The organism is Nitrospira sp. CMX1, assembly GCF_054902215.1.
Genome location: NZ_JBUBKD010000045.1, coordinates 172106 through 229776 on the forward strand (window position 1 = coordinate 172106; position 57671 = coordinate 229776).

A 57671-nucleotide genomic window follows, 5' to 3' on the forward strand; every position below is an offset into this window, starting at 1 on the left:
TTTTCTTCTCGGCGCTGTGCTTGTTCCCCATTCAGGTGCATGAAACGCTTAACCGTAGCCGTGCCGCCGTCAATGGGCTGACGAGTGGTATTACTGATGACTTGCTGGCAGGCTTCCGATTCGTGTTCGTTGAACAAAAGACGGTCTTGATGCTGATGTTGACGGCGACGTTGTACAGCGTCGGGATCAGTGCCTTCATTTTTCTGCTGCCGGTGTTCGCGAAGGAGGTCTTGGGTGTGGGGCCGGTCCAACTTGGTTGGTTGTGGTCGGCTCTCGGCGTGGGAATGTTGCTGGCGTCTCTCAGTTTGACGTCGGTAACGCAGGGAGATGTCTCGTGGCGTCTGCGGTTTATGTCTGGTGCGTTAGCGATCGGTGGGCTTGCTGTTGCGGCGCTCGGGTTCCTCGATGCTCCGGTCGCAGCAGGGGCGCTGATCGCTGTGATCGGAGGTAGCACGGCCATGTTTACCCCGCTGGTGTGGACCATGCTCCAAGAGTTGACGCCGACGCACCTCCTCGGGCGAGTCTTTACGAGCTTCGCCACGGGAGGTATGGCCGCATCGATGGCCGGGATGGCGGGTTTTGGATGGGCAGCTGATGCGATCGGCCCAACGACGTGTCTTGGAGGTATTAGCCTTATTTTGCTCATGACTGCTGCGAGCGCATGGTTGTTCAGCTTCTACAAGTCGCACGCACAGACGACTCTGGTCGTTCCCTCACGCGGCCCTTTAGCTGCGTAGCAGACTGCCGCACCATCGTCACACCGTTGCGAATACTCGCCAAGCTCAAGGTCTGATATTCCGGAAGCCCCCCTGATACTCAGGGGGGCTCTGAGCTCCGTGCAGATGACAGAAGACGGAGGGCGGGTTACAATGCCTCGCGATACTCCACAGATACACTCACGGGAATGAGCCCATGAGGAGGGCTTGCATTATGGCCATGAGATTTCAAGGGTTGATTGTGCTCGGTGTATTCTTGATCTGGCCGATCGGGGCAGGTTTGCAAGCATCCGACGGACATGACAAGGAGGGGCAGTCGGACAAACCGACCTCCGGCTCGTCGCAACCACCGGTTGTTCCTGCGGCGAAGGGTGAGGCGGCAACCGAGCACAAAGAGGTTGTGCCGGAAAAACCGGCAGTACGACCGCAGTCGTCACCGGCTTCTCCCGACGCCCAGCCCACGCCGCACAAGCCCCCAGCGGAGTCCAAGCCGACCTCTCTGCCTACCACGCCGACCAAAGCTGAATCATCGACGGATCGTAAAGAAGGGACGCTGGAAAAGATTCCGGCTCGACCCTCTTCTTCCTCGGCCGTGACAGATGGTCATGGCACGGCTCCCAAGCCGTCAGGAGAAACCAAATCGCAGGGACAACCTGCCCCGGCACTCAAGGCCGACCTTCCACCTCCTCCGGATACCGATCCCAAAGAAAAGGAGCCGGCTGCGAAAAAGCCGGTGGGGTCACTGATCCTCTGCGTGAAGCTTGCGCTGATGGGAGATTTACGGCTGTTCCGGTACGAGATCGAGGTTGAGGAGGACAAACAGGTGGTGACATTGACCGGTCGAGTCTCGAATGACGAAGATAAGGCTGCTGCAACGGACATTGCGCAGGCAGTCAGTGGGGTAAAAACGGTTACCAACAAGCTCATCGTGGAAAAAGACCTGGCAAAAACTTTGCTGAAGAAGCAGGATGAAATCCTCACACTTCTTATCAAGGAACGCTTCGCAAAAAGTGCGACCTTGAAAGCGGCAAACTTCGATGTGAAGACGGAGGAAGGTATCGTTCAGCTTAATGGAACGGTTCGTTTTCAGGTCATCGCCCTCGAAGCTGCTGAAGCCGCTCGGCAGGTGCCGGGTGTTCGGGCCGTCAATACGGAAAAAATTCGCCTAGAGGGTGAAAGCTGATGCAGGGTTCCTCCGGCCCCGTGGCTGATGCTTCCTCTGTCATGGCGCATGCACGTCGCAGCTCGGCCGACAATCGTCCCCTCCTTCTGACTTGGGACTTCGGGCTGGTGTGGTGGGGCCAACTCATTTCACAGGTCGGTGACGGAGTCTGCCGACTGGCGCTCTTGTGGTTTGTCTACGCCGTCACGGGATCACCGCTCAAGACTTCCATCATTGGACTGTTGCAAACGATTCCCCCGATCATCCTCGGGCCGATCATCGGGGTGTACGTCGACCGACTCCCGAAGAAAGTCTTGCTGATCACAAGCGATATTCTCCGTGCGCTGCTGATCGGGTTGATCCCCTGCCTCATCCCCGTGGAATCCTTTACGGTATCGGTGTTGTATGTGCTGGTGTTTCTCCATGCCGTTTCCACGGCGGTCTTCGGGCCGGCCCTGACGGCTGCAGTACCGGCATTCGTTCCCAAGACGCAGTTCACCGCTGCCAATGCGCTTCTGCAGGGGACCACGAGCCTGGGGATTATCTTTGGTCCCGCGATCAGCGGCCTCGGTATCGCTGCGTATGGATCACAAGAGGTGCTCTGCATCAACGCTGCAACCTACTTGATTTCGGCTGCATGTCTCGCACTGGTCCGCTTCCGAAATGCGGCGCCGACCAGTATTTCGCCGGGGGCACGATCGACTCTGATGCAAGATCTGATCGAAGGGTTTCGCTATGGCGTGGTCACCAAACCGGCATTGTTACTTTTGACCGGTACCGCCGCCCTCTATACGTTCGGCACCAGCGCGCTGACCGCGCTCTTTCCGGTCTTTGCCAGAAAGCTGCTTGGGCTGGGGCCGGTCGAGGTTGGATATTTATGGTCCGCACTGGGCATGGGGTTACTTATGACGTCGATCGCGCTCTTGTGGGTGACCGATTGGATGGTCAAGGATCGTATGCGACTCATTATGGCTGCGAGCGTGTTGAGCGGTCTCGCTCTGAGTGGATTAGCCTGGACGCTTGATCCGTATGTCGCCGGCGTTCTTATGGGGCTGATCGGGTGTGGGATGGGGGTATTTACTCCGATCGCGTGGGGGATCATTCAGGAGCTGGCGCCGAGTCACATGATCGGGCGGGTCCTGGGACTCTACGGGACGGGGGCCATGACCGCCGCCATCGGAGGAATCTCCGCGTTTGGGTGGATCACCGAACAGCAGGGTCCCGAAACCGGAGTCCTCGGGATCGGGCTTGTCCTGATGGTCACGGCGTTGGTTGCCACGAGGATGAGCCGAGCCAGTGCCGAGTATGAAGGGAACCGTTCATGAACGATATCATCCGATGGAACGAACAATACTACATCCTTGCATCATCGTCGCTGGCGGAGGGCCGAACCGAAGTCCTGAAACATGGAGAGACCTTCGCCGTGTTCGATCGATATGGAGATATGCACCAGGTGCTTCCTGGCCCGCAAGGTCTCTATCATGAAGGGACCCGCTTCCTCTCGCAATCTGAACTGTTGCTGCAAGGTCAGCGTCCGATGCTCCTCAGCGCCACCGTGAAAGAAGACAATGCACTCTTCACGGTGGATCTCACGAATCCGGATCTGATGCACGATGGCAAAAAAGTCGTCTCACGTGGCACCGTCCATCTGTGCCGCACGCGGTTTCTCTGGCAAGGGACGTGGTACGAACGTTTCCGTGTTCGGAATTATGGGAATAAGGGCATTTCTCTTGCGATTACGATCGCGCTGGATGCGGACTTCGCCGATCTCTTCGAAGCGAGAGGTCGAAAACGGGAGCGGCGTGGGGCACGGCTCAAGACGGTTCGCTCAAAAAACGGACTCGTGTTCGGGTATAAGGGACTTGATGAGATCGTCCGTCGAACCTCCATTCAGTGCACTCCCACACCGAAACGAGTGACATCGAACGGCTTCATCATCGAATCATCCCTCCGTCCACATGCAGATCTGACCTGGGAGATCGCCATTTCCTGTGAAATCGGGAGCCCACAGAAGCGAAAAGGGCTCACCTACGAACGTGCCTACCATCACGCCAATCGTGCTCTCAAGGATGCCACATCTTACAATGCCCATGTGTATACCGCGAATGAACAGTTCAATCACTGGTTGAATCGGTCGCTCGCTGACCTCCATATGTTGATCTCGGAGACTTCGCAAGGGCTCTATCCCTATGCGGGAGTTCCCTGGTTCAGTGTCCCATTCGGGAGGGACGGGATCATTACGGCGCTTCAGATGCTGTGGATGAATCCATTACTGGCTCGTGGCGTGCTGGGGTTTCTGGCTTCCACCCAGGCAACGGAGGTTTGGCCGGAACGGGATGCGGAGGTCGGAAAGATCTTGCATGAGACTCGCCAAGGTGAGATGGCAGCACTGGGCGAGATCCCATTTGGAAAATACTATGGGAGCGTGGATGCGACGCCGTTGTTCGTCGTCCTGGCTGGTGCTTACTATGGACGCACCGGAGATCGTGAGTTTTTGGCCAAACTCTGGCCGCATATTCAACTCGCGCTTCAGTGGATTGATCGCGATGGTGATCCCAGCGGCATGGGATTCATCACCTACTCAAGGCAGTCGTCGAATGGCCTTGTGCATCAAGGCTGGAAGGACTCCCACGACGCGGTCTTCCACGCCGATGGCACGGCTGCAGAGGGCCCGATCGCGCTGTGCGAGGTCCAAGCCTACGTGTATCAAGCCAAACAAGCGGCGGCAGGCCTGGCTCGGGTCTTAGGGAAACTTGATCAGGCAGAACGTTTACTGAAGGAAGCCGCCTCACTGCAAGAGCGATTCGAGAGGGCATTCTGGTCCGAGAAACTCGGTTCCTATGCCCTGGCCTTGGATGGACGAGGGCGGCCGTGTCTTGTGTTGTCTTCCAATGCCGGCCATTGTTTGTATGGTGGGATTGCCGGGAGAAAACATGGGTTGCGCACGGCACATACGCTTCTGACGGATGAGATGTACAGCGGGTGGGGGATCCGAACACTGGCGACATCAGAAACACGGTATAATCCGATGTCCTATCATAACGGGTCGGTGTGGCCGCATGATAACGCGCTGATTGCCGCAGGGATGGCGGCCTACGGATACAAAGAAGGGGCGATGAAGATCCTCACCGGACTCTTCGACGCCAGTCTCTTTCTTGATCTCCATCGCATGCCGGAACTCTTTTGTGGCTTCCCTCGTCGCCCGGGTGAAAGTCCCACGCGCTATCCGGTGGCCTGCGCTCCGCAAGCTTGGGCGGCCGGCGCGGGGTTTCAAGCCTTGCAGGCTTGCCTTGGGCTGCAGATCGACGGGACTCGACGTCTGGTGCAGTTTGTACGTCCGACGCTGCCGCCGTTTCTCGAGCGAGTCGAACTGCGGAACCTCTCCATCGGTACCGCCCGTCTTGATCTCGTGCTCGACCGTCATCAGAACGAGGTCGCGCTGACGGTTGCCCGCCGAATCGGTCAGGTAGAAGTCATATTGACCGTATAGGCAGAGGTCTTCTTGTCCAGGTCTGCTCTGGACGTGCCGTCATGTGTGCCACAACAGCAGGTGCCGGCCGCCATGTCCGGCAGAAAAATGGATTGCCCTCTATTCATCACCTCAACGTTCCCCGTGGGGTCGATTCGGTGGCAGGAATGAAGATGTGGGCAGAAGCCAGGACATGAAGGGTCACGAAAGGCCGCTTGTCCAACCGATCATCGAACCCTTTCAGTCGTTCATTCGAACTGAGGCAGCCGGAGGCATCTTGCTCTTGGTCGCGACGTGCATCGCGATGGTCTGGGCAAATTCTTTCTGGGACAAATCCTATCAGGTATTTTGGTCCACTCCTATCGGCGTAACGATCGCAACCTACACGCTGACGGAAACGTTGCTCGACTGGATTAACGATGGCCTCATGGCCATGTTTTTCTTCGTCATCGGACTGGAAATTAAGCGTGAGATCATGGTCGGAGAGTTGGCTTCCTGGAAGCAGGCGGCGTTGCCGCTGGCTGCGGCTTTGGGTGGGTCGATCCTCCCGGCAGTACTCTATGCCTCATTCAACGCAGGAACCGCGACAGCGAAGGGCTGGGGAATCCCGATGGCCACGGATATCGCGTTCTCTCTGGGGATCCTCTCGTTGCTCGGCTTGCGTGTTCCGCTGGCACTGAAGATCTTCTTGACCGCCTTGGCCATTGCCGACGATCTAGTCGCCGTGCTGGTCATCGCCCTCTTTTATACCTCGACCATCTCGTGGACGAGCGTGGGTATGGCCGCCCTGTTTCTCGTTCTGATGATCACGGCAAACGTGATTGGGGTGCGCAGTCTGCTCGTCTATTCGATTCTTGGAATCGGAGGCTTATGGGTGGCATTTCTTTTCTCCGGCATTCATGCCACGATTGCCGGCGTGATTGCAGCGATGACGATTCCCGCCAGGACACGACTCACCGGCCGAGAGTTTCTGGAGAAGGGCACTACGCTTCTTCGTCAATTTGAGCAAGCCATGGTTCCGGATGAACCGGAATTGGCAAACCGGGAGCGTCAACACATTGCGAACCGAATGAAGACGGTTGTGACGTACGTCGAAACCCCTCTGCAACAACTCGAACACATCCTTCATCCGTGGGTCACGGTTGTCATTATGCCGTTATTCGCTCTCGCCAATGCCGGAGTCCCGTTTCACACTGACCTTGCAGCGATATTGCTCGATCCTCTCACACTCGGTGTGACGATCGGTCTGATCGTAGGGAAGCCAGTCGGCATCCTGCTCTCATCCTGGTTTGCAACCGTGTGTGGTCTGACCGCCCTTCCGGATGGTGTCTCATGGCATCAGATGTGGGGGATCGGTGTGCTTGCGGGAATTGGATTCACAATGTCGCTCTTCATCGCCGGATTGGCCTTTTCTCCAGGTCCGTCGCTGATGGCGGCGAAAGAAGCTATCTTGCTTGCTTCGACGATCGCGGGACTAACTGGGTGGCTGTTGCTGCGGTATGCTTCAGAAACGCAGAAGGGGTGAGGAATGCCCTGGATGGTCGAACGGAGGACTGTGAACCGATTCCTAGGTCACGGGGTTCAATATGACGAGGAGATCTCCCTGCCGCAGTTGAGCTCCCTCCTGAATCTCGGTCAGGGAAATACTGGTGCCTCCCCGATAGATCCTCAGCACGACCGAGGGTCTGAGATCCACCGATGTCTTTCCGATTTCTTCCTCTCGAACCCGACGTTCAATGAGATTGACCTGCCCCCCGGCGGTGAGTAAATCTTCGAGATACTGCACCATATGGGATTGCTCCACGGCGGCAGCGAGTGCATAGCCGCCAAACGTGGAGGGTGCCACGATGCTGTTCGCACCTCCCTGACGGAACAATTTGACGTTTTCTTCTTCTTTCGCGCTGACGATGACTCGAAGCGCAGGATTAAGGTGTCGTGCCGTCAGAAGAATCAAGGCGTTCGTGTCGTCCCGTCCGGCTGCAATGATGAGGGCTTTTGCCTTTACCACCATCGCGTCTCGCAACGTGGCTTCCTGTGAGCCGTTTCCCTGAATCGCCACGACTCCGCAATCAGTCGCGACACGTGCTCGTGTCTCGTCGGATTCGATCACAACGATGTTGTCCGGGGAAATGCCTTTGGCCTGCAACTCTTTGACCGCGGCTGCTCCGGTATTGCCGTAACCGCAGACGAGAATGTGGCCCTCGAGTGAAGCCTTCAAAGCAGCCATACGATAGTCCTCCATATAGCGTCGAAGAATGAGTTGGTAGGCGGTTCCCAAAAACACGAGCCAGACCACGATACGTACAGGAGTCACGACGAGTGCATCGATAAGTCTGGTTCGAGGTGTGACAGGGGTGATGTCGCCGTATCCGACCGTCGTAACCGTAATCATCGTGAAATACACTACGTCGACGAAAGAAACTTCACCGTCGTGGTGGTCAACTAATCCGTCACGATCGAGCCAAAGGAGGACGACGATTCCACAGATGAGCACCAGGACGATGCCAAGTTGTGCGAGTAATCGTTGGACAGGCAACAGATCAGATGGTGTGTGAAGAATGCGTGTTCTGTTTGATGACGCAAAAGAGGGTTGCATACGCCTGGTACAGTAGCAATCCATAGAATGAGAGTCAAAGTCGAAGCATTCGGACGTTGCACCAATCGGTGCCCATGCGCGTAACAACATGGAGGTCCGTGACAAGATAGATATCCCAGTGATGCCGACGAAAGTTTTAGGAATAGTCATTGTCGAGAGGCGAAGGCTGATAAGAGGCAACAGTCATTACCTTGCGACACGGCCGAGCGGAGGGCCGAGAGCTTTGCTGATAGTCAGCAAGATGAAGTTGGATTCTGCCAAACACGCAAGCGATATCTACCAGCGGAGCATCTCTGAGCGGAGAACGTAGGCTATTTTGACTTGGTTGACGGCGCTGGCGAGGCAACCGGCAAGGCACCATCTTTGATGTGAATATCACGTTGGGGATATGGAATCTCGATTCCGTGTTCGCGAAACTTCCGGCTGATGGCGTAGTTCAGCTCGCTTCGAAGCACACCCGGTCGGTCCGTGTACTCTCTCGTCCACACCCGGAGGAGAAAGTGCAAGGCGCTTTCTCCGAACTCCTGAAGCAGGACATCAGGTTTCCGCTCTGTAAGCACCCCAGGGTGCTTACTGGCGATTTCCAACAACAGCGTTCGTACGACCTCCGGATCTTCGCGATAGGAGACGGCGACGGGAAAATTGAACCGAACGTCTCGTGTCGTATAGCTCCAATTCGTGACTTTCGACGTGATGAACTCAGAATTTGGAATGATGATGGCGATGTTGTCGTTGGTGACCACCGTTGTGGCACGGGCTGAAATATCCACAACGTTTCCCGTGACTCGCCCGATCTCAATGCGATCTCCGATTTTGACAGGACGCTCGAAGAGCAGAATAAGGCCGCTGACGAGGTTGTTCGTGATCGTTTGCAGGCCGAAGCCGACCCCGATTCCCAGCGCACCGGCCAGCACGGTTACGGTGCTGAGATCGATTCCCATCGTCTGCAAGATGACGATGAATCCAATCGCGATGACGCCGATACGAACGATGGCGCCTACGGCCTGTCGAACACCGATGTCGATCCGACTGTTCGCAAGCAGTGTCAGGATAACCCAGTTTTTGAGTATCCGCGTGAGCCACAAGAGCAAGACGAAAAGAACGACCAGGGAAACAATCGTCCAAAGTGTTATCGGCGTGGTGCCGATCTCAAACAGTGGAATATTCAGCCAGTGTGTGAGTGTTTCTGATATCTCCGGCAGGTGGTCCATGCATCCCCCTTGTCGTTCATTCGGTCTAAAGACCAGCTCCTACTGATCATGTCCATGATCGTGTCCAGACATGAATATGATTAGATCATGCGGGCCGGAATGGCCAGAAAACCGGGATCAGGAAAGTTGCGAGCAGCCAGAACAGGATATTCAAGGGCGTGCCCACACGAAGAAAGTCCGCGAACGTGTATTGGCCGGGCCCGTAGATCAGCGTGTTCGTCTGATAACCGACAGGAGTCATGAAGCTCGCGGAAGCTGCGAAAGTGATGGCCATCAGGAAGGGACGAGAGTCGAGACCCAGTGACTGGGCTGTGGTGATCGCAATGGGTGCGAGAAGCGCAGCCGTGGCATTGTTCGACATCGTCTCTGTTAGCAACGAGGTGACAAGGTAAAATGCCGACACGAGTGCCAGAGGACCCCAGATTCCCACGGTTGCAATGAGCCAGTTGGACAGCAATAAGGCCGCGCCGGTTTTCTCCAGAGCGACTCCCAACGTGAGTACGCCCGCCAGCAGGAAAATGATTCGCCATTCAACGGCGCTGTAGGCTTCCTGCATCGTCAGACATCCGGTCAGCACGAGCAGAACACATCCAGTGATCGCGCTGACGACGATGGGAACCAGGTTCAATGCAGCCGACACCACCACGCCGGCGACAATCGCGAGGGCGGTCACTAGCTTGTGGGTTCGAAATGTCGGAAGGCCTGTGTCGGAGATCATCACAAAGGCAGGGCTCTCTTGGAGACGGGCGAGGGAATCCCGTCGTACTTTGAGCAGCAGCACATCGCCTCCGCGCAAGGTTCGTGAGTTCAAGTTATCATGGACAACTGTCCCGTGATGTCGGACGGCCAGAACGGTCGCACCGAAGTTGTCGCGGAATCTGATGCCTTTCAACGATCGTCCATCCAACACGGAATAAGGCGCAACAACGGCTTCCATGAGCTGGGTGTGGACGGACTCCAGGTCTTTATCCCTCACGTGCATCTCTGATTTGAGTGCGATTCCGGCCCGTTCCTGTAATTGCTTGATCTGGGCAATGTTGCATCGAACGAGCAGTACGTCGCCTGCTTGCAGCACGGTAAGGGGGTCCGGGGACAGTAATCGGCCGGCGCCGCGACGGACCTCGAGAATGTCGAGTTCGGTTTCCTGCACCAGCGGGCAGTCGGCAAGGGTGATACCGATGGACTTAGCTTCAGGAAGTAGAACGAGCTCCGTGAGATAGTCATCCATGCCGAAATGCTGTGTCAAATCGCGGGTGGTTCGACGATCGGGTATCAGACGAAGCCCGGCCACGAGCATGTACACCGTGCCTGTGGCAAAAAACACCAGCCCGAGCGGTGTCATTTCGAACATACCAAGGCCGGGCTGTTCGTAGCGTTCGGCGATCGAGCTGACGAGAATATTCGTTGAGGTGCCGATCAGTGTGCACACGCCTCCGAACATCGATGCAAAGGACAGCGGCATCAGCAGTTTTGAGGGACCGATGCGGGTTTCGTTGGCCATACCGATGACAACCGGCATCAGCATGGCTACGGCTGCGGTATTGTTGATAAAAGCGGAGATGGTTCCAACCATCATCATCATTGTCAGCAGCGTGATGGCCGTGCCGCGCCGGCTGAGTGTCTTTAACCCGGTACCCAGAACATTCAGGGCGCCGCTCTTGAAGAGCCCAGCACTCAGCACGAGCATGGCGGCCACCGTCACGGTGGCCGTATTGCTGAATCCGGCCAAACCTTCCTCGGGGGTAATGATCCCGCTGAGGAGCAGGGTGGCAATGATCAACAACCCAACCAGGTCGACCGAAAGACGTTCGGTCACGAAAAATATGACCGACGACAGCACCACAAGAAGTACGATGATCATTTCATGGGGCATAGGAGATTCCTTGAGGCGCTCGGTTATGTATTCTGCCGTTCCGCAGCCATCCTCGATGGTCGGAGACGCGTATTGAGGGTGGAGGTCGTCGGGGAAAACCTATGCCGATGCATTACACAGAAGGGATTCCGTGTGTTGCACCCCAGGCTCCCACGCGGGCCTTTGGCGGGTGGGTATATCAACCGATCGTGAATAGGCGTCATGGGTGACATCTGATCATCCCGACGGTGTTTTGACTCTCTCGACTTATGGATCTTTCGTCAAGGAACATCATACCTGATCGTCACGCTGGTGTGGAGAATCAAGCCTCGATCCGGTACCGATACGCTGAATCCACCAGACGACTTCCGAGCACCATGGCGCATCGCGTTGGGATGGTGATGTCGACGTCCTTGGTGGTGCGCATACACGTGAGCAGCAAAGTCTCCTCCATGACATCGCCAGTAGTATCCGCGAGTTTGCCATGATCTCTGATCACAGACGGCCGCATATACGTCAGCACCACTCCGGCGAGATAAGCAGGCCGAGAACAATGCCGATGCCACGAAATCCCACTCATTGCAAGCTTGGTATACAGGTCGGAATTCTAATGGCGCGGGAGTTCCCAACCTGGGAGGGTGGGGGTGAGAGCCGGGCGCCGTCTGTTGCTTGCCTCAGAACGAATGCTTCGCATAGAAGTGCTGCTTGACCAGCTCAGCCGTTAAGACGTAGCAGACAAGGATCGATGCGAGCAGGAGGAAAAAAGACATCGGCAATGGTGTCAGTCCGAGCGGCTTGGCGATCGGTGTATAGGGGAGGAGCAGCGTCGCACCGGCGACCGCAAGGGTAGCCAGCACGAGATATCGGCCAGGCATGCTGGTAAGTGCCGTTCGTCTTGTGCGGATGACCAGCACGATGGCCGATGCAGAGATGACCGATTCCACGAACCAGCCGGTCCGGAATTGCTCCGGTGAGGCGTGCAGGAGGAACAGCAGCGCGCCGAACGTCAAGTAGTCAAACACTGAACTGACCAAACCGAATGTGAGCATGAACTTTCGAATAAAGGCGATGTCCCAGCGTTTCGGCTGATCGATCAGTTCAGGGTCCACACGGTCGGTCGCGATGGTCATCTCCGGGATGTCGGTCAGCACATTGGTCAGGAGGATCTGCTTTGGAAGGAGAGGCAGAAACGGCAGGAACAGGGAGGCTCCGGCCATGCTGAACATATTGCCGAAATTGGCGCTCGTCGCCATGAATACATATTTAAGGGTGTTGGCGAACGTGGTTCGCCCCTCACGGACACCGTCGACAAGCACGGCAAGGTCTTGTTTCAGTAAGACAATGTCGGCGGCGTCCTTTGCGACATCGACGGCACTGTCAACGGAGATCCCGACATCTGCCGCGTGCAAGGCGGGCGCGTCGTTGATGCCGTCCCCGATATAACCGACTACGTTGCCGGCCCGTTTCAGGGCGCGAATAAGCCGATCTTTTTGATTGGGTTCCACCTCCGCAAAGACATCGATGTCATTGACCAGCTTGACGAGCGCATCATCCGTCATCACCCGCAAGTCCTGTCCGGTGAGCAGTCGCCCATGGTCGATACCGGCCTGGCGCCCGACATGGGCCGCGACCAACCGATGATCTCCTGTGATGATCTTGAGCGTGACGCCCAGTTGCTTTAGAGAGGCGACGGTTTTCGTCATATCGGGTTTGATCGAGTCTGCAAAGATCAACAGGCCGAGCAGGACCATATCTGTTTCATCGGCCTTGTCGATCTGGGTTCTGGTTCCCATATCGCGATAGGCCAATGCGATCGTGCGGAACCCTTCGCTGTTGAAGTCCTGACAGAGCCGTCGAATGGTTTCCTGGTGTGCTGCGAGGGGGGCAGGATTCGAATCCGAGTCCTCGGCACGTGAGCATACGGCGAGTACCTGCTCGACAGCTCCCTTGGTGATCAGTCGATGGGTGGAAGCGGTGGCGACCAGAATGGAGAGACGTTTGCGAATAAAATCATACGGAACTTCGTCGAGTTTTCTATATTCGCAGACATCGGATACGCATTGTTTCCTGATCGCTTCATCCAGCGGGTTGACGAATCCTGTTTCATAGACTGCGTTGAGGTAGGCGTGCAAGCGGACGCGGTCACTCGGAACGCCATGGGGGTCAACGGCGGCATGGAGTCGCATGACGCCCTCCGTCAATGTTCCGGTCTTGTCGGAGCAGAGGACGTTCATGCTGCCGAAATTCTCAATGGATGCCAGCCGTTTGACGATGACCTGCTCACGAGCCATCCGTTTCGCGCCGTGTGAGAGATTCACGCTGATGATGGCCGGTAACAACTGCGGGGTGAGTCCGACGGCAAGCGCCATTGCAAACAGGAACGAATCGAGGACCGGGCGATGCAGAAACACGTTGATCGCAAAAATGACGAACACTAACGTCAAGGTGACTTCCATCAACAGATAGCCGAACCGCTTCATCCCTCGTTCAAATTCGGTCTCCGGTGGTCGACGCGTCAGATGATGGGCCAGCCTGCCGAATTCCGTATCGTGCCCGACGTGTAGAACAACAGCCGTTGCATGCCCGCTGACGACATGGCTCCCCATGAACAAGCTGTTAGTTCTCGACCCCAACGCGGTTGCCGGAGGCACACTGCCGGCATACTTTTCTGTGGGAAAGCTTTCCCCGGTCAACGCGGCTTCATCGACGTAAAGGTCCTTTGCTTCAAGCAGCAGTCCATCTCCTGGAATGCTCGAACCGGCCGAGAGGTCGACGACATCTCCAGGGACGATGTCGTCAAGTGGTATGTCAACCCTTTGCCCGTCTCGCCACACCGCTGATGTGACATGGACCAGGGCAAACAATTCCGATACAGCCTGTTCCGCGCCGTGCTCTTGCCAAAACCCAAGCAGGGCACTCATGGCGATAATCGCGCAGATGATGGCGGCGTCCGTGGGGTCAGACAAGAAGAATGAAACCAGGGCCGCGCCGATCAAAATCAGGATGATGGGGTTACGAAACTGTGCCGCCAGGATGGTCAGAGGATGGGTTTTGTGGCGAGCCTTGAGCCGGCAGGATGCAAATTGGGTTCGTCTCTCTGCAGCTTCAGGTGAAGTCAGACCTTGCCGTGTGGTGTCGAGATGACGGAGCACGTCCTCGATCGGCAGCCCCCAGAATGCGGGAATCTGTTGTTTCAGAGCCATCAGTCCATGCTATTCGTAGCGTAATGCTTCAATCGGGTTCAACTTGGACGCCTTATTCGCCGGATACAGGCCGAAGAACAGTCCGACGACGAGTGAGAACAAAAACGCCGCGACCACGGCTTGGGTGCTGATGATGGTCGGCCACCCGATCATGGTGGTGAGCAGCCGGGCAATGCCGACGCCTGTTCCAACACCTAGCATTCCTCCGATCGCGGTCATGATGAGGGCTTCCATGAGGAATTGCAGCAGGATGTGCGCGCGCTTTGCGCCGACCGCCATCCGCAAGCCGATCTCCCTCGTCCGTTCCGTGACGGAAACCAGAAGGATGTTCATGATGCCGATTCCGCCGACGATCAGTGAAATCGATGCAATGCTCATCAGCATCACCATCATTGTTCTGCTCGTGCCGGCGACGGTTTTGGCGATATCCTCCATGGTCCGGATCGTGAAGTCGTCTTCCTCGGATGGGTGCAGCCGGTGCCTCGCCCGCAACAGCTCCTTGATGTCGTCGGCTGCAGCGGGAATGTCGTCGCGGGTTGTCGTTGCCACCAAAATGATTCCAACGGTTCCCAGAAATTTGGTCCCAAAGACCTTGCGCTCCGCGGTTGAGAACGGAAGGACAACGAAATCATCTTGATCTTGCCCCGTGATGGATTGGCCCTTCGATGCCAGGATTCCGATCACCCGGAGAGAAACATTCCTCATACGAATCTCGCTTCCTACCACCTCTTCATCCGGTTCAAACAGATTCTGAACGGCGGTTTTTCCCAAGACGGCGACCTTGGCGGCAGAATCAAGGTCTGATTGTGTGAAGAAATTTCCCTGGGCAATGGGCCAATTGCGGATATCCGGGAAGGCGGGAGTCGTTCCGAAGACGACCGTACTCCAATTCTTGTTCTCCCTGATCACTTGGAGGATCGATCGCGTCCCGTACATCGCTGTCGTGACACCGGCAACCTTTTTTTCAATGTCTTCCGCATCGTCGACCGTCAGTGTCGAAATCGAGCCGAGTCCACCACGGACGCCGCCGACCGTCGTGGCCCCAGGGATGACAATCAGCACATTGGTGCCTAGGCTTGAAATTTCAGCCTGCACGGAGGCGGTGGCGCCCTGGCCTAGGCTGATCATGGCGACGACTGCGCTGATGCCGATGATGATGCCCAGCATCGTCAAGCCGGCTCTCAACGGGTTATGCCTGAGAATACGGAAAGCCGACAGAAAGGTGAGCCAAAAGAAGGACATGGTGATCAGCTAGTAGCGGCCGGGCTTTCAGTAATAGTAATCCGATCCAAGGCTGACAGCTGAATGCTGGGAGCTGATTGTTTCTTGTCCCCCTTCATCTCAACCCCCGACCCGGTTCGAAACCGGGAGGTAATTGTTTCTTGGCCTGTTCTTCATCTGTCTCAATCCCTAGAATGACAGACTCTCCTTCGCGCAAGGTATCAGACACGATTTCCGTATGGAGAGAGTCGGCGATGCCCGTCGAGACCTCCACTTGGCGAGGTTGGTGATTGGGATCCAATATCCAAACGCGCGTGGATTTCCTGTCGGTCGGTACGTTAGGCATTCTGAAGCGTAGCGCGCCGTTGGGGACACGGAGCGGATTCTCTTTTCGTGCAGTCACGATGGTGACGTTTGCCGTCATCCCCGGCTTCAACTTCAACTCAGGATTGCGGACGGTGATGACCACGTCATAAGTGACGACGTTCTGAATGTTGATCGGTGCGTTGCGCACCTGCGTCACCACGCCTTCGAAGAACTGTTTCAGATAGGCATCCACGCGGAAGTTGGCTTCCGTCCCTTCCTTGATCCCGCCGATGTCGGATTCACTGACGTTGGCATTGACCTGCATCTGGGTCAAGTCCTGGGCGATCACGAACAGGATCGGTGTCTGGAAGGCCGCGGCCAACGTTTGGCCGACGTCCACGTTTCTGGAGACCACGATACCGTCTACCGGTGAGTAGATCGTGGTATAGCCAAGATCCAATTCCGCTGAAGCGAGTACGGCCTGAGCCTGATCTCGTTGCGCCTGGAGAACCTCCACGTTGGCTGCGGCGTCCCGGTAGTTCGTCTCCGCGAGATCCACATCTGCCTGTGAGACGAACGCCTGCGGCCGCAGCGCTGCCATGCGATCGAACTCCCGCTTGCGTTGTGTCGCCGATACGTTGGCCTTTGCGAGGTTGCCCTTGGCGCTTTTGACGGCAGCACGTGCTTGGCTCACACGGGCCGTGAACGGCTTTTGATCGATCTGTGCCAAGATCTGTCCCTTTGTCACCTTGGAATTAAAATCAGCAAAGAGTTGCGCAACTTTCCCGGAGACCTGGCTTCCGACCTGCACGGAGACGACCGGATTGATCGTGCCGGTTGCGGTCACGATCGCAGTGATCGGTCCGCGCTCGATCACGGCTGTCTTGTAGTGAATGGGAGGGATGCCGGAGGCCCACCAGTACCATAGTCCCCATCCCCCAATGAGCAGGATGAACATGATGCTGATCAGCCAGGAGAGACGAGATCGACTCGCTCGAGTGGGTACCGTGACCATTGTAGGTACAGATTCCTGTTCAGCTACCGGCTCGGAACGTCGCCGGCCCAGTGCCGAGACCTCATGGCGGGGAATGATGTCGTTCGCAGGAGGATGGCGAGTGGGTTGTTGTGGATCAGTGGTCATGATGGGTTCACGATCTGGGTAGTTCCAGGATTTGCTCTGCGATGCCGCCGGTTCACGAGGACCTTCCGGCCCTCCTCGGCCAGCAAGAGGACGAGGGCGCCGAGAACAAGCGGTCCAAAAATCCAGAGAGGCAAGGGACTCGTTCCAAAGATCTCGTTTCCAATCGGTGTGTAGGTTACGAGCAGAAGAATGGTCAGCTCAGTGACGATGCCCCAGGCGAGAAGGGGGTTGGTGAGCCATCCGAGTCGGGCCACCGAGAGATGATTGGATCGGCAGGCAAAGACATTCGCGACTTGTGCGAAGACGATCCCGGCGAAGGTGACGCTTGTGGCTTTTTTATACAATGGAGAGGACCAATCCAAATGTGATCCCCAGGTCCACCCCTGACTATGGAGGTAGAGGAAGAATCCTCCCATCGCGACTCCGGCCTCAATGAGCCCAAGAAAAAGGTAGGCCCGCAGCAAAATCGGGAGACTCAGTAATCGCTCGCTTCGTGAGCGCGGCGGGAGGTTCATGATATCGGACTGTGGGCGCTCTGTGCCGAGGCCCAAGGCGGGGATCATGTCGGTTCCAAGGTCAACGGCCAGAACTTGAGGAATCGTCAGCGCGAGGGGCATCCCAAGAAAGCCGTAGCCTAGGTAGGGCACGACTTCCGGTACATTGCTTGCCAAGACATAGCTGGTGAACTTGCGAATATTCTCATAGACCGTGCGCCCTTCTTCGATCGCACTCACGATCGTCGCAAAGTTATCGTCGAGCAAGATCATGTCCGCGGTTTCCTTGGCGACATCCGTGCCCGCGACACCCATGGCGATACCGATGTCGGCCTTCTTGAGCGCTGGTGCATCATTGACGCCGTCGCCGGTGACCGCGACCACTTCTCCCATCTCCTTGAGCGTAGACACGATCCGCATCTTGTGATGCGGAGCCATTCGGGCAAAGACCGGGTCCGGTTCGTCAGGCCGAGACGGGGTCAAGAGCCGACGGAGTTGTTCGTCGCTCATCGTGCCGAGTTGTGGTCCTTCAATGACCGGGACGAAACTGTGCCGTGATGGTCCAGTCTGTTCAGAAACCAGGCCGATCTTGCGCGCAACGGCCAGCGCCGTGAGCGGATGGTCGCCGGTGACCATGATGACACGCACGCCGGCTTGCCGGCATTTCACGATCGCTTCCGGCACTTCTCGGTGCGGTGGATCCATCATGGCAACCAGGCCGAGAAACGTCAGGTCATTTTCGATGGTTTCGACTTCAATGTGCTCAGGCTGGTGGGCCACCTCACGCATGGCGACGGCCAACACACGATAGGCCTGTTCGGCGAAGGACCGGCTTTGGCTCAGGAGGTGTGTGCGCTCGCTGGGCGTCATGGCAATGGTGTCGCCATGGCTGTGGGTGTGGGTACAAATCGCCAACACGGACTCAGGAGCGCCTTTCGTGAAGGCGATGAGTCGTCCTTCTGACCAATGAAGCGTGCTCATCCTCTTCCGATCTGCGTCGAATGCCAGTTCTCCCATGCGTCGCAGTGGGGGACGGTGGGCCAGTCCATGTGCGATGGCGAATTCCAATAATGCGGTTTCCGTGGGGTCGCCGGTGACGGCGGAATGTCCATCCGACTTCCGGACGCGCTTGGCGTTGTGGCAATGAAGCAGTGCATCGAAGAAGGGACGCCAGTGTTCAGCGTCGGCCGTACTGATCATGCGGCCTCTGGTGAAAAAACACCCCTCTTGCGACTCGATCATCAGCCCATCGACGAAGAATCGATCGACCTTCATGTGATTCTCCGTCAGCGTTCCTGTTTTATCGGTGCAAATCACCCTTGTGCAGCCCAGTGTCTCAACGGAAGGCAGGTGTTTGATCAATGCGTTGCGCTTCGCCATGCGTTGACTGCTCATGGCGAGGGCCAGCGTGACGGTCGGGAGCAACCCCTCGGGCACGTTCGCCACGATAATGCCGATGCCGAAGATCGCACTGATCCAAAAGCCCAGCCCTGTCCACAAACCGACGAGAAAAAATGTGATACCCATCACCAACGAAATCACGGCGACGATCCGGGTGACCGTGATGATTTCTTTCTGGAGCGGGCTGAGTCCGGTTTCGACCGCAGTGGTAAGGGCGGCAATTTTACCGAACTCTGACTGCATCCCGGTGGCGAAGACGACGGCTCGGCCATGCCCCGACAGGATGGTGCTTCCGGCAAAGACAAGATTGGGCAGATCGAGCCAGTGTCCATCCGCCGTCGCCTCGGCCGTTCGTCGTTTTGGCCTCGATTCACCCGTCAAGGCGGCGTTATCCACTCGCATACCGACCGCCTCAATGAGGCGCCCATCAGCCGGCACCCGTTCGCCCTCTTCTATGATCAGGACATCGCCCGGCACGATCTCGCGTCTGGTCGCTTCGACCGGTTGCCCACTTCTCATCACCCATGCCTTGTCCGGCAAGAGAAGGTGGAGGGCTTGGAGGGCTCGTTCGGCCTTGTATTCCTGAAAGAAAGCAAATCCGGCGTTGATGACGATGACGCTGAGGATGGCCCACCCCAGTGTGGCCATCCCCTCACCCGGCCTCATCCTGTCGGCGAAGAACGAGAGACCCGCAGCGATCCACAGGAGGACGGCGAGGAAATGGGTGAAGTGGCTGAGGAGTCCGCGGAGAGATGAGTAGTGATCCTGCGTGGTGAGCACATTCGGACCGTAGTAGGCGAATCGTCGCTGAGCTTCATTGAAAGACAAACCGTCGGCGGTAGTGTCCAGTCGCCTCAGCACGTCCTCAAGCGGCAGTTGGTTGATGTCGCCATACTTGATGCTTCGATCAGCCATCTTTACATCCTGGACAATTGCGGTGAATCTCGTAGGCCGTTCAAAAGTATCGCCCGGCTCGGCCGCGGCGAGCAAAGGGCCGAGTCGTTGTTTTCATCACCCGCCCTTTCCCCAGCCGCTAAAGCAGCTTTTCCCCGGAGGTGCGTTGAGGGTCTGAGCGACGCGAGAACAACGCCGGAGGAACTTTTCAGCGGTCTGCCAAAGTCAGGCACGGGGGCCTCGTACAATCAGTACCGAACAGGGGGCATGTCTCAGCAAACTTTCGGACACGCTGCCGAGATAGAGACGCTCGCTCTTCGTCAAATCACGTGAGCCGATCACCAACAGCTGGTCACGGTTGGTCTCGACGTATTTCACGATGCTGTCGATCACGTGGTCCATGTGGACTTGAGTGACAACCGAAAAACCGTCTTTGATGAAGTCATCTCGTAGAGTATCGACCAACCGGGTGGCTCGTTCCATGACGGGCCGTTTCAACTCGTCCAGTTGCGGCTCGGAGAGATAGCGTGCCGCGAGGTCCGTAACGGGACTTTCCCCTGAGGTCAGGATCGTGACCGTGGCGGAGTCCGGCAAGACATGGGATCGAAGAAACCGGGCAGCAGCACGTGATGGTTTGGAGTCGTCTACGGCGATGGCCACGCGGAGTAGTGTGGTCAGGGGCTGTTTCACGACCAACAGAGGACAGGGAACGGTCGCAGCCACCTGCCGAGAAACGCTCCCGAGTAAGAATCCTTGAATGTCACTCAGGCCACGCGATCCCATGAGGATGAGGTCAGCCTTCAGTCGCCGGGCAGTTCTCGCAATGGTATGGGCAATCGGACCATGTGCGAGGATCGTCTGGAGCTTTGTCCGTGGTCCGGTTGCTGCCTGACTCAGGGCAAGTCGAGCCGCTCGTGCGGCATCGCGTAACACGATGGTCCCGGCCTTCTCCATCGCAGCAAGGACACGTTTCGCTGCAACGGGGTTCTTGTTTGTGGCGGACCGAAGTGCCGGCTGATCGACGATGTGTAGAAGCACCACCTGTTCAGGTTCTTGACCGGCAAGGGCTTCAAGCGTCTGGACCCCCCATTGTGAATGTTCCGATCCATCGACCGCGCATAAGATCCGCATAACTGGTCCCCTTCCGTGCAGGCTGTGATTCTGGAGAAACCATTTCGGGTATCAGTTCTGCATCGGATGTGCCTGTAGCATGGGGAAAGACAGAAGAAGAATCGGCTAATTACCAGAGAGTTATGGGGAGGGACGTCTCTTTCACATGGAAGCGGGTTGAGGCATTTTGCTGCAGCGACAGGTACGGTACTGTGGTGATTGGCGCCAGTAGCATGCATCTCTGAGAAGTTGGGAGCACAAGGTGCTTCTATACAGGAGGGGTAATGAAAAAGAAAGCCAAGGTGAAGGTCAAAGACTTCGACTCCATGACCGTGAACCAGGTCATGGAAAAAGACGTACAGTTCGTCCCGCTGAAAATGAAGGGGGATTTGATTGCGGCCCTCCTTACCGAAGGATTTGGGGCTGTTCCCGTAGTGGAGAAAGGGCGCAAGTTGGCCGGCATCGTCAGCGAGCATGACCTGCTCGCGGCCGTCGATGACCGCCACCAGCTCAGTACCATGACGGCGAAGGATATCATGACGGCCAATCCTTACTCCGTCCGACCTGAGACGACGCTTGGAACGATGGTACACGTGCTGCGGGCGAGCGATTTGGTTCGCGTCCCCGTCGTGAATGCCAAAGAGAAATTGATCGGCATCATCGCGCGACGCGATCTCTTACGGGCCTATCTGGCCACCGGCGGCAAACGACAACTGTGAGGACGTTATGAGACAAACCGAATTCTTCATGAAAGCGACTGATCCGAAGACCTTGACGGTCGGACAGTTGATGCAGGATGCCGTCACACGATGCACCTCGCGCACCGAGGCGTCGACGATCGCCCATCTGATGACCCATCGCAACTACGGAAGTTTGCCGGTGGTGGAAGAGGACGGCACATTAGTGGGGATCGTCACGGAATATGATCTCTTGCAAGCCATGACCGAAGGGCGTGATCTCAGAAAGATTTTGGCCATAGAGATCATGTCGGCCCATCCTGTAAGCGTGACGGAGGATCAAACGCTTGCTCAGGTGGCTGATCTGTTCCAGGACCGCTATTTGACTCGAGTGCCGGTCGTCCGGAACAATAAACTGGTGGGGATTCTGGCAAGACGTGATGTGCTCTTCGGCTATATGAAGGCATCGCAATATTGGTCGTAACAGACTGTTGAAAAAGTCCACCAGCGGCGTTCTCGCGTCGCGCAGAGGCTTAACGTACCAAGTCGGGACAGAGCAGCTCTGGCTGCTCGGGGCGGGCGGATGAAAAGGATTACGCCTCACCTCTTCGCTCGCTGTGGCCTTGTCGGTGAAACTTTTTGAACAGTCTGTTGTGTACATGTCCATCATGCCCAAAGCGGTTCCGCGGTTGGCTTGGAACGCGCTCCTCGCCATGATCCTTCTTGTTCCTACTGCCGTTCATTCAGAATCGACATCGAAGCGCCGTAGCCTATGCGATATGAGGTGTCCCAGTGATGAGACGGTGCAGTGGGAATGCCGGACACTCCGAGACGGTGAATCATTGGAAAGGCTCTTTGGTGAGCAGTGGGTCCATGTCGCGCGGTTCAATCGAGTCGATCGGCGTCACGTCCATGGTGGGGTGTCGATCAAAGTCCCGAAGCAGATTGAAGATGTGGAGTCATTTCTGCCCTTGCCGCTGTTGTATCTGGCGGCCGAGCAAGAAGGACAGTTCATACTCGTCAATCTGTCCGAGCAGTTTCTCGGTGCCTATGAGTACGGCGCACTCCGGTTTGCCGTTCCGATCGTCTCAGGGGACGAGGACCATCCGACACCCGTGGGCGAGTTTCGCCTCACCGCGGCCCATCGTACCCATCGATCCTGCTTGTACAAGGTTGAGGGAACGGATCGGTCTTATCCGATGAATTATGCGCTCCGATTTCATATCGATCGTGAAGGGGTATCTTATTGGTTGCACGGGCGTGACTTACCGGGCTATCCCGCTTCCCACGGTTGTATCGGCCTCTATGACGAACCGATGCAGAAGGAACAGTAGGGGATTCCAAGAGATCCGGAGCTGAATGATGCGAAGCGGCTATTTGAGTGGGTATTGGGTGAGGAAGTCGAGCATGATCAAGTGATTTCACTCCGGAACGGGCCGAGAATGCAGATCATCGGCCAGGCGCCGAGACATCCGCCGTAGGTCTAAGAGCACAAAGGCTATACGAGTAAAAGCGAACGAGTTGTCAGCCAAGGAGGCCGAGATGACATCAATGACATCCGTGCAGATCACTTCCCCAGGAGGTCCGTTCAAGCTCGTCCACGGGCCGGTGCCGGAACCCAAGCCCAATACCGTTCGCGTTAAAGTGCAGGCCTGTGGGGTTTGCCATAGTGACATGTTCGTCAAAGAAGGCCATTGGCCGGGACTCCACTATCCACGAGTCACGGGCCATGAGGTGGCGGGTGTGATCGATGCAGTCGGTGCCGGGGTGGTTGTCTGGGAAAAAGGTCAACCTGTCGGGGTGGGGTGGCACGGCGGACATTGTGGTCACTGTGCCCCTTGTCATCGCGGTGATTTTTTCGGATGTCAGAAATTCATCGTGACCGGCTTTCATGAAGATGGAGGGTATGCGGAGTACTTGATCGCGCGAACCGAGGCACTGGCAGCTATCCCCGATGTATTGACGCCAACGGAAGCGGCGCCGATTCTCTGCGCCGGGATTACGACGTTTAATAGCTTGCGGCATAGCGGAGCCAGGGCGGGTGATCTGGTGGCGGTTCAGGGGCTGGGAGGACTCGGCCATCTCGGGGTGCAGTTTGCCAACAAGATGGGTTTTCACACGGTGGCTATCGGACGCGGCCAGGACAAAGCCGCACTTGCTTTGAAGCTGGGAGCTGAGCGCTACCTCGATGCTGAAACGGTTGATCCGGTGAAGGAGCTGGCGAGTCTCGGTGGAGCCGCCGTGATTTTGGCAACGGCGCCGAGCGGGAAAGCCATGTCGGACATGATCGACGGGTTGGGGGTCGGCGGCAAGCTCATTGTTCTTGGGGCGTCGACTGACCCCATGATCGTGACACCGCTTCAACTGATCGGCGCACGTCCGACGATTCAGGGGTGGCCGTCAGGCACTGCGCGGGACTCCGAGGATGCCCTGAATTTTTGTGCTTTGACCGGTATCCGCCCGATTGTGGAGGCATTCCCTCTGGAACAGGCAGCGGCTGCTTACGACCGGATGCTGAGCGGCAAGGCCCGTTGTCGCGTGGTGCTGACCATGGAGTAACGCCTTCATGCCCATCTACCTGGATGTTGACGGTCTGTTACGACGTGTTACATGCTTCCGACACCAGAGGTTCAATGCACACGTTGCTTGGCAGCGGTTTCATCACTACGAACCATTCCAGGGAGGCTAGCCCGACAGCAAGCGGCCTGCTATGAAAAGCGAAAAATCGTGATCTTGTTGCGTATATTCTCTGCTGAGCGAAATGGGTAAGAATAGCCACAACCTCACGGTTCACGCCTTGTCGCAGTTCATCCATCATCACCTCCTGTGGTTTTTGATCGGCGTCTATGTGCTCTCCGCAATCTGGCCAGCCGCCGGTTTGGGGATACGACAGGTCAGCTTCGGCGATCTCCAAATCTTCAACGAGACGCTGCATGTTTCTCTCCTGCTGCTCCTACTGGCAACCTTGATGTTCAATGCGGGGTTGGGGGTCAAGACTTCGCATCTCAGATCGTTAGCCAAGAAGACAGGGGTTCTGTTTGCCGGGCTCACCGCCAATCTCGTTATTCCTATGGCCTATATCTTTCTGGTCACCCTCATCATGCGGGTGTGGTATGAGCCGGAGGAAGCCCAACATATCCTCGTCGGGTTGGCTTTGGTGGCGGCCATGCCGATTGCCGGAGCGTCAACCGCCTGGGCCCAGAACTCAAATGGGAATCTGGCACTTAGTTTGGGGTTGGTCCTGGCTTCGACCCTGCTCAGTCCCGTCCTGACACCGGTGGCGCTGTATACGTTCGGTGAGATGGCCACAGAGGAATATGAGCGGGTGATACATGATCTTGCTGCGTACGGATCGGGAGCGTTCCTAGGTCTCTGGATCGTGTTACCCTCCCTGTTGGGCCTTGCGGTGCGCTTCGTGGTGCCGGAAACCAGACAGACGGCCATCATGCCGATCATCAAACTGATCAATGCCGTCGTCTTACTGCTGTTGAACTACTCGAACGGCTCGGTCTCCCTTCCTCAGGCGGTCGCGGACCGCGACTATGACTTCCTCGCGGTTACATTCGTGATCACCGCGGGTCTCTGTGTCACGGCCTTTTCCGCCGGCTACGGGTTGAGTCGACTCTTCAAACTCGATGATGCGGAACGGGTCTCGCTTATGTATGGATTGGGAATGAATAACAATGGAACGGGACTGGTCTTAGCCTCATTGGTCTTGTCAGCCTATCCCCGAGTCATGGTTCCGATCATTTTCTACAACCTTATTCAGCATCTTGTGGCTGGTGGCGTGCATGAGATCCTCGGGAGAAACGCGGAGAGGGAAACGACAGAGCCACGTTAATGAAACAAGTGCTCCGGCTTCACGCGTGATCGGTTTCAGTTAAGGGCAGGTGAGTGTAAGCTGCTTTCGCGGGAGATGCTGACGAAGCTGACCACAAAGGCCAGGTCCGTGTACCTTCTGGAAAGCGATTGCTGGTGCCGTCTTCTTCGGTGAACAGGAACGGCACGGATCAGGCCGGAACCCCAAACAACGCTCCAGCTCCAGCGGTCACAGCCATTGCCAAGGCGCCCCAAACGGTAACCCGCGTAGCGGCAATCATCACAGAAGCACCGCCGACCCGCGCAGCCAGGGAGCCTAAAAGAACTAGAAAGAGAAGTGAACTTCCAGAAACAGCCCACGTAAGTGCAGAAGCGGGTACTAACAGGACGATTAGGAGAGGTAGGATAGCGCCAACCGAAAATGTGATAGCTGATGCCAAGGCAGCTTGAACTGGTCGTGCGGTCACGGTGTCGGATATTCCGAGCTCATCACGACTATGGGCACTGAGTGCATCATGTGTCATCAGCTGGGTTGCGACTTTGGATGCGAGTTCTACATCCAGTCCACGTGCAGCGTAGATTGCAGTCATTTCTCTGTGCTCTTGCTCGGGGTTCGTTGCGAGCTCCATGCGCTCCCGAGCGAGATCCGCGCGCTCGGTGTCAGCTTGCGAACTCACCGAAACATACTCACCTGCCGCCATCGCCATCGCGCCGGCCACAAGACCGGCCACGCCTGCGGTCATAATACTTGTTGAGCTTGCGCCTGCCGCCGCTACGCCTACGATGAGGCTCGCCGTCGACACAATACCGTCATTTGCGCCTAGCACTGCGGCACGGAGCCATCCAATTCGGCGTATGGTGTGCGTTTCAAGGTGCGGCATCGCAACGGTTCACGAGAGGGTGCGCTCTCTCAACTCCAGCAACGTCGCCAGGTCGTTTCACGAGTTGAACGGAAACTAGTCTACTGCAAAAGCCAGCGATGAATCCATTCATCCGGCAATGATACAGGAGTTTTCCGTGAGGGGGAGAGGGGACGCAATACTGCCGTAAATATCCGACCGTCCATGGTAGCCTTGTAGTCTCTGGACATGCAGACACTCGCCCAAATTACGCGTGGGTTACCGGCCATCAATTCCAGAGACGATCGAGCCCACCCGGTGTATGCAGGACTATTTGAGTAAGTCACCTAGCAACTGGGGGCGGGTCACCTCCTCCGTTGGCATCGGGGGAATCGCAGTTATACATGTGATCAATGACAAATTAGAACCTATGATTGTGGCTAGACTGAGACTGTAACGGAAACCCTTAGTTTTCAGCGGTGAATATTGAAATGTGTTGAGACAGACAGCCAGCTCTCCGGACAGGGCGATGAGGCCCCTCAGACTCCTGGAAATAAACTTTTGGTGCTCAGTTACCCATGCGTAGGGATTTATTTGGAGCGCCTTATCTCTTCACCCTGCGCTAAACCCTCTCACCTTACGGCCCAACCCGCCGGACGCGGTTGTTATTATGATCTGCAATCAGCAGATGACCTGCCCGATCTACTGTGACGCCCCAAGGGTCGCTCATGTGGGCCGCAGTGGCCGGTTGATTATCCCCATTAAAGCCTAGGACCCCTGTGCCTGCCACGGTAGTAATAATGCCTGTCTGGGCGTCAACTCGCCGGATGCGATTGTTACTACCGTCTGCAATCAGCAGATTACCCACCCCATCCACGGCAACGTCCCTAGGAATATTCACTTGGGCTGCAGTGGCCGGTTGGTTATCCCCATTAAAGCCAGCCACTCCCGTGCCTGCCATGGTGGTGATAATCCCTGTCCGGACGTCAACTCGCCGGATGCGATTGTTACTACTATCTGCAATCACCAAATTGCCCGTCCCGTCGACGGCGATGCTAGAAGGAAAGTTCAACTGAGCAGAAGTGGCCGGTTGATTATCCCCATTAAAGCCTAGGACCCCCGTGCCTGCCACGGTAGTAATAATGCCTGTCTGGGCGTCAACTCGCCGGATGCGTGCATTGGTCTGATCCGCAATCAGCAAATTCCCCGCCCCATCAACGGCGATGCCAACAGGAAAGTTCAACTGGGCGGAAGTAGCCGGTTGGTTATCCCCATTAAAGCCTCGGCCCCTAGTGCCTGCCACGGTAGTGATAATGCCCGTCTGGGCGTCAACTCGCCGGATGGCCATATTACGCATATCCGCAATCAGTAAATTCCCCGCCCCATCGACCGCGACGTCAATAGGGCTCATTTGGGCCGCAGTGGCCGGTTGATTATCCCCATATAAAGCCAGGTACTCCCGTGCCTGCCACGGTGGTGATAATGCCCGTCTGGGCGTCAACTCGCCGAACGCGAAAGTTACGACCATCTGTCATTAGCAGACTACCGGCGCGATCCACAGCGACGCCGAGAGGCTCGCTCAGGTGGGCCGCAGTGGCTGGTTGATTATCCCCATTAAATCCATCCACTCCTGTGCCTGCCACGGTAGTGATCGTGGCCACCGATGGCGGAGTGGGAGGGGGGAGTCCATCCCCGTTCCCGCAGCCAGTGAGGGAGATGAACAGACCGTTAACCGCATACAGACTCCATGCGAATAGCACGGTCTGCTTCATCGACAGGGTCGCAGCCATAATTAAAGCTCCTTATTAAGGTGAGTGTCATTTCCGAATAGCAATCTTTGGTGTAGGGCGCACGAGTTGTGCGCGGTCGAGGTTGTGATAAATTGGCGTTAAAGCCTTGTGAGGATGACGTTTGGGGTCCCGTATGTGGGTGATGCCTTGTTCTTCGTAAGGGCCGTTCCACGTACCATCCGCCCGGAAAATGATTCGTTTGCTCATCATGAGCTCCTTTCAGGTATTCACGCGAAAAGATGGTTAGCTGGTTTGCATTGCCGTTGCCCTATGCCTCAGAAGATTTCGTGTTTCCCAGCTCAATTGAATAGGCGAAGGCAATCTGCATGCCGAAAATCAGAAAGTAATTCTCCACATATTCCACAAAAGTGCAGGCATCACATCTCCATGAAACAGGAATCTAGTATCTGAATTGATTCATCACTGTATCTAAAAGACACTAAATCTTTGCGATCAACTCTGTGCGGGCTCTGTAGAAGTTTGTTTCTACTGCCCTTGAAGGCCCCGCCGAGGCACTCACAAAATCTACGTTATAGATCTCGACCTCTAAGAGGTTTCATTTTTTATCGTGGTGGCGCCGAGAAAAAATGAGTCTCAAACCCATGACAGACAGAGGATGTACCGGTTCGAGCACGTTGGAGCAGCATAATGTTCAGTGAGGTTACAGATTGCAACAGGTATAGGAGGGCATGGCTAAGATATATAGAACAGGCTTTACATCGTTTCATTGTTCTTTATATCTGCGACCTCATTGCTACCAGCACAGGACAACCCCGTCCCATCGGCACCCAGCGTGCCAGTGTCCTGAGTTGTGGTTTCTTGTGGGGTTACCTTGTCTGAGGTAGGGCTATCTGAATTTTGTAAACCGCAGGTCGTACGACTCAGGTGACTCATCCCATCCTCAGCCCTTGACTCATCAAGATTGGTTGTTATATCTATGGTCCATGGCTACTCGAGCTCTCTCAACCAAGAAGGCGGTGTCGTTGTTTCATGCCCTCTCGGATGAGACCAGGTTAGCGCTGCTCGACCGGTTGAAAGAGGGAGAGCAGTGCGTCTGTGAGCTGACGGATGCGATGAAAGCGGCGCAGTCACGGCTGTCGTTTCATCTGAAAGTATTAAAGGATGCCGGGCTGGTTGAGGATCGCCGTGAGGGACGGTGGATGTATTACTCCCTTAGTGCTCAGGCAATCGAGGAATTAGAGGAGTTGGTGGGTTCTTTCAAGAAAGCAGCAAGATCGGCGGTTTCCTCGACGCGTTGCTGCTGATTTTTTAGATCTTATAAATCAACATTTCTTGATTGGAGGTCAATCATGAGTGACGCACAGACGCTCAAAGAAGAAATCAAGACCAGATATGGGCAGGCAGCTTTGCAGGCGCAGAAACAGGAGCGACGTTCCTGCTGCGGGACCGGGACTGTTTTGCAGGCGGGGCAACTCGACCCAATCACCGGCAATCTGTACAGCGACCACGAAGCTGCCACGTTGCCTCAGGATGCAGTGGCGGCGTCGTTGGGGTGCGGCAATCCAACCGCATTGGCGAAGATTGCTCCGGGTGAGACGGTCTTGGATCTGGGCTCGGGCGGTGGCATCGATGTCCTGCTTTCCGCACAGCGGGTTGGACCAACCGGCAAGGTATATGGCCTCGATATGACGGATGAGATGTTGGTGTTGGCGCGGGCCAATCAGACGAAGGCTGGGGTGACGAATGTGGAGTTCTTGAAAGGCGACATCGAGCACATTCCCTTGCCGGGCAATTCCGTCGATCTTATCATCTCAAACTGCGTGATCAATCTCTCGCCGGACAAGGATCTGGTGTTGGCGGAAGCCTTTCGCGTCTTGAAACCGGGAGGGCGACTGGCTGTCTCGGATATCGTGGTTCGAGGGGAGATTCCACAAGAGATTCAACGCAACGTCGAATTGTGGGCTGGGTGCGTCGCCGGTGCCCTGGAAGAACAGGAGTACATCGCAAAGCTGAAACGAGCGGGATTTGAAGGGGTCTCGATCGAGCCGACCAGAGTCTATACGGCTGCGGATGCGCGGGATCTGTTCGAGGGAACTGATCTTAATCTTGACGCCATCGCGCCGATCGTGGATGGCAAGTTCATCAGTGGGTTTGTACGGGCGACGAAACCAGAGGCGAATCAGGCGGCCTGCTGCTCGACGAGCTGTTGCTCATGAAACAGCGAGCTTGTTTCTCTGTACAGGGAATTCGGCTCGTAGCCAGATGGCGGAAGGATTACTCCGCCATCCGGCAGAAGATCGGTATGCCGTGTATAGCGCCGGGACGCATCCAGTCGGTCTCAATCCTGGCGCGGTGATGGCCATGCAGGAGCTGAACCTCGATATTTCTGCACAGCAGTCAAAGCACATGGACGCGTTCACTGATCAGGCATTCGACTATGTGATTACCGTGTGCGATCGGGCCAAGGAGTCCTGTCCTCATTGGCTTCATACTTGGAGTTTCGAGGATCCCGCTGCCGTACTGGAGCCAGATGAAGAGCGGCGTACGGTCTTTCGCACGGTACGGGATCAAATCAAAACCCGCATCGAGAAATTCTTCTCGATCGGACGTTGATGGTCAGATACTTTTTCTGCACTTCTCTTAGCTGGTGTGATTTCAAGCAGGCACGACAAGCGGTTCGTGGTCAGGTGTGTGCCTACTTTGGTTTTGGGACACAGCCTATTGAATGGTCTGTTTCAAGCACCTGCGTATTCGGCGGACACTGTACTCTTGGCTTGACAGGAACGCATAAGAAGCTTGCTGGCGTGTGTTCACGGTTGTCGGATAACGTCCATCCTGGGCCGCAGAGTTGTGCTGATAATCTCGCCTTTTCCATCTTGACGTTGTCCACCGGTTCTCTTGGAATGCCGGTAATTTCTGGGCCAGCATAGGCATGTGTCATAGACATGACATTGATAGCAGTGAAGATAATTGTGGGTAATTGATCACGTCGTTTCATGATTCGTCCTCTCTTCACATAACGACTTTCCTGGAGGAGAGCGTGTGATCAGCCGCGACCGGGTGCTGCACAGGCAAGGTGTATCTCAGCCACGCTCTGCGCAAAGGCCTTGGCGAGATTGCCGGTCAACGGTGCGGTTCGTTCATAGACGGTAAAATTGTACGGATCCTTCGCTGTGAGGCCGTACTTGTCGATGAGCATCTGATGCTGCCCGTCTGTTTGGATGTGATAACGAACCTTCGCGAGTAACTTGAGCCCGGCACTTTCCTTCGGCACTCGATACTCAAACGTATAGTCCCGGCTGGCCAGCGGCATGAGCCGATTGTCGTGCAACTCGACAATGGCCGGTTGCCACAGGATCCAACGCCCCATCGTATCGGACTGCTGTTCCAGAACTTTGCCATTCTGATCTTCCACTGCAAACTCAACGGTGAAGTGGCGGTCAGGATCCCCCGTTGGGAGTTTGTGGCCTGCGCCTGCATTGACCAGGGTCAGTGTGACCCTAACGTTGTCGCCGGGTTTGGGTTCGGCCGGCTCAGCCGTCACCTTCACGTCGATGGCCCGTTTGACCATCGCCGGGTCGTGTCCACCTCGCCAGAGATGTTGACGGCCCTGGCGCACAGGGCCGCCGATTGCAACTGGTCGTTCAATTTCCGGCATGTGGCAGCTTTGGCAAATGAAGCCCCGTTCCTTCTTCCAGTGTCCATCCTCATATTCAGGATAGGTGCCGCAAGGCCCGCCGTTGTAGAACTGTGCCGGTCCTCCCACGACGCTATGACAGCGCTCACACAGTTGTGCGGTGCGGAACATCGGATCATATTTTGTCGGATGGGGAGCCTTGGCATCTTCGTACGGTCCCATGACGACCCCATCTCGTACATGACAGGCCGCGCAGGTCACGCCTTCCTGTTGATACTCCCTGTCGTAGTACGGGTTCGGTTCTTGGACGGCTCGTTCTACTCGCTCGCGTGGGATATCTTTAATCAGCATTGGCTGCTGGTTTTCCAGGGGAGTATGGCAGTTCAGGCAGACCCAGATGTGTTTATCTTTCGTCCAGTAGGCTTGGAAGAAGGGATCCTTGTAAGCCTGGGAATGAATGCTGGTCTTCCATTCGTTGTAGATCTCGGTGTGGCAGGTGCCGCAAGACTCCGCTTGCAGGCTCGTTAGCCCTTCAGGAACCTTTTGATGAGGGATGGCATGGGCATAATCTTCCCGCAAGCCGAAGATGACGACTGGTTTCACTTCGGTATAGTACAGGTACGTGAGGCCACCAAGGACGGCGAGTCCGACCAGGCTTCTCTTCAACCAGCGCATTGCGTGCTCCGTTCTATCCGCTCTCGTGTTGACTGTCTCAAGCGATATGCCGCTATTGCTCCGACAAACGTGTTGCGGGAGAGCTGTCACTCATCATACTGGACGACTTCCGACTCTCTCAACTCGCACCTTCTCTCAGGTTTGTTTAGAGGGCTCACGGAAACCGGCCCACACAGAAGCCAGGGCAACAGGTGTCGCCATAGGGCCAGAATATCGCTTGCTCCAAGCAAGGGACTTCGCTATACAGGGCTTGTCGAGAGTCTCAAGTTATGAAGGGAGGAATGCTAATGATAAACAGGATGCTGGAAGTAACTTTGTTTTGCGGAGTCGTTTGTCTGTTGGTCATGGGCGGCTGTGCGTCGGAACAGGCTGTCGTGGAACCAACAGCAAGGGGGTCTTTGATATCGTCGGCTCCTCAGGAGGCGGCGCCTGTTGGGCCTTCGGAGTTCGTGAAATTGTGCCTGGCACGAATTGCGAGCGATTCCAGTGAAGGGACGAGGATGGTTGCCGAACAAAGTTGTCAAGATAATGAAAAGCTTCACCAAGGTGTGGTCGGGATCGCCGTCGCGAAGAGTGCCAACCGTGCATCTGCCGGTACGCAGGGCGATTCGCTTGATGCCTGCATGGCACGCATCCCCGCCGACGCGACGGTAGGTCAGCGACTATTGGCGGAAGAAAGTTGTAAGCGTGATCAGTTCACGCACCATTGAGCAGCGAACCAACCACTCAGTATACGGTCGACGTTCAGGAGACCAGCCGTTTTGGGTCTGTAAAGGAAGTACGCCAACTCTTCGGATGGCTACTCTATTCGCATTGTACTCACCGTTTATTTAGAGCACGATCTTCGTAGGTTCGCATTGTCGTGCACACAAGAGGTTTCACAGTATATTGGTGCGATCACAATGCGGTCATGCTGAGCATGTCAGGTGAAGGTTGATGTGGATGGGCTTGAGCGAGGCCGAGCGAGCGGATCCACGTATGCCGGTAGCCAGCCGATGAGTTGCAACGTCTGGATTTAGAAAGCGGTCTGAGGAAGGCACCCTGCTCGTCCTCAGGCATGGGCGGGCGTCGCCAATCCAACGTTGCCCAAGTAGACATTTCTTACAGTCGTACCTCATCTCCACTTCTGACTTCAAAGCTACTCACCATATTGCCTTATACGGTATTGCGTGTGATTGCATTCCTTGAATCTGCAAGGGTAGGCATTCGTGTATCTCGACGTGGAGATGAAGAGATTTTCACGCGGCATTCACGGTCACTTCATCAAGGGGAGTTATATTTGGTTATGCCATACGAACAAACAAAGGAGGGTTTTACACGTGCACAACATGCTGGATCTTTCGATGGTCTGCTTTCCGTATGTCCTGATGGGACTAGGCCAAGCAGTCATAGCGGGTACAAATATGACGAGAAGGACAACCAATAACACTGACGAAAATCAGGGGCGGAGAGTTACCCGTCTCACATTCGATATAGCAGCCTTGAGCGCGAAAAACAGAACAAGATCGGGGTCTCCTGTGTTGTTACCGAGTTGAGAACCTGTCATGACCGTGACGTCTGAGCGGCTTCACAAGCAGGTGGGAGAAGAAAGACTTTTAGGAAGTTCTCCGTCATCTCTGATCATATCTTCGTGCCTTGGCAACATGGTGCGCGGAGCGATTCGTTCAAGGAAAAAGAAAGGTAGGTATACTGTTATGACCATCATCATTCTATCCATGCTCGCGTTAAGCGCCTTGTTTGGAGTCATGTACAAAGCGTTTGGTGCGGAGTAGTGAAGATGTAACGAGTTCTCATCGAACCGGGGCAGGCAACTCCGGTTGTCTGCCCCGACGTTCCCTATGGAATGTATGCATCGATGAGCCGCTGACGAAAACAAACGTGCCTCTCCTCGTGCTGCGGAGCTGACGTGGCCATGAATTGGACTATGGTACCTCCTTCCATGTCCTCACACGGTGGATTGCTGATCGTGGATCGGGCAGCGTCACCTCCGCGAGTAATGCCTAGGGAGAGGAAAGGGTCTGAGACGGGTGTCTTATCCCGTCTCAGACCAGGTTGATGCAAGTGAATGAATGGGTCGATACAAGGACTCGCATGGCACTGTCATGTTATGCCCGTTCAGGCTCTCTTCTTCTTTAACACCCATTCGCGACAATCCTTGCAATTGTTTCTAGCAGGATTCGGAAAAAGACCACCAGCGGCGTTCTCGCATCGATCAGAGGTTCACCGTACGGCTCGGAGTACGATTCGCCTCTTTGCGCATCCTGCAGGGCTCTTCAACGTCGTCTCACACCTCAATACCCGTGACGGCGACAGAGGTCACAATGAGTTTTCCCACAGCCTGCTAGTCGTTACGTACTGCAACGGTAGAGAGGGGTTCAGACGGGGTGGCTTCCATCAAATCCTTGTTTGTGGGCTACGATGCCGGTGAGGAGTTCCACGTGTTCAAGGCAACTTCAAGCCAATGTACAAAGTGTGAGATGCAACGACTGTGCTGTATGAGCAAGTGCTGCAATGGCCTGGCTGCTGTTCCACCGCTGTGAGTCGTTTGTCGCTCGTCCTAATTGTCTAGTTAGGTAGACGGCTTTGAGGATATTCTCCCCACGTCTTCATTCAGTGGCCCTGGGCATTACCAAGAACGGCGGACGTATTGAATCGGCAGCCGGATAAATTCGATAGCCTAAGCACGATAGTTGCTCGATTGCTTCGATACGGCGTGATCAGCAAAACTTGATGAAGAAACACGTCATCATTCAAGAGGGAAGAACTATGCATATGATGATCGCTTATCCACAGATGTTGCGCATCAGCCTCATCGTACTACTTCTCACCGCATCGGGACTGTCGGATGCGAGAGCGGATGCCGTCACCGAATGGAACGAGAAGGCTGGAGAGATCGTGGTGAAGGCAGGATTGGGACCATTGCCGGCCGCGCGAGCGCTGGCCATGGTTCAAGCAGCAGTGTACGAAGCCGTGAATGCCATCACACAACAGTATCCCGTCAGCGATGTGAAACTAGAGGCGGCTCCTGGGGCCTCCGTGGAGGCGGCGGTTGCGGCGGCGAATCGTACCATGTTGGCAAAGCTTGTTCCGTCTCAACAAGCAATCGTCGATCATGCCTATAAGACCGCCCTGACTGCAATCATCGATGGACCAGCCAAGTCCAACGGCATCGCTGTCGCTGAAAAGGCGGTTGCGGCCATTCTCGCGCGACGTGCGAATGACGGAGCTGCAGCAGGGGAGTCCTATCGTCCACATACGAGCGCGGGAACCTATGTGCCTACCGTCATACCGGAACTTCCTCAGTGGAGATATCGGAAGCCCTGGTTGATGACGAACCCGATGCAATTTCGTCCTGGGCCACCTCCTGACTTGGAGAGCGAAGTCTGGGCGCGTGACTATAACGAGGTGAAAGCCCTGGGTGGAAAGCACAGCCGACAGCGAACTGTTGAACAGACCAACATTGCACATTTCTGGGAAGAAGTCATGCCGCCAATTTATGATGGCATCGTGCGATCGGTCGCAAAGGCTCCGGGACGAGACATTACACGGAACGCGCGCTTATTTGCCGCGGTCACTCAGGCTGCGGATGACGGGTTGATCGCGGTGTTCGACGCAAAATATCACTATGGGTTCTGGCGTCCGGTCACGGCAATCCGTAACGGCGATATCGATCGAAACGAGGCAACCGAACGAGACGAATCTTGGGAGCCGCTCATTGAGACTCCCATGCATCCGGAATATCCCTGCGCACACTGCATCACAGCCGGAGCGGTGGGTACGATATTAAAAGCGGAGATAGGGAATGAGCCAACCCCTGTGTTGACCACCACGAGCAACGCGGCGGGTGGAGTCTCGCGTAGCTGGACAACTATCGATGAGTTCATGCAAGAAGTCCCGAATGCCCGTCTCTATGACGGCGTTCATTATCGGAATTCCGGCAAGGTCGGAACCGACATGGGGAGGCGGATTGCTCAGCTGGCGATTGAAAAATATCGACTGACACGCAAATAGCGACTACGGCTCTGTGATGATATGCCCCCCCGGCTTTTCTTCCCCTTCACCCCATTCCGCCACAGCCTGTGCCATCTCTGCTAATCGCAGCGCGGCTCGACCGAACACACTGTCGGACGGGTAGGCCCCATCGAGCCCCCGTTCACCGGCAGCGATGCCGGTGAGTAACTCCAACGCCTCTTCAATCGTGTTCACGGCATACACGGCAAAATGACCGGATTCGACGGCTTCCACCACATCGCGGCGAAGGGCTAGATGCTTGGTGTTGCGAGCGGGGATGATGACGCCTTGGGTGCCGCTCAATCCCTTGCGTGAACAGGATTCGAAGAACCCTTCGATTTTTTCGTTCACGCCTCCGATCGGCTGGATTTCCCCCAATTGATTGACGGAGCCGGTGACGGCCAGCCACTGATGGATCGGCAGATCAGCGAGGCTGGAAAGAATGGCGATGAGCTCCGCCACGGCGGCGCTGTCACCTTCTACTTCAGAATAGGTCTGTTCAAACGTCAAAGAAGCGCTCATGGCAAAGGGATGGGACCCGGAGAATTTGCCGGCGAGATATCCGGCCAGGGTCAGGACCCCCTTGCTGTGGATCATCCCGGCCAGTTCCGCTTCCCGCTGGATATCGATCACGCCTTTGGTGCCGATATAGGTGCGAGCAGTAATCCGAGTGGGACGGCCGAACGCGTAGTCGCCAAGCTCATGGACCGACAGACCGTTGACCTGACCGACCACGTCACCGTCGAGATTGATCATCAACGTACCTTCTTTAATCTCATCTTGGATCCAATGTTCCGCCAAGTTCGAGCGATGACGTTTATGGGTGACGGCGGCATCGACGTCTGCTCGCGTCACAAACGAATGGCCTTCTTTTCTTGCCCAATATCCTGCCTCACGGATGAGGTCGCTGATGAGACTGAGCCGGAGTGACAGTCGATCACGGCGATCCGCGAAGCGGAGTCCCTGCCGGAGGATTTCCGCGACGGCATCCGCTCTGAAGTGAGGCAGTCCTTCTTCTCGACAGAGCCTTGCAATGAACCGGGCATATTGTCGGTCCTGTCGTTCACTGCGAACGACTTCGGTGTCGAAATCCGCTTTCACCTTGAACAGCTTCCCGAAGTCTTCTTCGTAGTCTTGCAGGAGGTGGTACAGCATGGGCGGCCCAACCATGATGACCTTCACCGTCACGGGGATCGGTTCCGGTCTCAGTCCTGCCGTGGAGAATCCGTAGAATTCACCCGGATCCTCGATCTTCACCTCGCCGGTCTTGATCCCCCGCTTGAGCGCATCCCACGAAAACGGCTGGCGCAGCATGTCCAAGGCATTCACGATCAGGTAGCCGCCGTTGGCTTGCAGCACAGCTCCTGCACGGATTTCCGTGAAGTCGGTATACATGACGCCCATGTGTGCCCGTCGTTCAATCTTGCCGATGAGATTGGTATAGGTCGGGTGGGTCTCATCGATGACAGGAGCCCCTTCCGACGGGTCATGTTGCACGATCAGATTAACCAGGAAGCGCGACATGTCGGGTCGCTTGAATTCCAAACCGGGTATGGCGATGGCAGGACCTTCCCGCGGCAGAAAATCTTTGTAGTGATGCACAATGTCGTCTCGAACATGTTCCAAAAATGTGGTGATGGCCGCCATATCTTGATACGTCCGGCGCATGGTTTCGTAACGACCTTCCAAGACATTGGTGGCCAGTTGGCGGTCCAGATGGCGTTGTTGATGCTCGGCTTCCTTCTCAAGACCGTGGATGCGGATATGGAATTCTCGGATTTCCCCTTCCAAGATCTTGCGTCGTTCGTTCAGATCCCGCTGTTCTTCCTCGGTCATCGCCTCCATGTCGGCCTCCCTCATGGGACGGCCTTCTTTGAGCGGTGCAATCCCGAAACCGACCGAGGTTTCCTCAAAGCCGAATCCCTGTGTCCGGCTGTGTTCTGTTAATTCATGAAAGAGCGCCTTTTTCTTGGCATCGATGTCGTCATGCAGTTTGGCCTTGGCATCGAGATATTTCTTGCTCTCGAATGCCAAGGGGATGTCGCGTCGCAGTCCCTCGATAAATCCGGACATTTCTCGCTTGAACGATGCGCCCTGTCCGGCAGGCAGCGCGAGACAGGTTGGTCGAGAGGAGTCTTGGAAATTATTCACGTAACACCAGTCGGACGGAGCGGGGGCTGCTTGCGCCATACGCTTGACCATCTGTCGAATGACCGTCGCCTTTCCTGTACCGACAGGGCCGGAGACGTAGAGATTGAATCCAGGACTCTTCATATTGAGCCCGAATTCCAACGCCTCCACGGCCCGCTCTTGTCCAATGATCTCAGTAAGAGGCTCGAGTTCGCCCGTATCCTCGAAACCGAGCCGACCGGGATCGATCGTTGGAGCCAACATTGAGACGGGGATCTTAAATTTCTCGATGTTCATCCTAGGACACCTTTACCGCTACCGGTTGCGGGATCGCGACAACCGTTGCGTGCGGGCCTTTGTCGCCCTCCTCGAGACCGAATACAACGTCGGTCCCGTCTTCCAGTTGCTCAAAGGTGAGTCCTTGCAGGGCATTCGCGTGGAAATAGACCTCGCCGCCTCCCTCCTTGAGGATAAAGCCGTAGCGCTCATTCGGGAACAGCTTCGATACGACACCCTGATGGGGCGGCATGGGAGGCAGGCGTACCTCGGTCTGAGCACGTTTCCCCCGATATTTGCAGAGTTCGATATCAATGGCATGAAATGCGGACCTGATGGCTTCCTCGAAGGTCTTGTCTTCCTTGCGAGCCGTCAGGGTATGACGCCCGGACAGCGTGACTACAATGAGCGCTTCCGCCACGTTCACAAGTTTCTTGTGGTGCCGATTCTTGATCAAGGTGACTCGACTATGAATCACATCATCATGCCCGTGCCGGAGGTCTTTCATGCGGGATTCAATCTCGGTCTTCCAGCGAGGGGTCATGGCGACATTGCGGCTATGAATTTCCAGCTCCATGAGAGCCTCCACATCGGAGTAGTTCACGTCCTCTTGAGAATCAGCGGTCGCAAACGATATGCCGACGTGACAAGGGCTCAAGGGTATCGGTCAGTCGCAACGGGTGGATGTTTCATGATCCGAGTTATTACAGCCGATTCTGATATGGGGTATTTGTCTACAGTACCGCTCTGACAGGTGGCGCTCAATGCGACAATTCTCGCTCTCCGCCCGTCCTTCAATCAGGTATGTTGCAGTGTGGTTCTGGAACATGACTTGCGAGGTCTTGCGGTATGCCAACATTGAGCAAACAATCGCTGGTGCAGTATCTGCGGAATCGTTTTGGCCCAGACGTCGAGCTACTGTCTTATGGCGTTATCGGTAAGGAGAGTTCCAAGGGAGCCCAGAAGCGGTATGGGTACGGCACGCCGGTTAAAGTGACGTTCCAAGTCGGACGTCGGGTTCAATCCGTCGTGCTTGAAACGATGAAGCCCGGTCCGTTTGGGCATGAGCATATGGCTGATCGTGCTCAGGCGATGCTGTGGGACTATGATTCCTACGGGCGGCTTCCACGCCATGTGAAGGCGCTGGATGTGGGTGCGTTCGATGACAAACAGGCGCTCTTTTCTCTTGCCGAGGCTCAGGAATTCTTCGTGCTGAACGAATGGACTGACGGCGCAAGTTATCATGCGGATCTTGAGCGATTGGCGAAAGGCGGGGCGCTCCGTAAGCTGGATCGACAACGTACGGTCACGCTGGCGAGTTACCTGGCACAGATCCATGCCAAGAAACGCCGAGACACGGATCTCTACAGGCGTCGGCTGCGTGAATTGATCGGCCATGGCGAATGCATCATGGGATTGACCGACAGCTATCCCAAACGTTTCGGTTTTATCACCGGCGATCTGTTGCGAACGGTAGAGGAAGCCTGCAACCGGTGGCGGTGGCGTCTCCGTGACAAGGCCCATCGACTTGCACAGGTTCACGGGGACTTCCATCCGTATAATGTGCTGTTCCGTAGCGGGATGGATTTCGCGGTGTTGGATCGGTCACGAGGAGAATGGGGCGAGCCGGCTGACGACATCACCGCGATGACGATCAATTATCTACTCAACTCACTGATCAGTCGTGGAAAGCTGGAGGGGCCGTTCGAGGTCCTTTTCCGTTTGTTTTGGGAGACCTATATCGAAGCGAGCGGCGACAAGGAAGTGACGGAAACGGCCGCACCGTTCTTTGCCTTTCGCGGCTTGGTCGTGGCCAGTCCGCTCTGGTATCCCAATCTATCGATCGACACTCGGCGTCGTCTCTTTCGTTTCATTGAAAACGTACTCGACGTGCCGCGCTTCGATCCAGGGCGGGTGAATGCGTATTGCGGTGTGTGATGTGCACACACCGATCGGCTTTCAGCGTACAGTTGAAAGAAGGAGTTCTGCGAGGACTTGCCCCTCGCAGACGCCGAACGCTGACAGCTGTTTGCTGTGAGCCAAGCAATATTTATGAATCGATCGCAAGCTTTTGCTATCTGGCTTACGGGTCTGCCCGCGTCGGGCAAGAGCACCATTACAGCCGCGCTTCGGCCTCAGCTTGAGCAGTTGACGTTGTCCGTCGAAGTCCTCGAGTCCGATGCAGTCAGACGCATTCTTACGCCGACACCGACCTATTCGCAGGCCGAACGGGATCTCTTCTACCGCGCCTTGGCCTTCATGGGTGCGAGGTTGGTTGCGCATGGTGTCACCGTCATCTTCGATGCCACGGCGAACAAGCGTGCGTACCGGGACTTCGCTCGAGGCCTCATCCCTGCGTTTATCGAGGTCGCAGTAGAATGCCCCTTGGGACTCGCGATGCAGCGTGATTACAAGGGGACCTATTTGCGAGGTCAGCGTGGCGAATCGTCGACCGTTCCGGGGCTACAAGATTCCTATGAATCGCCGACTCACCCGGAAGTGAGGATCGATACGACGCAACTCTCGGCAATCGATGCAGCGAGAGCCGTGTTGGAAGCTGTGAAAGGGATGTTCACGGAGGATTCGGCTCACACACCACAGTTCCCATGATCTCCGTTCTCCATACCATGGTGCGAACCTAGGCAGGGTAGGAAGAGCCCACATTGTTCATGAACGCTTCTACGACAACTCCTGACATGGCGCTGCGACAATATCCGTCGCTCGTCGTTCGTCGTTCGCCCTTCGATAAAACTCAGGGCTGTGAGCCTGTCGGATGGTGAGGCGTAGCTCGTTTCTGAATTCGGACGCTTCACGAGGTGCTCGGTTCAGCGGTTTTCATGACAAACCGTCATGCATGATGGAGGCTCGTGACTTGATGGGGATCTTTTCCGCCCGTTATAGTGGCGCCCCATGCGAAAGAAGCCTGTGTCTCGTTTTAGAAAAACGAATAGCCCGCCTTATGAAGCCACGGTGAGCTCCATCGCTCAAGCACCTGCCGCAGCGGCGCTGCTTGCAGCATTTCGTGCCCTTGCCGCCAATGACGTGTATACGATGGCCCCGAAAACATCGGTGGTTCGAGGGTATGATTACTATCGGCAGCAGCGACTTCAGCACTATGTCTGGAACAAGGATGGCGCGACTCTCACGGCCCAGGTGCAGGGCACCATCTTGTACGAAGTCGTGTTCTCTCTGGATGACGGGTATCTCTCGGCATTTTGCGACTGTCCAGCCTGGGAGTTCGAGTGTCCGTGCAAGCATGTCCTGTGCGCCTGTTTCACCACCAAACATCTCCTGGTGCCCGAGACGTTCCAATTGTCCGATCGGGAACAAGCCCATCTGGCCACACTCCGAACCGAGTTGCTCGGAGAGCCCATTCAGACGAGTGTGAGCAAGGGCAACACCCGGGAGTCGGGCTATGAAATCGTGATCGACGCAAACCAGCCCTATCCGCAGCTCTCTGTCTGCCGTAATGGGGTGAGACTGTCTGCAGGGTGGGCTCCTGCCTTACCACCTGAGCTGCGACCGCTGCTTCATCCGTCCTGGTTTTCATCGACCTACGGGGATGATCCCTTGTTGCGCTACCTTGGCTTGGTCAAGCGCCAGTTCCCCCTCGTGCTCAAAGTCGGCCGGGACTCACTCGTCCTTCAATGGGCTCCGATGGTCGTGTGCCGAAGCAAGACAGAGATAGCGCTTTCCGGTGATGCGGTGAGGATTCGCGCGGTCTGTCTTGCGGACGGTACGGTGCTCGATCGGATTGTTCGTTTTCGTAGCTTCGTGGTTGACGTGAACGGTCGGCGCTTGCTCCTGTTGGAGGATGAAGGTGGTTGGGCTTCTTTTCAGACACTGCGTCATGGCTTCCGACGGTTCGATTTCCCTTCTGATCGTAGCGGACTGGAAGAAGCCTTCTGTGCGGTCACCTTACCGGAGAGTGAGAACCATCGGCGATGGCAGGGCCTGCACCATGCGCTGGAATTCACCGTTTCACGAGAGGAGTTTCAATCCGCTCAGATCGATCTGATCCGTAAGCAGGCCGACAACACCCTCCGCGATCTATTATTGTTGTCTGTCGATGGGCACGAGATGCCGGTTCGCTCGTCCGCTGGTGGATCCGGAGACGAGGAGCGGGTCTACAGCGTGACCCTCAGGCCGCTCCCCGACGAGTCCGGTGTATCAACGACTGCATGGATGCTTCAGGTCCAATGTCGGCAGGGTGAGGCGTGGGGTTCTCCAAGCGCGTCGACCTTTTCCTTCATTCACGCGTTGGAGCAGGGGCGTGCGGTATCTGGGCCGTTGCGCACACAGAAACGGAAGGCGGTCCTCTACGAGTTGTTCTTCGCCTTATTGAGCGTCGGTGAGGCGAAAGAACGAGACGGTCGCATCAAGGCGGCGTTGGATCAGACTGATTGGGTACGGAGTGTTCGCTTAGAGGCCGCCCGATGGCTGAAACAGCACTTGGCTGTGTATGCCAGACTGGATGTGCGGTTGCAGATCGAAGCAGGGTGGTGGGGTTTGCAGGCGATCGACAAGTTTCGGGAAGGTTCACTGTATCAGGTTCTCTTTGAAATCTTCGGCCCGGAAGTATTTCGCGGCATGTCCTCGTACGCCGCAATGGTGATTGACTTGCGAGTGCTGTTTCCACGATTGCCGGCCCTTCTGGAAAAGCTGACGACAGCGGGAATCACGCTCCTGTACGAGAACAAACCACTCAAGTCCGTTCGGTGGGACTGTTCCGTCCACGTTGGGCATCAGGATCGACAGGAGACCGGAATCGACTGGTTCGAGATCCGGCCGGAGATCCGTTGTGATGGGATGGTCATTGATGAGTATGAGTGGAGGACCGTCTTGCAGCGGGGCGGCCTCATCGAGAGTGAGGGCGGGCTACGGGTCCTGGACGGCCCAAGCATGGAACGGCTACGAGCGATCTTCGACCTGACCGGAGACGCCCAGGCGAATCGGGATTCGACGCAGGTTGTACGGGTGCCCCGGTTGCAGATCCTTGATTGGCTCGCGCTTCGTGAACAAGGGATCCACGTGTCGCTGCCGGCTGAAGATGAGGCTGTGCTGGCGGGCTTGCTGGGATTTGTGCGGATCGACAAGCCGCCGTTACCGAATGGACTTCACGCGATGTTACGCCCCTACCAGCATGACGGCTATGCCTGGTTGGCGTTTCTCTATGCCCATCGATTCGGCGCCTGTTTGGCCGACGATATGGGTCTGGGCAAGACCATCCAAACCATCTGTCTGTTGGCGGCCATCAGAGAAGGATGCCTTGAGGCAGCGCGCGGGGTGAAGGGCCCTCACCTGGTCGTGGTGCCGACGAGCCTGCTCTTCAATTGGGAGCAAGAGTTGGCCCGGTTCGCGCCGGAGTTCAAGGTTCATGTGTATAGCGGGAGCGAGCGGACGTTCGAGGCCGGAGACGGTGAGATTGTGCTCACGACCTATGGGCTGGCCCGCCGGGACATCGATGCCTTGGAGCAGACGACGTTCCACGTGATCGTCTTCGATGAGGCCCAGGCGGTGAAGAACATTCAAGCAGACACGACGGGCGCAGTCCGACGACTCAAGGGACGTTTCAAGATCGCGCTGACCGGTACCCCGCTGGAAAATCATCTCGGCGAGTATTTTTCCGTGATCGACCTCTGCGTGCCTGGGCTCTTGGGCGAAAGCGATCGATTCAAGACGGACGTGAAACGCCTCTCGGGTCCTGCGCTTGATCGGGTGTTGCGCCGGACGAGGCCCTTTGTTCTGCGGCGGACTAAGGCCGAGATTCTTCAGGACTTACCTCCGAAAATTGAGCATGAGGTGTTTCTGGAGTTGACCGATCGCCAAAAGGCGCTCTATCAACAGACGGTCGAACAAGTCCGCTCAACGATCGACGAGGCTTATCGCAGCAAGACGTCCGGACAGGCGCAGTTCATTGCCCTCACAGCCATCCTCAAGCTTCGGCAGGTCTGTCTTTCGCCACGACTCCTCACGAAACAACCGGAGGAGCGCTCCCCCAAGCTCGGCTTTCTCATGGAACGATTAAACGTATTACGGGAGGAAGGGCACAGTGCCTTGGTATTTTCTCAGTTCACCAGCTTTTTAGATCTGGTGCAGGAAGCATGCATCCAGCATGGATTGCCGTATCACCGATTGGACGGATCCACCGCATCGGCTGCACGCAAAGCCCGCGTGAAGGCCTTTCAAACCGGTGACCAGCCCGATGTCTTTCTCTTGAGCCTGAAAGCGGGAGGGCAAGGACTGAATCTGACCCGCGCCAGTTATGTGTTTCATCTAGATCCCTGGTGGAATCCGGCGGTGGAGCGTCAGGCCTCGGATCGTGCGCATCGCATCGGGCAGCAGCAGACCGTCACGATCGTGCGGATTCTCATGCGACACAGCATCGAAGAGAAAATGATGGCTCTGAAGCAACGGAAGCTCGAGTTGTACGACGCAGTCATGGCCGGCGCGGTGCGAGGCTCAGGGCAGGGTGTACTGACGAAGGCCGATATCGACTTCCTGCTTTCGCCAGGTGCCTGATCTTGTGGATTGTCGCCCTTCTGGCTCAGAGAGCTGGCGACTGTCTCTGTATCAATCTGCAGAACAGTGCCCCACGTTTAAAGAGGCTCGACGGTGGTGCTGGGCACACAAGATACCTACGAGACATCGATCAATCCTGACGTGAGGATTAATACGACCAGTCAAAGTAGCTTGTGCTCGCATTTACTCTGTCTGCCTTTCTCCTGCGCGCAAGGGAGCTTATTTGATGAGCCACCTACTCATCCGGTAATACCTCAATCAGCTACAAGGCCATGGATTCAACAAGCCTGATCACTAAAAGCCTTCTGGCGTCTTTTCGACTGGCTGGATCCGAAAAAGACGACACCATTCAGTTCCTGTGGCATGAGTCAGGCAACTATGGTCTGTCCGGAAGCGCCGTGTTTACACTGTTCATCAAACGGAGGTCACTTCAACAGACGGCCATTGACGTGATTCGACAACATTCCCCTATCTTTGACGAACAATCCGTAGAAACAGTGTCACGCCTCTTAACCGACTTTGCTAGGAACAGCATTTCCGTATTGGGGCCTGAAAAAGTATTCTCTGCTCTTGGGGAAGATCAATCATTGCTCGATCTCGCCAATGATGGCGCCATAGAAATAATGTCGTTTCAACTTCACACCTGCTTGAATAATTCCAGACAAAAAATGGCCTATCTCCTGCCTCTCCCAGAAGTACAGCTTTCTGACGAGATCGTTTCAGGCCGACTATTTCTTGTTCCAGGAGCTTCGGACTTGGATACGGCCCTTAGTCGATTCGACAGATTCCAGATAAGTTTGCTGGGCAACCAATATCCTCCGTTTGATGGGAAACACCCTTCATGGCCTGTGCGGTCCACTGATGCCTGGTTAGGAGTTTTTGAGGGAAGCCATGCCCGAGCTGAAAGCGTGAAACAGGCTTTTTTAGGGGCGCTCTCTATGGCGATGGACTTCCCTATGTCACGTTTCTTCACCCACACGCAGTCTAGATTGCCCCAAGGGCATGTGGCAATTCGGCAGGATGGGAAATGCACAATCTGGTATCGCCCGCCTCAACTACCGGAGGGATTGGGCGCAATCGCTGTAAACCTTCCGATGCTGAAAATGATAGCCGGCCTTCTCGTGAATCAAGCGGCTAACCAAAAGATTCAAGTCGCATTGGAGTACATTGCTGCCGGATGGCTACCTATCGGTAGGATGGGTTTTCTGCACAATGCCATTGCTCTCGATGCTCTTTTTGGCAAAAAGGATTCAATGAGAAAGAGCATTTTGGCGGGTGTGGAAAGGCATGCCGAGGAGATTGATCGAGTCCGTATCCGCACAGGCCTTCTCTTGGATATGAGAAATCGACTCCTTCATGGTAAATCAGGCAATCTCGAATCCTGTTCGGAGTATCTAGAGTATCACGAGAAATTCGATATCGATCCTGCGAAGGACCAGATTCGAATCATTCGAATGTGCCTCTGGGAGATGTCGGGCGGATGAGTCGTAATTCGAGGACTATTGCTCCCATTTCGGACCACGTGCGGCATCAGCAGCATGTAGGTTTCTGCACTCAAGCGTATTGCAAGAACTTAAATCGTTCGTTCCAACCATGTTTGCCTAAAGTCCGCATGAGCCATCCGATTTATCAAGCGCGAACCCCTGAAGTTGTTGAGCCTTACACGCTGCGAGTGCAATTTTCCGATAATACGGAACAAATTTTGATCTGAAGCCCATATTAGCCGGTGAGCTTTTGGTCCTCTGCTCAGTCTCGATCTGTTCAACCGAGCAGTCATTGATATGGAGATAAAAACCCTGGTGTGGCCGAACGGCGCTGATTTTGATTCAGCGACGCTGCATGATTGACCCAAATACAAGGACGCCTTCACTGCCCGTGCCAGAGAATGGGAACGTGCATCCGCCTGAAGAATTATCCTTTTCCAGACCAGAAGCTTCTCAGCCTTCCAGCTATTCAGCGAGCTTCAGATGCCGTCCAAGCCATTTGCCTGCAAGTTTAGCCACCTGTTACAACGTGCCCTGTTCTTCAAAAAGGTGCGTCGCACCGGCTATCGTTTGAACAATCGTACGTAGTCTTCAAAGATGAAAAGCCGATTACGTCTCTGCCCCGTCAACTCTTTCAGTATCTCAAGCCTGACGAAGTCGTCTGTGAGCGCAGCGGCGGTGTTGGTTTGGGCTTGAATGAGGTCGGTCACCATTTTAATGGTGGTCACCGGGTTTCGGTAGAGTGATCGCATGAGGGCTTGTGCGTTGGCTTGTCGGCGGACATGGAATGTGGGGAGATACTCGCGCTCAATACGTTCCTTCAGTGCGAGAATGTCCTTGAATACTTGGATGGACATTCCGGTGGTTTCGCGCATGCCGAGCAAGAAGAACCGTAACCATTCCTCTAGCTTGTGGGTGGTACGGACGGCCATCAACTGATCATAATACTCCCCCTTGTGCCGCTCGAAGAAATCGGAGAGATACAGAGCTGGCTTATGCAGCAGGCCAAAGCTGACCAAGTACAGTACGATCAGCAAGCGGCCTAACCGACCGTTGCCATCTAGGAACGGGTGGATTGTCTCAAATTGATAATGTATGAGCGCAATCTTGAGCAGGTGTGGAATATAGATTTGGTCGTTGTGTATGAATTTTTCCAGATCGCTCATTAGGTTCGGCACATGCTGATGATGAGGCGGAATAAACGTGGCATGCTTGAGGCTGACACCGATCCAGTTTTGGCTCGTGCGAAATCCTCCTGGTTGCTTGTGTTTACCTCGCACTCCGCGTAGCAACACTGCGTGCGTCTCACGCAAGAGTCTGTTAGATAAAGGAATATGACTCAACTGTTTGATAGCGAAATTGATGGCCTCGATATAATTGTGTACCTCTTGCCAGTCATCGCGTTTTTCCGGATCAACATCGAGCTTACCTACCAACGCCTCTTCAATGTTGGTTTGCGTGCCTTCGATGCGGCTGGAGGTTGTAGCCTCCTTAGTGATATGCATGCGAATGAAGAAGTCGACATCAGGAATGAGCTGAGAGAATGCGTTCAGCTCTCCAAGAAGCCGATTCGTTTCTTCCAGAAGCGTAAGGGTCTTGGAATCAGAAACGATCCATTCTTGGTTGATCGGCGTAGGCAAAAAACTCTGGTACTCATACTGTTCTTCGTACTTTCCTGCCTTGAACTCATTGATATTCATGGATTCCTCTGGTGTTGCCCGCCAATTTGACTTAAGTTGATTGTTATGTCAAATGCATGGCCTCAAATTGAGATACAGATTGGCGTATGTCAAATACTCAGAGGGGCCGTAGAAGAGTTGACTATCATTGACTAATCAGCTTCTGCAGAGGGAATGATTTTTGAGATGCAGGTCGGTTACTGGAGTTGGAAGAGGTATTGTTGGAACCATTTCCCTGCATGCTCCGCCACCTGTTCTAACGTGCCCGGTTCTTCAAACAAATGTGTCGCGCCGGGAACGATGATCAGTTTCTTTTCGCAGGTCAATAAATCATACGCAGCCTGGTTCATCTCGATGACCGGCTCATCGTGGCCTCCGACGATCAATAAGGTGGAAGCCGTGACCGACGGCAGATAAGGTTCCGCTAGGTCCGGTCGTCCGCCTCGTGACACGATAGCCTTGATGTGAGCCGGCTCGCGCGCGGCAGCTTGCAGCGCTGCTCCGGCCCCGGTGCTGGCACCGAAATAGCCGATTGTGAGACTCCTCGTTCGCTCCTCCGTCTCCACCCAGTTTTTCGCCAGCAATAGCCGAACAGCCAGCAGAGCGATATCGAACACCTTGCGCGGGTCATCCGCTTCTTCTTCGGTCAAGAGGTCCAGTAGCAACGTGGCAAAGCCGTCTTGTTGGAGGTGGCGGGCGACGAAGTTGTTGCGAGGGCTCAATCGCCCGCTGCCGCTTCCATGTGCAAAGATCACAAGGCCACGTGGGCCAGGCGGGAGGCCGAGGATACCCTCGAGGGTGGTCCTCCCTTCTTTGATCCTCATGCCGTGCTCATGCTGTGCGGTCATCGTACCTCTTTCTTAAGAGCACTGCAGGGGGCGGGACGGTTGAGCCCAGGGGGCAATTTGGTCTGGTCGTCGACGCAGGCGGTATTGAGTTGTGTCTGTGTGAGACCGATGACGGACGAGAGTGTGGCGCCTTTAAAGTTTGCGCGACGCAGGTCGGCTGAATCCAACCGGGCACCCGTCAAATTGACAGAAACGAAAGTGGCATCTTGCAGATTCGTGTCTTGCAGATTGGCTTGGGTCAAGTTGGAGTGGCTAAAATTGGCCTCGCGAAGATCTGCGCCGACGAAATTGGCCGACTCCAGATTGGCTCGGTTGAATTGACCTTGCCGGAACGAGGATTTCGGTGCGTAGATTTCGCTGAGGTCGCCGTTCATAAAGTTGGTGTGCCATCCCTTGGCTCCGATCAGGACTGCACGGGTGAGGGTGGTGTCCAGAAAATTTGCTTCATCGAGGGTGGCATGATAGAGAATGGCCATTCTCAGCTTCGCTGAGTTCAGATCCGCCTTGACGAGAGTGGCCTCTTCGAGATTGGCTCCTTCCAAATCAGCCTCCGGCAGGATGGCGTCCTGTAGGTTCGCGTACCGTAAGTCTGTGCCGCGAAGGATGGCGGCTTTCAGATTCGCCCCGCGCAAATTCGCTTCGTCCAGATAGGCGCTTTCCAAGTCTGCTTCGATGAGTTTGACCTGTTCCAGTTGTGCCCGATCAAGCAGCGCACCCTGAAGGTTCGCGCGATGAAGGTTTGCGTTGGAGAGGACCGTGCGACGCAGGTCAGCGCTTGTCAGATCAGCATTCACGAGGACCGCACTTTTCAGTGTTGCCCCGTAAAAATATGCTTCGGTGAAGTTGCCGTCGGTCATATCGGCAGAGCCGAGGTCGGCACCCTCAAACTGGGCTCGTTCAAAGGCCGCCTCATTTAATTTGGCGCCGATGAGGACGGCGTCGAACAGAGCGGCTTCGTCACCCACGGCACGAGAGAGATTGGCGCCCGTGAGTCGGGCACGACGGAGATCGGCTCCGGAGAGGTTACTGTCTTTGAGGATGGCTTTGGTGAGGTCAGTCCCAGCCAGACTGGCCTGAGTCAGGGTGATCTGAGACAGATTCGCTTGACGTAGGACGGCACCTTCCAGATCAGCACGTTCGAGATTCGTCCCAGCAAGTGCCGCACGACTGAGATCAGCCTGACAGAGCTCCAGGCGCTTGGCATCGGGGTTCCTCCGATACTCTATCCATCGCTCATGCGAGCGGACGAGTTCTTGCAACGTTTTTGCCGGGACGGGCTTCTTCTTGTAGGGGCTTTTACAGGGAAGAATAGTGAGTAGTGTCGGATCGGAAGCGGAGGGACCAGCTGCCAAGACCCATGTCGCGGTCAAACTAATAAGAAGGGTCATTCCTCCGATGACGATTGAACGAGAAAGACATTTCATCACATGACTCCTTTGCTGGTAGAGACGCGGTCAACTATTTGGGCTAAGCTCTGCAAAGTCTCAGAGATTCGAACGTCGTAGGCAGGTGAGAGCTCAAGGATCCGCAGAGATTCCGGAAGCCGCCCGAGTTGCAGGGCGGCGTGGCGTCGTACTTCGACGAGCGACGGCGATGCTGCAAGTCGGCGGCCTTCTTTCATGACGGGGTGGAGCAGCGGTTGGCCGGATTGTTGATCGTCGTCGGTCGTGATGATGTCATGGTCCAGGTATCCGCCATCGGTATAAGACCGATAGACTTGCTTGCGGCCGGGCCAGGTGGCTTTGCCCTCCGATCGCTTGCGACAAGGACGGCCTGCATATGCTTGGAGCTTGTAGGCACAGTCCAACGAGGGTGCATCGGAAGAGGTGGTCATGGCGGTACCGACGGCGAAACGATCGATGGGTGTTCCCGTTCGCACCAGATCTCTCAATCGATATTCATCCAGGTTACCGCTCGCAAGGATTTTGACCCGAGACAATCCGCCTCCGTCGAGGATCTGCCGAACATTTCGAGCGTGGTCGGCCAGGTCGCCGCTATCGAGGCGTACACCTTTCAGCGTGATGCCTCTCGCGTGAAGGCGTTGGGCTAAGGCTACGACCTTCTCCGCTGCGGCTTCCGTATTATAGGTATCGATCAGGAGAATGACATTATCCGGTTGAATTGTTGCAAAGTGTTCGAAGGCCAGGGTTTCATCCTGATGGGCCTGGACGAACGAATGGGCCATGGTGCCGTAGAGAGGGATCCCATAGTGCATGCCGGCTAGGACGGTTGCAGTTCCGGCGAAACCGGCCAGGTAACTCGCTCGCGCGGCGAGAAGAGCGGCCTCCGCGCCATGCGCACGGCGTAGCCCAAAATCGATGAGTGGCTTTCCTGCTGCGACCAGCACCGAACGTGCTGCTTTTGAGGCCACCATCGTTTGAAAGTTCAACAGGTTCATTACCCGGCTTTCGACGAGCTGCGCTTGTGGAAGCGGCGCGACGACTCTGAGGATCGGCTCGTGAGGAAAGACAATCGTTCCTTCGGGTATCGCCTCTATGTCTCCGGTGAACCGCAGAGCCTCGAGATAGTGTAGGAGCCCAGAACTGAACCGCTCCGATTGTTCCAGCCAAGCCAATTCTTCCTGCGAGACTCTCAATCCAGAGAGGTAGTCCAACACCTGTTCGAGACCGGCGACGACCAAGAAATTCCGATGGGGCGGCAGCCTGCGGACAAAGAACTCGAAGACGGCTGGTTGGTCCATCTGCTGTTCCAGGTAGACTTGAGCCATGGTGAGCTCATACAGGTCGGTCAGCAGGGCGCTGGTCGAGGGGTTCATGTTTCGAGCATTTTCCATCGTACAGGCAGGGCTCCCAAGCGAATCATTTCTTCCTCGGTCCGCCGACCGTCCTCGGTATCAAGGTTGACCGCCTTGATGCCGTCCATCAATAAACAGACGTCATACCCGAGCATTCGAGCGTCTTTGACCGAATGCAGCACGCAGTAGTCGGTTGCTAATCCACCGATGAAGAGGCGCTGCACGTTGAGGGCTCGGAGATGCCGATTCAGAGCAGTGTGTTGGAATGCGGAGCACGCTTCTTGGTCGTGATCAATGGCTTTGTAAATGATGACAGCCGATGGCGGCGTCGTGAAGGACGACGGTGGAAGAGCACCGGGTGAGCCGGCAACACAATGGGTCGGCCATGGTCCACCCTGCGACAGGAATGAGCAATGGTTGGGTGGGTGCCAATCGCGACTCAGAAAAATAGGAAAACCGTAGGCATCAAAGCGGCGAATATAGCTTGTAAGGACCGGAATAATCTTGTCCCCATGGCTGATGCCGAGCGCCCCGCCCGGGAGAAAATCGTTCTGGATGTCCACAATGAGGAGCGCGTCATGGAGGGCCAGCTTCTCCATTGCTGCCGTACGATTCCATCGAGCAGAGGTTCGTCGTGTTTCGTCCGTCCATCAAGAGTTACGCGTTTCGTGTTTCACGTTTCTGGTATCAGTCTCTCTATAACTCGAGAGAGGACTTGCGAAATCAGCAACGTGACACTCGAAACGGTTCCGCTACTCGTACTGGGGATGAGCACAGCTCCTATTGCGACAACACACGGATGTACGCCACGACGTCCTGCATCTCTCCATCGGTGAGCTGGCCTCGCCACGAATGCATCGGGCTGAAGACGACGCCGTGTTCGATCGTTCGCAGTAACTCTTCATCGGATTTCAAAAATGACTGGAACCGCTGAAAATTGGCCGGTGGGACGTTCAAAACAACGGCGCCTGGTCCGTCGCCTCGCCCAGTTGGGCCATGACAGTTCTGACAGTGGTGCTCGTACACGGCTTTCCCACGCTCACGGTCGGGTGGATAGTCTTGAGCGTACAAGGAGGATGGCACCAGGCCAGTCAGGATGAGGAGGGTCCACAGTCCCACGATGAAGAATCGATTCTCTGTGTGTTGCGATTGCATGATTCATCTATCCCTGCAGCGTGTTCAAAAAGGCCACCGTTCTCACCCGCCCGACCCCGGCGCGCCAAGACGCGCCGTTCCACGGGCAAGGCCGCAGCGAGAGAAGGCCGAAGCGTACCCTCTGGGGTACGTTGAGGGCCTGAACGATGCGAGAACGTCGTTGGCGGACTTTTTCACCATGCTGCTAGCTCTTCTTTGTTGTGTGAGCAATGAACGGGCTAAACAGTTGCTGCAGGTTCTTGCTCCCACAGGCCGGACAGACGATTCCCCCGGCTGCGTGTTCTTTCAATGTTACCACGATCAACGATTCCTTCCCGCAATCGAGACACTTATAGTCATACATCGGCATGATGTAAACCCTTTCGACGGTCAGCTGAAAATCATCCATGGATAGGTGCCCTGGTGTAAGAGTGCGTGGGACACACTACCGAGTACCATACGGGTGATGCCGCGGCGGCCTCGGGACCCCATGAGAATCAGGTCAGGATTTAAGGCCTTGGCCTCCTGAAGAATTCCATCCACTGGGGTGCCCAACGTCGTTATCACTCGGGTTTGATAGCCTGAGAGGCGGAGTTTGGCCGCCGTCTCGTCGAGAAAGTCCTTTGCTTTGCGGAGGGAATGGGTTTCCATATGCTCAGCCGAAACCGCATCCACCGGCCAGGGGGGCCTGGTATGGGGAAGGACGGTGAAGAGGGTCACCGTGGGCAGCTCGCGAAATGGTTTCTGTTGAAGCAAAGAGAGGGCATGATCTGCGTCATAGGTTCCTTGTAACGGCAGTAAAACATGATGGAGCTTTTTCAAGGGACCGGGAAGAATCAGCTTCGCGCCAGGTGCGAACGTCAGGACTCGATGAGAGACGCTTCCGATGAGCCGTTCCTTGATCGGTCCAAGGCCTCGAGTACCCAATAGAATCAGGCCCACCTTGAGTTGTTCAGCCAAGGCCACGATTTGCTCCGCCGGAGATCCGACGACCAAATGTTTCGTGACCGGTCCAGCATCCAGGGGGAGCAAGGACACGGTGCGATCCAACAGACGAGTCCCGTCATCGCGCATGTTCCGCTCCACCGTCTCGTATAGCTCCTGTGCCACTTCCGGCATCATCATGGGATAGGCCGGACTTGGGACGTCGAGTACATGGACGAGATGCAGTTCCTCGGCGCGAGCCAGGCACTTGAGGGATCGGACCGCTTCATACGAATGGTCGGAGCCGTCGACAGCGAGCAACAGTTTCATACACACCTCACTGGCAATCCGCAGGACAGAAGAAAATAAAATACATCACAACCGCCAGACCTACGCCTATCGCTCCAAGCAAGAGCCACTGTGTACGTGTCATGCTTCTCTCCCTTGCTGATAAGTCTCCAGCAAGTCCAATGCCATTGATGGCAGTGAGAAGTGAAATGTAGGAGGTGAAAAGTATTGTTCGGACTGCGCAACCCCTTATCATGCACGCCTCATTCTTTATCCCTCACCGATCGTGGCGCCTTCTGCTACAGGGAGTGAATGACTACTGTGGCAGAGAGCTACGGCTTGCGGAGATAACATGATTAGTCGGTGCCCATGGCATGGGCGAAAACAACAAATCCGTAGCGTCTTCACGCCATCAGCGAGTAACCATCAGTTTTCACCGGCGGCATCACCCTTGCTCAAGCTCCGGTAGGGAGGATGGTGTATGGGGCAAGATACGGATCTCTTCAAGGCCATCTTGGTTCCGGTGGATTTCTCCCCCTGTTCAGACGAAGCCTTTCGAGTGGCGTGTCAGGTCGCGCGGCTGTGTGGAGCGACGGTACTCGTGCTGCACGTAATCGATACGAGCACGCTTGCCGCATTCCATCGCTTGGGGCTGTTGGCGGTTCCATCAGATGCCGCTCCACAGCGCCGCCGGTTACGCCATCATGCTCGATTAAAGGTCAGGCAGTTGTTGGAGTCCAAGGTCGCCGCAGACGTGAAGATTACACGACTGATCGTGGAGGGTGTGCCGTTCGCTGAAATCGCGAAAGCCGCGCGGATAGGGAATATTGATCTGGTCGTGATCGGCTGCTACGGCGGAAGGGTCGGGAGTGTGGATAAGATATTCTTCGGCAGTACGGCGGAAAAGGTCGTTCGCACGGCGGGTTGCCCTGTATTGACAGTGCCGCTTCCGACCTCCGTCTCGCAACGGAGGTCGTCACGATGATGATCGGAGGGAGGACATTATGACCCTTGGAAAAAGTCCGGTGCAGTGGCGGAGGGTAGGATTGGTTCTCACAGTCGCGTGCATGGCCTGGATGTACGGTGCGGCCCTTCTGGCACAGTCCGAACAGGTGGTGGACGTGACCATCAAGGATTTCCGGTTTGTCACGAAGCAGAGTCCCTTGCGCCTGGGGCTCCCCACCGTCATCATTGTCCGGAATGAAGATGCGGAGCGACACGATTTCAGCTCGACCATGTTTGAGGGGATCCCCACACAAATCGAGAAGGACGGGGTGATTGTGTACGGCCGCGGCCTGGGCGGGATGTATCTCGATCCGAAACAGAGTGCCACGATTCGATTCGATATGACGCGACCTGGCCGGCACGTTTTTCGATGTGCGATCCACCCGACGATGAGCGGGGAATTGCTCTTGTTGAGTGCGGAGGCTGTGTGAGTGTGACCACGGGAAGACCGAACATTCTCTTTGCGACCGACGGATCACAGGGGTCGGCGGCTGCTGAGGCCTATGCCTGTGGGCTCGCCCGATCGTGGGGTGCCTCACTGACCGTGATGCATGTGTTGGAGTTCCCATCAGGGCTTAACCCTGAGAATCCTGTCAATCAGCTGTATTTGGCCGAGTTGATGAAGCAGGCGACGCAAGAGCTGGTTGAATTGAAAACACGGGCAGCCGGTCGAGGGGTTTCGGCGGAGACCAAGATTGCCACAGGTATCCCAAGCGAGGAGGTTCTTGCAGCCGTAACGGGTGAAGCGCCGGATCTGATTGTTGTGGGCACGAGAGGCAAAACCGGATTGGCACATATACTCCTGGGAAGTACGGCGGAGCGAATTATCCGGGCGGCACCCTGCCCGGTCCTGGCCGTGCGCGCCCGGCTGCACGACGAAGAGAAAACGGGCGGGCTGCGGCACAATCCCCCCGTTATTGAACGGATTCTGGTGCCGATAGATTTTTCAGACTATTCGCTCGATGCGTTGGAGTATGGGGCAGTGATTGCTCAGCGATCGAAAGCCTCCGTCAGAATTCTCCATGTCCTGGAGCCGGTTTCGTATGGGCTGGATTTCACTTTGCCTCATGTGGCGAAGCGAGACCACGATCGGACGGCGATCACGAAGAAGTTGTCTGATCTCACGGCAGCCCTGACTTCGGCTGGGCTGGTGTCTGATTTCGTCGTCTCCGGCGGGCTGCCGGCTGATTCGATCCTCAACGCAGCCGTGACCCCCGATGTGGGTTTGATTGTGATGGGGACTCATGGTCGACGGGGTTTGTCTCACGCGTTGTTCGGTAGCGTCACGGAGTCTGTGCTTCGAAAGTCCTTGTGTCCAGTCTTGACGGTCCGGAACCCGAAGTTTCACCAGGACCATCGCTCTGTCCTTGTAAGGTCATCCATGCCAAACAATGCGTAGCCGAGGAGCGAGTTATGCCAACGCGCAAGACAACAACCAAATCCAAATCCAAACCCAAGCTCAAAACCACGAGCAGCAAAGGAAAGGGCCGACCCGCGTCTGTCCCGAGACGGATGGAAAACCCTATCGAATTACCGGAGGGCATGTGGGAACGAATCTCGAGGAAGGCGTACGAGCTTTGGGAACAGCGAGGTCATCAGGACGGGAATGCCCTCCGAGACTGGCTCGATGCAGAAGAAATTGTCATGGAAGAAATTCATGAATCGCGTGAGTGACAGGGGAATGGGATTTTGGGTGCCGCGCCCGCAAACACTGGACGCGCTTCTCGCGCGGTTGAATCACTTATCTCTCAAAGCGGAGTTTCGGGTGCAGCGAGAGAGAGCACTGGCGCGCGCCCTGAAGCCATATGTTGAGGGAGATACCGGACGGCTTGTCGCACCGCTGGAGCAGGAAATGGAGCTGGCGAGTCTCTACCTGTTCTGCGACTACTATCCCGAAGACGGACAGCTGACCCTCATCGAACAGCTGCGAGACGTGATCACCGAACACATCCCCGAAGAGGAGCGGCAGTGGCTCGATCCTTTGAAACATTCCTCTGTCGACGTCCTGACGCTGATCTCGGTACCACAAGCCGGCCAAGACCTCGTGTGGCAATCGCTTGCTGATGGCACAAGGGTGGTTCTGCCGGGCGGTGAATTCGTGAAGGATCTCACCGTGGATCGTCCGTTGCTCACCAGAGTCATCCATGATCCGAATGCTCCTCCGGAGTCCGATCGAGCCGTATGGGGGGGCTGTGGGATCACGCTGTCACAAGCTGATGCCAAGACGTTGCTCGACCTGACGTCCGACTGGCGACGCGAAATGGAGATGAGCACCGGATCCTTTGCGCTGGGGGAATGGAGAGAATTCACCAAGCGATTCGGTTACATGGTCCTCTGGGCATTTGCGGAGCAACGCCTTGCGGCGCTGATTGATGCGGCTGTTCATGTCGAATATCGCACGGCTGATGATCAATCCTATCTGTATGCGATCGCACTCTATG

General features: G+C 55.8%; 47 protein-coding genes (2 of these 47 running past the window's edge). 24 read left to right on the forward strand and 23 right to left on the reverse strand.

Translation table 11 applies throughout. From position 1 onward, the window contains the following. The 5 genes from ACYX34_RS12240 to nhaA form a co-directional block, all read left to right on the forward strand. A protein-coding gene (locus tag ACYX34_RS12240) for an MFS transporter (protein ID WP_462076844.1) crosses the window boundary here: on the forward strand, window positions 1-737 show its 3' portion. The gene continues 586 nt to the left of window position 1, outside the view; the window shows 737 of its 1323 coding nt (coding positions 587-1323); the start codon falls outside the window, past its left edge; it ends in the stop codon at window positions 735-737. A 193-nt stretch (window positions 738-930) separates the two neighbouring features. Continuing rightward, window positions 931-1899 carry a BON domain-containing protein gene (locus ACYX34_RS12245; protein WP_462076845.1) on the forward strand — a complete coding sequence of 323 codons (969 nt, stop codon included), beginning with the start codon at window positions 931-933 and terminating at the stop codon, window positions 1897-1899. Then, on the forward strand, window positions 1899-3203 hold the full coding sequence (locus ACYX34_RS12250) for an MFS transporter (RefSeq protein WP_462076846.1): 1305 nt from the start codon (window positions 1899-1901) through the stop codon (window positions 3201-3203). The genes ACYX34_RS12245 and ACYX34_RS12250 overlap by 1 nt, the downstream gene beginning before the upstream one ends. Next, entirely contained in the window at window positions 3200-5368 is a 2169-nt protein-coding gene (locus ACYX34_RS12255; RefSeq protein ID WP_462076847.1) for an amylo-alpha-1,6-glucosidase, read from the forward strand. Before ACYX34_RS12250 ends, ACYX34_RS12255 begins: the two co-directional genes overlap by 4 nt. Window positions 5369-5540: 172 nt before the next feature. Then, entirely contained in the window at window positions 5541-6872 is a 1332-nt protein-coding gene (gene nhaA / locus ACYX34_RS12260) for a Na+/H+ antiporter NhaA (RefSeq protein WP_462076848.1), read from the forward strand. A 42-nt stretch (window positions 6873-6914) separates the two neighbouring features. Here the strand turns inward: nhaA and ACYX34_RS12265 are convergent, their stop codons facing one another. The 8 genes from ACYX34_RS12265 to ACYX34_RS12300 form a co-directional block, all read right to left on the reverse strand. After that, entirely contained in the window at window positions 6915-7883 is a 969-nt protein-coding gene (locus ACYX34_RS12265; protein ID WP_462076849.1) for a potassium channel family protein, read from the reverse strand. Window positions 7884-8254: 371 nt separating this feature from the next. Continuing rightward, window positions 8255-9154 (reverse strand): mechanosensitive ion channel family protein, encoded by a 900-nt coding sequence (locus ACYX34_RS12270; protein WP_462076850.1) that lies wholly within the window; start codon window positions 9152-9154, stop codon window positions 8255-8257. A gap of 85 nt (window positions 9155-9239) precedes the next feature. Then, on the reverse strand, window positions 9240-11084 hold the full coding sequence (locus tag ACYX34_RS12275; RefSeq protein WP_462076907.1) for an SLC13 family permease: 1845 nt from the start codon (window positions 11082-11084) through the stop codon (window positions 9240-9242). A gap of 596 nt (window positions 11085-11680) precedes the next feature. Further along, the gene (gene mgtA / locus ACYX34_RS12280) at window positions 11681-14209 is read right to left on the reverse strand and encodes a magnesium-translocating P-type ATPase (protein WP_462076851.1); all 2529 of its coding nucleotides are present in this window, start codon (window positions 14207-14209) and stop codon (window positions 11681-11683) included. Between the two features lie 9 nt (window positions 14210-14218). Then, complete coding sequence (locus ACYX34_RS12285) at window positions 14219-15451, reverse strand: ABC transporter permease (protein ID WP_462076852.1); 1233 nt, start codon at window positions 15449-15451, stop codon at window positions 14219-14221. 94 nt (window positions 15452-15545) lie between these two features. Next, window positions 15546-16877, reverse strand: coding sequence for an efflux RND transporter periplasmic adaptor subunit (locus tag ACYX34_RS12290; RefSeq protein ID WP_462076853.1), 1332 nt, complete (start codon window positions 16875-16877; stop codon window positions 15546-15548). Then, window positions 16874-19687: a cation-translocating P-type ATPase gene (locus ACYX34_RS12295; protein ID WP_462076854.1), complete on the reverse strand. Its 2814-nt coding sequence runs from the start codon at window positions 19685-19687 to the stop codon at window positions 16874-16876. The genes ACYX34_RS12290 and ACYX34_RS12295 overlap by 4 nt, the downstream gene beginning before the upstream one ends. A gap of 204 nt (window positions 19688-19891) precedes the next feature. Then, window positions 19892-20797: a universal stress protein gene (locus ACYX34_RS12300; RefSeq protein WP_462076855.1), complete on the reverse strand. Its 906-nt coding sequence runs from the start codon at window positions 20795-20797 to the stop codon at window positions 19892-19894. A 263-nt stretch (window positions 20798-21060) separates the two neighbouring features. Here ACYX34_RS12300 and ACYX34_RS12305 point away from each other — a divergent pair, with 263 nt between their 5' ends. The 5 genes from ACYX34_RS12305 (at window position 21061) to ACYX34_RS12325 (ending at window position 25294) form a co-directional block, all read left to right on the forward strand. Beyond that, window positions 21061-21495, forward strand: a complete 435-nt coding sequence (locus ACYX34_RS12305) for a CBS domain-containing protein (protein ID WP_462076856.1) — start codon at window positions 21061-21063, stop codon at window positions 21493-21495. 7 nt (window positions 21496-21502) lie between these two features. Beyond that, the gene (locus ACYX34_RS12310) at window positions 21503-21937 is read left to right on the forward strand and encodes a CBS domain-containing protein (protein ID WP_462076857.1); all 435 of its coding nucleotides are present in this window, start codon (window positions 21503-21505) and stop codon (window positions 21935-21937) included. Between the two features lie 295 nt (window positions 21938-22232). Further along, complete coding sequence (locus ACYX34_RS12315; protein ID WP_462076858.1) at window positions 22233-22787, forward strand: L,D-transpeptidase; 555 nt, start codon at window positions 22233-22235, stop codon at window positions 22785-22787. A 208-nt stretch (window positions 22788-22995) separates the two neighbouring features. Next, entirely contained in the window at window positions 22996-24012 is a 1017-nt protein-coding gene (locus ACYX34_RS12320; protein ID WP_462076859.1) for an alcohol dehydrogenase, read from the forward strand. Window positions 24013-24214: 202 nt separating this feature from the next. Further along, complete coding sequence (locus tag ACYX34_RS12325) at window positions 24215-25294, forward strand: bile acid:sodium symporter family protein (RefSeq protein ID WP_462076860.1); 1080 nt, start codon at window positions 24215-24217, stop codon at window positions 25292-25294. Between the two features lie 169 nt (window positions 25295-25463). Here ACYX34_RS12325 and ACYX34_RS12330 read toward each other — a convergent pair whose 3' ends face one another. From ACYX34_RS12330 to ACYX34_RS12340, 3 genes are all read right to left on the reverse strand, one after another. Next, window positions 25464-26153, reverse strand: a complete 690-nt coding sequence (locus ACYX34_RS12330) for a VIT1/CCC1 transporter family protein (RefSeq protein WP_462076861.1) — start codon at window positions 26151-26153, stop codon at window positions 25464-25466. A 595-nt stretch (window positions 26154-26748) separates the two neighbouring features. Then, window positions 26749-27522 (reverse strand): NHL domain-containing protein, encoded by a 774-nt coding sequence (locus ACYX34_RS12335; protein WP_462076862.1) that lies wholly within the window; start codon window positions 27520-27522, stop codon window positions 26749-26751. Window positions 27523-27544: 22 nt separating this feature from the next. Further along, a complete protein-coding gene (locus ACYX34_RS12340) occupies window positions 27545-27901 on the reverse strand; it encodes an NHL domain-containing protein (RefSeq protein WP_462076863.1) in 357 nt (118 codons plus the stop codon). 944 nt (window positions 27902-28845) lie between these two features. Here ACYX34_RS12340 and ACYX34_RS12345 point away from each other — a divergent pair. From ACYX34_RS12345 to ACYX34_RS12355, 3 genes are read left to right on the forward strand one after another with little or no spacing between them, the layout of a single operon-like run. Beyond that, window positions 28846-29166 (forward strand): ArsR/SmtB family transcription factor, encoded by a 321-nt coding sequence (locus ACYX34_RS12345; RefSeq protein ID WP_462076864.1) that lies wholly within the window; start codon window positions 28846-28848, stop codon window positions 29164-29166. 45 nt (window positions 29167-29211) lie between these two features. Further along, window positions 29212-30078 carry an arsenite methyltransferase gene (locus tag ACYX34_RS12350; RefSeq protein ID WP_462076865.1) on the forward strand — a complete coding sequence of 289 codons (867 nt, stop codon included), beginning with the start codon at window positions 29212-29214 and terminating at the stop codon, window positions 30076-30078. Between the two features lie 10 nt (window positions 30079-30088). Continuing rightward, window positions 30089-30475 carry an arsenate reductase ArsC gene (locus ACYX34_RS12355; RefSeq protein WP_462076866.1) on the forward strand — a complete coding sequence of 129 codons (387 nt, stop codon included), beginning with the start codon at window positions 30089-30091 and terminating at the stop codon, window positions 30473-30475. Window positions 30476-30557: 82 nt separating this feature from the next. Here ACYX34_RS12355 and ACYX34_RS12360 read toward each other — a convergent pair whose 3' ends face one another. Together ACYX34_RS12360 and ACYX34_RS12365 are read right to left on the reverse strand one after the other, a co-directional pair. After that, window positions 30558-30860 (reverse strand): hypothetical protein, encoded by a 303-nt coding sequence (locus tag ACYX34_RS12360; RefSeq protein WP_462076867.1) that lies wholly within the window; start codon window positions 30858-30860, stop codon window positions 30558-30560. A 48-nt stretch (window positions 30861-30908) separates the two neighbouring features. After that, window positions 30909-32174, reverse strand: a complete 1266-nt coding sequence (locus tag ACYX34_RS12365) for a hypothetical protein (RefSeq protein ID WP_462076868.1) — start codon at window positions 32172-32174, stop codon at window positions 30909-30911. A 287-nt stretch (window positions 32175-32461) separates the two neighbouring features. Between ACYX34_RS12365 and ACYX34_RS12370 the strand changes: the two genes are divergently transcribed. Continuing rightward, window positions 32462-32884 (forward strand): hypothetical protein, encoded by a 423-nt coding sequence (locus ACYX34_RS12370; RefSeq protein WP_462076869.1) that lies wholly within the window; start codon window positions 32462-32464, stop codon window positions 32882-32884. A gap of 2020 nt (window positions 32885-34904) precedes the next feature. After that, a complete protein-coding gene (locus ACYX34_RS12375) occupies window positions 34905-36185 on the forward strand; it encodes a vanadium-dependent haloperoxidase (protein ID WP_462076870.1) in 1281 nt (426 codons plus the stop codon). Window positions 36186-36188: 3 nt separating this feature from the next. On the opposite strand, the gene ACYX34_RS12380 is transcribed toward ACYX34_RS12375, so the two are convergent. Then, window positions 36189-38612: a Lon protease family protein gene (locus ACYX34_RS12380; RefSeq protein WP_462076871.1), complete on the reverse strand. Its 2424-nt coding sequence runs from the start codon at window positions 38610-38612 to the stop codon at window positions 36189-36191. Window position 38613: 1 nt separating this feature from the next. Then, window positions 38614-39168 (reverse strand): cold shock domain-containing protein, encoded by a 555-nt coding sequence (locus ACYX34_RS12385; RefSeq protein WP_462076872.1) that lies wholly within the window; start codon window positions 39166-39168, stop codon window positions 38614-38616. Between the two features lie 272 nt (window positions 39169-39440). Here ACYX34_RS12385 and ACYX34_RS12390 point away from each other — a divergent pair, with 272 nt between their 5' ends. From ACYX34_RS12390 to ACYX34_RS12405, 4 genes are all read left to right on the forward strand, one after another. Next, the gene (locus ACYX34_RS12390; RefSeq protein WP_462076873.1) at window positions 39441-40529 is read left to right on the forward strand and encodes a phosphotransferase family protein; all 1089 of its coding nucleotides are present in this window, start codon (window positions 39441-39443) and stop codon (window positions 40527-40529) included. A 114-nt stretch (window positions 40530-40643) separates the two neighbouring features. Further along, complete coding sequence (locus ACYX34_RS12395; protein WP_462076874.1) at window positions 40644-41201, forward strand: adenylyl-sulfate kinase; 558 nt, start codon at window positions 40644-40646, stop codon at window positions 41199-41201. A 300-nt stretch (window positions 41202-41501) separates the two neighbouring features. Further along, window positions 41502-45113, forward strand: coding sequence for a DEAD/DEAH box helicase (locus ACYX34_RS12400; protein WP_462076875.1), 3612 nt, complete (start codon window positions 41502-41504; stop codon window positions 45111-45113). A gap of 272 nt (window positions 45114-45385) precedes the next feature. Beyond that, entirely contained in the window at window positions 45386-46597 is a 1212-nt protein-coding gene (locus ACYX34_RS12405; RefSeq protein ID WP_462076876.1) for a hypothetical protein, read from the forward strand. 563 nt (window positions 46598-47160) lie between these two features. On the opposite strand, the gene ACYX34_RS12410 is transcribed toward ACYX34_RS12405, so the two are convergent. The 8 genes from ACYX34_RS12410 to ACYX34_RS12445 all read right to left on the reverse strand — a co-directional run bounded on the left by ACYX34_RS12410 (window position 47161) and on the right by ACYX34_RS12445 (window position 54267). Then, window positions 47161-48297 carry a Fic family protein gene (locus ACYX34_RS12410; RefSeq protein ID WP_462076877.1) on the reverse strand — a complete coding sequence of 379 codons (1137 nt, stop codon included), beginning with the start codon at window positions 48295-48297 and terminating at the stop codon, window positions 47161-47163. A gap of 176 nt (window positions 48298-48473) precedes the next feature. After that, window positions 48474-49124 (reverse strand): dienelactone hydrolase family protein, encoded by a 651-nt coding sequence (locus tag ACYX34_RS12415; protein WP_462076878.1) that lies wholly within the window; start codon window positions 49122-49124, stop codon window positions 48474-48476. Further along, window positions 49121-50548: a pentapeptide repeat-containing protein gene (locus ACYX34_RS12420; RefSeq protein WP_462076879.1), complete on the reverse strand. Its 1428-nt coding sequence runs from the start codon at window positions 50546-50548 to the stop codon at window positions 49121-49123. The genes ACYX34_RS12415 and ACYX34_RS12420 overlap by 4 nt, the downstream gene beginning before the upstream one ends. Next, window positions 50548-51900: a nicotinate phosphoribosyltransferase gene (locus ACYX34_RS12425; protein ID WP_462076908.1), complete on the reverse strand. Its 1353-nt coding sequence runs from the start codon at window positions 51898-51900 to the stop codon at window positions 50548-50550. Before ACYX34_RS12425 ends, ACYX34_RS12420 begins: the two co-directional genes overlap by 1 nt. Continuing rightward, window positions 51897-52478: an isochorismatase family protein gene (locus ACYX34_RS12430; protein WP_462076880.1), complete on the reverse strand. Its 582-nt coding sequence runs from the start codon at window positions 52476-52478 to the stop codon at window positions 51897-51899. Before ACYX34_RS12430 ends, ACYX34_RS12425 begins: the two co-directional genes overlap by 4 nt. 181 nt (window positions 52479-52659) lie before the next feature. Then, window positions 52660-53034, reverse strand: a complete 375-nt coding sequence (locus ACYX34_RS12435; protein ID WP_462076881.1) for a c-type cytochrome — start codon at window positions 53032-53034, stop codon at window positions 52660-52662. A gap of 184 nt (window positions 53035-53218) precedes the next feature. Continuing rightward, complete coding sequence (locus ACYX34_RS12440) at window positions 53219-53422, reverse strand: FmdB family zinc ribbon protein (protein ID WP_462076882.1); 204 nt, start codon at window positions 53420-53422, stop codon at window positions 53219-53221. Continuing rightward, on the reverse strand, window positions 53404-54267 hold the full coding sequence (locus ACYX34_RS12445) for a universal stress protein (protein ID WP_462076883.1): 864 nt from the start codon (window positions 54265-54267) through the stop codon (window positions 53404-53406). Before ACYX34_RS12445 ends, ACYX34_RS12440 begins: the two co-directional genes overlap by 19 nt. A gap of 439 nt (window positions 54268-54706) precedes the next feature. Between ACYX34_RS12445 and ACYX34_RS12450 the strand changes: the two genes are divergently transcribed. The 5 genes in view from ACYX34_RS12450 to ACYX34_RS12470 are tightly spaced (at most 19 nt apart) and all read left to right on the forward strand, a layout consistent with a single transcriptional unit that may run on beyond the window. Continuing rightward, complete coding sequence (locus tag ACYX34_RS12450) at window positions 54707-55210, forward strand: universal stress protein (protein WP_462076884.1); 504 nt, start codon at window positions 54707-54709, stop codon at window positions 55208-55210. Between the two features lie 19 nt (window positions 55211-55229). Continuing rightward, entirely contained in the window at window positions 55230-55661 is a 432-nt protein-coding gene (locus tag ACYX34_RS12455) for a cupredoxin domain-containing protein (protein WP_462076885.1), read from the forward strand. Further along, window positions 55658-56629: a universal stress protein gene (locus tag ACYX34_RS12460; RefSeq protein ID WP_462076886.1), complete on the forward strand. Its 972-nt coding sequence runs from the start codon at window positions 55658-55660 to the stop codon at window positions 56627-56629. Before ACYX34_RS12455 ends, ACYX34_RS12460 begins: the two co-directional genes overlap by 4 nt. Window positions 56630-56643: 14 nt before the next feature. Next, entirely contained in the window at window positions 56644-56904 is a 261-nt protein-coding gene (locus ACYX34_RS12465; protein WP_462076887.1) for a DUF2934 domain-containing protein, read from the forward strand. Then, window positions 56888-57671 carry the 5' portion of a hypothetical protein gene (locus ACYX34_RS12470; RefSeq protein ID WP_462076888.1) on the forward strand. Its footprint extends 596 nt past the window's final position, so only the first 784 of its 1380 coding nucleotides appear in the window; its start codon is at window positions 56888-56890; the stop codon falls past the right edge of the window. Before ACYX34_RS12465 ends, ACYX34_RS12470 begins: the two co-directional genes overlap by 17 nt.

Coding starts and splice junctions, on each gene's coding strand:
- ACYX34_RS12245 (WP_462076845.1), top strand. CDS start 931: ATGGCCATGAGATTTCAAGGGTTGATTGTGCTCGGTGTATTCTTGATC.
- ACYX34_RS12250 (WP_462076846.1), top strand. CDS start 1,899: ATGCAGGGTTCCTCCGGCCCCGTGGCTGATGCTTCCTCTGTCATGGCG.
- ACYX34_RS12255 (WP_462076847.1), top strand. CDS start 3,200: ATGAACGATATCATCCGATGGAACGAACAATACTACATCCTTGCATCA.
- nhaA (WP_462076848.1), top strand. CDS start 5,541: ATGAAGGGTCACGAAAGGCCGCTTGTCCAACCGATCATCGAACCCTTT.
- ACYX34_RS12270 (WP_462076850.1), bottom strand. CDS start 9,154: ATGGACCACCTGCCGGAGATATCAGAAACACTCACACACTGGCTGAAT.
- mgtA (WP_462076851.1), bottom strand. CDS start 14,209: ATGGCTCTGAAACAACAGATTCCCGCATTCTGGGGGCTGCCGATCGAG.
- ACYX34_RS12285 (WP_462076852.1), bottom strand. CDS start 15,451: ATGTCCTTCTTTTGGCTCACCTTTCTGTCGGCTTTCCGTATTCTCAGG.
- ACYX34_RS12290 (WP_462076853.1), bottom strand. CDS start 16,877: ATGACCACTGATCCACAACAACCCACTCGCCATCCTCCTGCGAACGAC.
- ACYX34_RS12295 (WP_462076854.1), bottom strand. CDS start 19,687: ATGGCTGATCGAAGCATCAAGTATGGCGACATCAACCAACTGCCGCTT.
- ACYX34_RS12300 (WP_462076855.1), bottom strand. CDS start 20,797: ATGCGGATCTTATGCGCGGTCGATGGATCGGAACATTCACAATGGGGG.
- ACYX34_RS12305 (WP_462076856.1), top strand. CDS start 21,061: ATGAAAAAGAAAGCCAAGGTGAAGGTCAAAGACTTCGACTCCATGACC.
- ACYX34_RS12310 (WP_462076857.1), top strand. CDS start 21,503: ATGAGACAAACCGAATTCTTCATGAAAGCGACTGATCCGAAGACCTTG.
- ACYX34_RS12315 (WP_462076858.1), top strand. CDS start 22,233: ATGAGGTGTCCCAGTGATGAGACGGTGCAGTGGGAATGCCGGACACTC.
- ACYX34_RS12320 (WP_462076859.1), top strand. CDS start 22,996: ATGACATCAATGACATCCGTGCAGATCACTTCCCCAGGAGGTCCGTTC.
- ACYX34_RS12325 (WP_462076860.1), top strand. CDS start 24,215: ATGGGTAAGAATAGCCACAACCTCACGGTTCACGCCTTGTCGCAGTTC.
- ACYX34_RS12330 (WP_462076861.1), bottom strand. CDS start 26,153: ATGCCGCACCTTGAAACGCACACCATACGCCGAATTGGATGGCTCCGT.
- ACYX34_RS12335 (WP_462076862.1), bottom strand. CDS start 27,522: ATGAGCCCTATTGACGTCGCGGTCGATGGGGCGGGGAATTTACTGATT.
- ACYX34_RS12340 (WP_462076863.1), bottom strand. CDS start 27,901: ATGGCTGCGACCCTGTCGATGAAGCAGACCGTGCTATTCGCATGGAGT.
- ACYX34_RS12345 (WP_462076864.1), top strand. CDS start 28,846: ATGGCTACTCGAGCTCTCTCAACCAAGAAGGCGGTGTCGTTGTTTCAT.
- ACYX34_RS12350 (WP_462076865.1), top strand. CDS start 29,212: ATGAGTGACGCACAGACGCTCAAAGAAGAAATCAAGACCAGATATGGG.
- ACYX34_RS12360 (WP_462076867.1), bottom strand. CDS start 30,860: ATGAAACGACGTGATCAATTACCCACAATTATCTTCACTGCTATCAAT.
- ACYX34_RS12365 (WP_462076868.1), bottom strand. CDS start 32,174: ATGCGCTGGTTGAAGAGAAGCCTGGTCGGACTCGCCGTCCTTGGTGGC.
- ACYX34_RS12370 (WP_462076869.1), top strand. CDS start 32,462: ATGATAAACAGGATGCTGGAAGTAACTTTGTTTTGCGGAGTCGTTTGT.
- ACYX34_RS12375 (WP_462076870.1), top strand. CDS start 34,905: ATGAAGAAACACGTCATCATTCAAGAGGGAAGAACTATGCATATGATG.
- ACYX34_RS12380 (WP_462076871.1), bottom strand. CDS start 38,612: ATGAACATCGAGAAATTTAAGATCCCCGTCTCAATGTTGGCTCCAACG.
- ACYX34_RS12385 (WP_462076872.1), bottom strand. CDS start 39,168: ATGGAGCTGGAAATTCATAGCCGCAATGTCGCCATGACCCCTCGCTGG.
- ACYX34_RS12390 (WP_462076873.1), top strand. CDS start 39,441: ATGCCAACATTGAGCAAACAATCGCTGGTGCAGTATCTGCGGAATCGT.
- ACYX34_RS12395 (WP_462076874.1), top strand. CDS start 40,644: ATGAATCGATCGCAAGCTTTTGCTATCTGGCTTACGGGTCTGCCCGCG.
- ACYX34_RS12400 (WP_462076875.1), top strand. CDS start 41,502: ATGCGAAAGAAGCCTGTGTCTCGTTTTAGAAAAACGAATAGCCCGCCT.
- ACYX34_RS12405 (WP_462076876.1), top strand. CDS start 45,386: ATGGATTCAACAAGCCTGATCACTAAAAGCCTTCTGGCGTCTTTTCGA.
- ACYX34_RS12410 (WP_462076877.1), bottom strand. CDS start 48,297: ATGAATATCAATGAGTTCAAGGCAGGAAAGTACGAAGAACAGTATGAG.
- ACYX34_RS12415 (WP_462076878.1), bottom strand. CDS start 49,124: ATGACCGCACAGCATGAGCACGGCATGAGGATCAAAGAAGGGAGGACC.
- ACYX34_RS12420 (WP_462076879.1), bottom strand. CDS start 50,548: ATGAAATGTCTTTCTCGTTCAATCGTCATCGGAGGAATGACCCTTCTT.
- ACYX34_RS12425 (WP_462076908.1), bottom strand. CDS start 51,900: ATGAACCCCTCGACCAGCGCCCTGCTGACCGACCTGTATGAGCTCACC.
- ACYX34_RS12430 (WP_462076880.1), bottom strand. CDS start 52,478: ATGGAGAAGCTGGCCCTCCATGACGCGCTCCTCATTGTGGACATCCAG.
- ACYX34_RS12435 (WP_462076881.1), bottom strand. CDS start 53,034: ATGCAATCGCAACACACAGAGAATCGATTCTTCATCGTGGGACTGTGG.
- ACYX34_RS12440 (WP_462076882.1), bottom strand. CDS start 53,422: ATGGATGATTTTCAGCTGACCGTCGAAAGGGTTTACATCATGCCGATG.
- ACYX34_RS12445 (WP_462076883.1), bottom strand. CDS start 54,267: ATGAAACTGTTGCTCGCTGTCGACGGCTCCGACCATTCGTATGAAGCG.
- ACYX34_RS12450 (WP_462076884.1), top strand. CDS start 54,707: ATGGGGCAAGATACGGATCTCTTCAAGGCCATCTTGGTTCCGGTGGAT.
- ACYX34_RS12455 (WP_462076885.1), top strand. CDS start 55,230: ATGACCCTTGGAAAAAGTCCGGTGCAGTGGCGGAGGGTAGGATTGGTT.
- ACYX34_RS12465 (WP_462076887.1), top strand. CDS start 56,644: ATGCCAACGCGCAAGACAACAACCAAATCCAAATCCAAACCCAAGCTC.